The following is a 57,671-nucleotide window of genomic DNA, read 5'->3' as shown; positions in this document are numbered from 1 at the left end:
GATTTCTTTCGCCATAGGATTGAATTTTCCAATGATCCACTCTACCAGAAGGATGGGAATGGAAAGAATTAGGAATCCAACCACTACGATCACGCATAAAATAAAACGAATCATATGATTTTCCTTTCTGCTTCATAATCGTTGCTGCTCAGACCATGAACAGCAACACATAATCTATGTCTATTATATGAAATTTTAAAAATTCTTGCAATAAATCTTTTTTATCCCTCATACAATAAAATAAATGGAGATTGCTGTTTGCTGTGTTTAAAAACTGAGCATCAGATGAACAGCAACGCGACATCTGAGGTGGCAGAATGAAAAAAACAAAAGCAGTTCTTCTGGGAGTAATTTTGTGGTCACTGCTTTTGGTCAGTGGATGCAATTTTATCCGCATTGAGGAGGAGCCGCGGAAACCTTTGGAATATTCCATTGTGAAAAATGAAGATTTGCCGGCGGAACTGGCTGCTTTGATACAGGAGAAAAAGGCGAATGAATTTCAGCTGACCTACCAAAGTGAAAAGGAGCTGTTTCTTATAAAAGGATACGGGCAGCAGATGAGTGGTGGCTACAGCATTTCCGTGGAAGAACTGGGCGTCACCTCCCAGGCAGTATTTTTTCGGACGCAGCTGATCGGTCCATCCGATGAGAAGATGGTACTTAGTCCTCCGTCTTATCCTTATATTGTAGTGAAAACGGAGTATCGAAAGGAGTCAGTCATATTTGAGTGAAAACTAGATTGTGTTTGAAAAAGGCTTTCTGCAAGATGGGCGCAGCATTTTTCAAACATGCTCTAATACAATGTAAGTTTGCTTTCCGTGCATCGCAAAGCGGTTACCGTGAAGGTGCTGAACCGTTACATTTATTGAGATTTGACATAGTAGATTGCCAAAAAGGAGTGGAAAATCGTGGAATTAAGAAAAGAAAGTGTGCAGATGCTTCAGATAAAAAGCCGTGCAGCCAGCCAGGTAACTTTTGATACAGATTATAATGTACCAGATGCAAAGCCGGATGTGGGACGACTGATCCAGAGCAAGGGTGACATTTCCATGGATGAAGTGCGTCTCAGCGAGGGCAAGGCATTTATCAGCGGAAACTTGAATGTGGATATTCTCTATGTGGGGGAAGAAAACCAGAAGGTGAGCAGTCTGGGGGCAAAACTGTCTTTTGATGAGACATTGAACCTGGAAGGGATTGCAAGTGGGGATAAAATGTGCCTGAAGTGGGAGATTGAGGATCTCAGCGTGCACATGATTCATTCCCGAAAACTAAACATAAAAGCAATTGTCACCTTTTATGCAGTGGTAGATGAAATGGCAGGAATTCAGCTTCCGGTAGAAATCAGTGAGGAGGGAATTTCCGTAAAAAGGAAGAAAGTCCGTTTAATGAGTCTTATGGTACATAAAAAGGACACTATGCGGATTAAGGATGAAGTGACTTTGGTGTCCAATAAACCGAACATTGAACAGCTCTTGTGGTATACCATCGATGTCCGTGGAATGGATCTGCGTCCAGAGGATAATGTGGTGAGAGCAAGAGGAGAACTATCAGTTTTTGTCCTTTATTCGGGAGAAGATGAGGAAAATCCGCTTCAGTGGGCAGAGTATGTGCTGCCGTTTAATACGGAAGTGGAGTGTACTGGTTGTATGGGAGAGATGATTCCAAATATTGGTTTTTCCGTTATGCATCAGAGCATTGAAGTAAAACCGGATTCAGATGGGGAAGAACGGGTAATGAGTGTAGACACGGTGCTGGAACTGGACATGAAGCTTTACCGCGAAGAAGAGCATGACCTGATTCTGGATGTGTACTCACCTTTGAAAGAATGCATTCCTCAGGGAAAAGAGATGTGTCTGGAAAGCCTCCTGGTACGGAATGACTCCAAATGCCGCGTATCTGACCGTATTGAACTGAAGGAAAGCCAGGGGAAAATCCTGCAGATCTGTCACAGCCAGGGACGTGTAAAGGTTGAGAAAACGAAAATTGTAGAAAATGGAATCCAGGCCGATGGAATTGTATTTATGAAAATCCTGTATATTACAGGAAATGATGAAATGCCATTCTATTCCGTTGATGGGATGATCCCTTTTTCCCATATAATTGAGGCAAACGGGATCAATGAGGACAGTATCTTTTTTCTACAGGCAGATCTGGAACAGCTGTCAACGTCTATGATCGACAGCAATGAGATTGAGGTGAAGGCTGTGATCAGTCTCAATGTGCTGGTGCTTCAGTGTGAAAACCGGATGATCATAAGCAAAGTGGAGGAGCGTCCCCTTGATATGGAGAAAATCCAGGCAATGCCGGGAATCACGGTGTATGTGGTGAAAAATGGGGATTCTATGTGGGATATTGCGAAAAGATTTTATACTACAGTGGAGGAAATCTGTGAGCTGAATGAACTGGAAGAGGACAGAGTTGTGCCTGGAATGCCGCTGCTGTTGGTGAAGAAGGTGGAAGGGTAAGGCTGCTTTCTGTTTACTGCATATATTTGGAGAAAACCTTTTCAAACATGCTCCGGTCACGGTGTGGACAGTAACGATATATATAGAATGAGAAATTTCCTCGCATAAATGTATTGAAAAAAATACAAAAATATTTTACAATAAAAGCATTGATAAAATTGTATACAAAGTACAAAGAAACTGCTGCTCTTAGAGCCTGCCAGAGGTTTTATGTGAGCGGCAGCTACAAGCGGAGGAAATTATGCGTTTACGTGCACTTGCAAAGATAAATCTGGGACTTGACGTGGTTGGAAAACGTGATGACGGATATCACGAAGTCCGTATGATTATGCAGACCATACAGATGTATGACGTGCTTGAAATTGAGAAAAAAAAGGAGCCGGGAATTGTCCTTACCACGAACATTCCTTACGTTCCTACTGACGAGCGGAATCTTGTATATAAAGCGGCGAAAATGTTAATGGATGAGTTTGATATAAAAGAGGGGCTTACCATGAACCTGGAGAAGTTTATCCCGGTAGCAGCTGGCATGGCTGGTGGAAGCTCTGATGCGGCAGCCGCTTTTGTTGGCGTGAACCGCCTGTTTGGACTGGGACTTTCTGAGGAGGAGCTGATGAAGCGTGCTGTGAAGGTTGGAGCTGATGTTCCGTATTGTGTGATGCGCGGAACTGCTCTTGCAGAGGGAATCGGGGAGAAGCTGACCAGACTTCCCAGAGTACCTCACTGCTATGTTCTGGTGGGAAAACCAGGAGTAAATGTTTCAACCAAGACTGCTTATGAGAACCTGAAACTGGACGATCCTGCTGTGGTTCATCCGGATATCGATGGTATGGTGACAGCTGTCAGAAATGGTGATCTTGATGGAATGATTTCCAGAATGGGAAATGTATTTGAACCGGGAATTATCAGCAAATATCCTGTGATCCAGGAAATCAAAGATCTGATGGAGAGCAACGGAGCACGTAAGGCCATGATGAGCGGAAGTGGTCCTACTGTATTTGGCATTTTTGATGATAAGGAGAAAATGGAGCGGGCAGCAGCTGTTCTCAGGGAGAGCAGACTTGCGAAGACTGTTTTTGCCACAGATGTTTTTTAGCGGAGGGAAATACAAATGACAAGTGATTTTACGGTGCATATGGATGAGTATCTTCCACTTAGGGAGGTTGTTTTTAATACATTGCGTCAGGCAATACTGAAGGGAGAACTGAAGCCGGGTGAAAGACTTATGGAGATTGCCCTTGCGGAGAAGCTTGGGGTGAGCAGAACTCCTATCCGGGAAGCCATGCGTAAGCTGGAACTTGAAGGGCTGGTTGTGATGGTCCCGAGACGTGGAGCCCAGGTTGCCAATATTACAGAGAAAGATCTGAATGATGTTCTGGAGGTCAGGATCACTCTGGAAAATATGGCTATTGAGAAGGCCTGTGCCAATATGACAGATGCGGATATCCGGAAACTGGAGCAGGCGGCTGAGGTTTTCCAGACCAGTACTGCGGAAGGAGACCTGGTAAAGATGGCTGAGGCGGATGTGAATTTCCATGAGGTAATTTATGAAGCTGCTGATAATAAAAGACTGATGCAGGTTCTGAATAATCTTCGCGAGCAGATCTACAGATATCGTGTAGAATATCTGAAAGAGGATGAGTCCAGAAACCGTCTGGTGAAAGAGCATGAGAAAATTACCAGGGCGCTTAAGGAACGGGACGTGAAAGCAGCACAGGAGCTGTCTTTTGAACATCTGGAAAATCAGCGGATGGGAATTATTCAGGCGATTCGGGCAGAAGAGTAAACTGAGTGGTTTTCTGGGAGCGGAGCGGGCACATCCTGCCCGCGTTTCTCTTTTGGGGAAGTTGAGAGAAAATGAATATAATTGTTTTTATGGGAGATACTGGGAGAGATAACCAGTGTCTTTTTTTGTGTAATCGGAAATTTCGTTGGAATTCCCTATTACACAAAAAGTCCTACCGGGCAGGATCGCACTGCGGCGGAATGGAAGATGTCGCTCGCAGCGACCCGCCGCAGGCGGAGAATCCTGCAAGCAGGATTTTCTTTTGTTGCCTGAAAATGGAAAAGAGGAGCAGCGTTGGATAAAAATGATAATATTGTTATGATTTCAAAGGATATTCGAGCAAATGAACGGTATATAAGAGAACTTCTGGCAGATTGTGGAGATATTCAGATCCGGAAGATGCGGCTGGGGGATGAGCGGAAGGTTGACTGTCTGATGGTCTATATTGAGGTAGCGACTTCCAATATGATGCTGGAGGACTCTGCCATTGGAAAAATGGTGGGGCATTTCTGGGAGATTTCACCTGGGGAAATGCAGGAATTTGTGGAGTATAACAGTCTGGGAATTGCGGATGTAAAGAAGCTGACTGACATGGAGCAGGTGTTCGCAGGGCTGCTTGCCGGAAATGCGGTTTTCTTTATGGACGGATTTGACCAGGCCATGAAAATTTCCAGTGTCGGTTATCCAAGCATGGGGGTAACAGAAGTGGAGATGGAGAAGGTTCTGCGAGGTTCCAGGGAAGGCTTCTCTGATTCTGTGAAAATAAATTCTGCACTGATCCGGAAGCGGCTTCGGGATACCAGATTAAAGGTAGTGGAATTCTATATTGGGGAGAGATCACATACACTGGTCCAGATGGTATACATGGAAGATCTGGTGCAGGAGGAATTTCTGGAGAAGGTGAAAGAGCGGCTGGGAGAGTTTCGAATTGATGGAATCCTGGACAGCGGAATGCTGGAACAGCTGACGGAGGATTCCTGGTTATCCCCTTTTCCGCAGTATCAGACTACGGAAAGACCAGATCGTGCAGCGCAGGAAATTTTAAATGGAAAAGCAGTGCTTCTCTGTGACAATTCTCCGTCAGCGCTTATTTTGCCAGGGATTTTTCACAGCTTTATGGAAAGCAGCGAGGACTGGTATAACCGATTTGAAATGGCATCATTTCTTCGAATACTGCGCTATGTGGCACTGGCAGCTGCTACATTGCTGCCGGGACTTTATCTTGCAGTGATCCGGTTTCACACGCAGATTCTTCCCACGAACATGCTTCTGTCCTTTGCCCAGGCAAGAGAAGGCGTGCCATTTTCCAGCATTGCGGAGCTTGTTCTGCTGGAGTTATCCTTTGAACTGATTCGGGAGGCTGGTGTACGGATTCCGGGAGCGCTGGGAAATGCTATGGGAATTGTGGGAGGACTGATCGTGGGATCTGCTGCTGTGGAAGCGAATCTTGTAAGCCCGATCGTGGTCATGGTTGTGGCAATCACGGCACTTGGTTCTCTTGCAATCCCAAATGAAGAATTTGCCTCGGCATTTCGGATGCTTAAATATTTCTTTTTGTTTTTGGGAGGATATCTGGGGATTTTTGGAATTGTGACAGGAGTATATCTGACAGTATCACATCTGGCAGGACTTCTCAGCTTTGGAGTTCCATACCTGTCGCCCTTTGTCAAACAAAGTACGGATAATGGGACTGGAAGCAAAATTGTGAGAGTGCCATTTAAAAAGAGATGGAGGCGCCCTTCATATGCCAGACAAAATGAGCGAGTGAGACTGCAAAAAATCCGCGATAAAAACAGGAAGGATAGGTAGCAGGAATAAATGAAATTTGCAGAAAATAATCAAATCTCCCAACGGCAGCTCTACAGGCAGATCGTGATTGCGTTTATTGCACCATTAATATTATGCCTTTTCGAAAACAGAAAAACTTTGGGGCTTGGTGGGCTGGCAGGGACTGCAGCAGCCCTTGCAGCTGTGCTGTTTTATGTGATTTTCCTCATCCGTCTTCGTTATGCTTTTGCCAGGCCCTGCAAAACAGCCGGTGTGGTGTGGGGACGGCTTGCAGCATTGTTTTTTCTTATATACTGTATTTTTGGAGCCGCATTTCTTTTGAACCTTCTGGGAGAAATTGTTGCAGTTAGTCTGGGAACAGGTATAGGAAAAAAATGGCTATGTCTGATCACATTGCTGGTTTGCAGTCTGGGCACGCAAAAGGGGATTCAGAGACGAGGCAGAATGGGAGAAGTGTCAGGAGGCGTGGTACTTGCAGCGGTTATGCTTATGTTAGTCCTGGCTGTGGGACAGGGAAAATGGGAGTATTTTCAGGAAATGGTATGGAATTCCTCTTTCTCAGGAAGAAAAATTATGGAAAGTGGATATGATGTGATATGTGCATTTTCCGGATTGGGGCTGCTTCCCTTTGCATTGGACAGTGTAGGAAACAGTAAAGATACAGGGAAAACTGTAAGTTTTGCCGTTTTTACCCTGGGAATTTTGCTTATTCTGACGGAATTGCTGCTTCCTTCAGTATTTGGATGGGGGCGCCTGAAATATGAAAGCTGCCCGATTTTGCCGCTTCTGTCAGGTGCGGAGCTTCCAGGGAATGTATTGGCAAGATTTGATGTCCTCTGGATGGGATTTCTTTTATACAGCCTTTTATTTTCTATTGGAAGTTTTCTGCATTATGGTCATTTAATTGTGGAAAAAGCAGATATGGGAACTGGAAAGCTGTGGATATCCACTCTGGTTTTTGCCGGAGCTGTGTGGGATATTGAAAGATGGGGAATCCGGAATAGTTTTCCATTATATTTGAAATATATTTTTGTGCCCGGAATGCTGGTGCTTCAGATTATTTTTTTTATGACAGGCAAAAAGAAGTGGAAAAAGAAGCTTGCCGTAGCGTGTGTCAGTGCATTGTTTCTGTTAGCCGGCTGTGGTGGTGTGGAACCGGAGAAACGCATGTATCCGCTTGCACTTGGAGCCGATATTACAGAGGGGAAATATCTGCTGACTTACGGAATTCCGGATCTTCCAAAATCTACAGGACAGGAAAAAGACGGGGAAGACCAGGGGAATGCTGCTCCGTCGATTCAGGGAGAAACCTTCCGTGAGATTGAAAATATATACAGCCGGACACAGGAAAAATATCTGGATATGGGACATCTGGAAATTCTGGTTTTGGGCGAGAGTTTGTTAGATGGAGGGCGTTGGGAGCAGGTTCTTGAGTATCTGAAGCAGGAGCCGACTATAGGTGAAAATGTTTATGTGTTTCGCTGTGCTGCGGCATCTGAAGCAGTAGCCTGGGTAAGCCCTCAGGACGTTTCTCTGGGAGAGTATCTTCTTGGGCTGCTGGAAAATAATCCAAATGGAAGCCCGGGACAGGCAGTAACGCTTCGTGAGGTTTATCATGAGTTTTATGAACGTGGTGCTTTGTCTGAATTGCCAGAACTGGAAATTTATGGAAAGGAATTGGAAGTGAAATTTTAGCCGAATCTGCACGTTCCAGGGCAGCTGCGAAAAGCAATAAGCAGAGGGTATGAATGTGATTATTCCGGGCTGGGACAGGGAATACTTTTGATAGAAAGATATGGGAGGCACATTTATGTTCTGTTTAAGAAAAAATAAATATCATATAGCGGCAGCACTTCTGACAGCTGTATTACTTTGCCCAGGCAGTGAAAATTTTAATAAAAATTCCAACCTTCTTGCGTGGTGGGGAACCATTTATCCCCAGTTCTGTTTTATGGAAGCACCGAGGACGGAGAACGGTCAGAAAGCAGAGCCAAGATTTCATTTCTGGATTGTGGAGACGTTACTGTTCGCAAAAAACACTTCGCGGAATGTTACCAGTGAACCGTAACGTGGGGACACTTAACGCTTTGATGTAGTACAAGCACTTGCACCGCCGCTCCTTTGGTGTTAAAATGAAATACAGATTGCGAATATCGCTTGACTATGAATTTGGAGATAGATAAATGAAAATAGACAGAGATGCGCCTGTTGGTGTGTTTGATTCCGGTATTGGCGGACTTACTGTGGCAAGGGAGATCATGCGGAATCTTCCAGCAGAGAAAATCGTGTATTTCGGCGATACTGCCAGAGTTCCATATGGCAGCAAATCCAGAGAGACTATTATAGGATATTCCCGTCAGATAATCCGTTTTCTGAAAGAGCAGAAGGTGAAGGCGATTGTGGTGGCCTGTAATACAGCCAGTGCGTTTGCCCTGGAGGCAGTTCAGGAAGAATTTGACATTCCCATTCTTGGAGTGATTGAAGCCGGTGCCAAGGTAGCTGCGCAGGTTACCAGAAATAAACGGGTGGGAATCATCGGTACAGAAGGTACTGTTGGAAGTGGAATCCACGCGGAGGTTCTGAAAAAGATCGATCCGGAGATTACAGTGATCGGAAAGCCATGTCCCTTATTTGTACCGTTGGTAGAGGAAGGCTGGACTCATGATCCGGTGACAGTGGAAGTTGCAAGCAGATATCTGAGGGAACTACAGGAAAAAGATATTGATACACTGATCCTTGGCTGTACCCATTATCCACTGCTCCGTTCTACCATCGGACAGATCATGGGAGAGGGTGTTACTTTGGTGAACCCGGCGTACGAGACAGCACTGGAGCTTGGCAGACTTCTGAAAGAGCAGGATATGCAGAGCACCGGACAGGGACAGTCTGATTTCCCATATCGTTTCTATGTGAGCGATCTGGCAGAGAAATTCAAGGGCTTTGCCAATTCGATTCTGCCATTTGATGTGGAGAAAACGCAGAAGATTGATATTGAGAAATATTGAAAAAGAGAAAGAAATGGAAAAACAATGGAAAAAGAAGTTTTAATTCACGTAAAAGGTTTACATATGATTGACACACCAGAAGGTGATGAGCCAATCGAGATTGTGGTTCCGGGAGAGTATTATTTCCGCAACGGTAGTCATTATCTTCGCTATGAAGAAATGCTGGACGAGCAGGGAAATCCTACTGTAAATTATATCAAGATATCCTCCAGGGGAATGGAAGTCCGAAAAAAAGGACAGGTAAATACACATATGGTTTTCGAGCAGGGAAAGCGTAATATGGCATTTTATACTACCCCGTTCGGAACTCTTGAAATGGGAATTTCAGCGACGAATCTGGAATTGGAAGAAAGTGACGGTCAAATTGCCATGAAAGTGAATTATTCTCTGGACCTGAATCAGGAGCATGTGGCAGATTGCTGTCTGGATATTCAGGCGCAGGGGAAGAATACAGCTGGGTTTACCTTGTAAAGTTATAATTGTTTTCGCAGCTATTGCGGAAATCAACGAATCAGATGCAGTGAGAAATTATGTCGGGAGCGGGCAGATTTCTGACTGCATTTTTGTTTGCGAAAATCAGACCATGTGAAAGCTCTGTTTTCTGGTGTGCAAACGTGATCTGTAAGGTTTTGAACGTGAGATGCTGTGGATTCCCGAGGCGTTTCATTTTATACTATAAACAGTAAATGCCAGAGGCTGAAAAGGGGAAAATATCAGACTTTTGGTGATGCTTTGTGAAGATACATCCATATCGATCAGGAGGAAAATAACCATGGAACATACATTTTGGATCTGGTATCCGGGAGATTTTGAATTATATCATGCAATGAAGCAGAATTTCAGCCGTGTGGAGCGTGGATTTGGCTGGCCGGCATTTTGGAAAAGCGAGGGCTTCCGCAACCGCGTTGCTTTTCGCCGCACCTATGAGCTGGAGCAGGAGACAAGCTTTACCGTATTTTCAAATGCAATCGGTCATGTGCTGGTAACCTGGGAAAATGGGGAGAAGAAATATCCCTTTGGAAAAAAGATTACAGCAGGTCCGGGAAAAGTAAAGGTTTCCATTCATGCAGGATGTGTGGAGGCTTTTCCATGTGCTTATGTGCAGGGGAAGGTGATCCATTCTGACAAGACCTGGATGGCAGAGGATTATTCCCAACCGCTGGTACCGGTTGGCGTGTGCAAGTATTTTACAAAGCCAGAGCAGAAGCCAACTGTTTGGGAGTATACGGAAAAAGAGTGCAAGCCGGTGAAGATCAGTGAGGTAAATGGCGGTGTGCTGGCTGAGTTTGAGACGGAGCTGACAGCGGCTGTTTCTGTAAAGGATAAAAGAAAAACTGCACTGGAAAAAGAAAAAAGGAAAGTTGTCAAAAACATAGAAAACGGTTATGAAGGAAATGCAGAAGAAATTAGTGATGCCGGGAATTGTAGAAAAGAAAGCGATTCCGGGGACAGCTGCGATGTATTAGAGGTTTTCTGCGGTGAGTCCGAGGACGAAGCTCTTGATCTGGAGCATTGCTACTATAGCTGGCAGCCGGATCCTGTAACAAACAGATGTCCTTGCTGTGCAGTCCGTTTTGCATTTATTCCAAACTGCAAAGCCGAAGATGTGGAGATTACAGCCTTTTATCAGTATGTAGATTTCCCGAAACGCGCCTCTTTTAAATGCAGTGACCAGAAGCTGAATAAGATCTGGGAGGTGGCAGAGCATACCTTCCGTCTTTGCAGCGGTATCTTTTTCCTGGATGGTGTGAAACGTGACAAATGGATCTGGTCCGGGGATGCTTACCAGAGCTTTTTCGTAAACCAGTATCTGCTGGCAGATCCTGATATTGACCAGAGAACTCTTCTGGCACTTCGTGGAAATAATCCTATGACAAGACATATTAACACCATTATGGACTATTCCCTGTTCTGGATCCTGGGCGTGCTTTATCATTATGAGGCATACGGTGACCTGGAATTTGTCCGCCAGGTTTACCCGAAAATGTGCTCCCTTATGGAGTTCTGTGAGGGACAGCTGGATGAGAACGGATTTCTTGTAGGTCGTGAAAACGACTGGATCTACATTGATTGGGCTGACATGGATAAGACAGGGGCACTTTGCGCAGAGCAGATGCTGTTCGCTGCATGCTGGCAGACCATGGCGAAAGTCAGTGCGGCTCTTGGAGAAGAAAATCCGGAATATATGGAGAAATATGAGAAACTGATCGGGCAGATCCGTAAATTTTACTGGGATCAGGAAAAAGGCGCATTTATTGATTCCTTTGAATCCGGTAAGAGAAATGTGACCCGTCATGCCAATATTTTCGCAATCCTTTTTCACATTGCAACACAAGAAGAGCAGGAGAAAATACTGACAAATGTAATCAAAAATGATGAAATTCCGGCAATCACAACGCCATATTTTAACTTCTTCGAACTGGATATGCTTTGCCAGACAGGGGAACTGGAACTGGTATTTAATAAGATCCGTGATTACTGGGGGGGAATGTTGGACCGTGGCGCAGTAACCTTCTGGGAAGAGTTTGACCCAGAGGCACCAGTAGAAACCCAGTACGACATGTACGGCGACCGCTTCGGAAAGAGCCTCTGCCATGCCTGGGCTGCCAGCCCGATCTATTTCCTTGCAAAGTATTTCATGGGGCTGAAATTTACCGGAGTTGGCGGAAAAGAATTTGTGGTAGAGCCGCATACGGAGTTTTTTGACAGCTTTGATTGTACATTGCCTGTTGCTGACGGACAGGTTCATATTGTGTGGGATGGAAAAGAGCTGATGGTGGAGAAGACAATATAGTTAAGTGAGTTTGTAAAAAGTTGTCTGGATTTGTCGGAAAAAACTTATTGCATAACGGAGGGCAGTACGCTTATAATAAAAAAAGATACTGATTGAACATTTTGCTAAATTAACCTGTTTTTGTAGATATATTTCCGAAAGGAGGAAATTAATATGGCTGATACAGCAACGATAAAGCAGACGAATTATGCAACTGTTATGGAAGAAAATCAGAAAGAAGTTCGAAAAATGGTAATGAACAGTTATCATGACATGGAGCAGGGAAAAGGCAGAGATTATAAAGAATTTTTTGCAGAGTTAGAAAGCAGGTATCGGAATGCGAATGTATGAAGTAATGATTCTTCCACTAGCAGAAGAGGATATTATTAATAATACAGATTATATTGCATTTGAGAAAAAAGCTCCTGAAACAGCTCTAGAATTGGCAATGGGATTTCGCAATTCCATTGCCAAACTTGAATTTATGCCTAGGCAGCATGAATTAGATGAAGATGAAGAACTGGCATTGAGGGGGATTCGTAAGTGTTATTACAAGAACTATAAGATATATTTCTTTATAGATGAAAAGAATGGCATTGTATGTGTGCTTAGAGTGTTACATATGTTAGTAAATGCAAAGCCGTTATTGTTAAATATCGGATTCTAAAAAGAAGGCAGCTCACAGACTTGATTTATAAAGTTCTGTGGGCTGTTATTAGCGTTAAAAAAAGGACTGTTCACGCTAATTCTTCCACAGAGATAGGAAAAAGCAGTAAACTGTTAACAGATTGAGAATGCCGAAAAAGTAGTTGGTTTAAGGACAGAGATTTCAGAAAGGAGCAGTTTACTGTATGCAGAAAATTGATTTTAACAAGGATTGGATATGCAGGTGTCTTACCCGGGATGAGGAAGCTTATCCGGTGACTTTGCCACATGATGCAATGCTGAGTGAGCCGCGTACTCAGGAGAGTACCGGCGAGGGAAATGTTGGATGGTATATTGGTGGAGATTACGAATATACTAAGAATTTCTTTGTGCCAGAGGAGTATAAAGATAAGAAAGTCCTCATTGAATTCGAGGAGATTTACCACAATGGCGAAGTTTACATAAATGGGAAAAAGGCGGCTTACCGTCCTTATGGTTATACCAATTTTTATGTGGATACAGAGGGCTTTTTCCAGTATGGAAAAGAGAATGAGATCAAAGTCATTGCGCGCAATGCTGACCAGCCAAACAGCCGTTGGTATTCAGGAACCGGTATTTACCGTCCGGCTTATCTGCATGTTGCAGGGGAGAAATATATTCCGGTAAATGGTGTGAAAATCCGTACTCTGAGTTATGATCCGGCAAAAATTGAGGTTGTTGTAAAGACTTCTGCGCCGGGAGAGCTTTCCCTGAAGATTGAGTTTGAGGGCTCTAAAGTACTTAGAGTAATTGGTGAAAGTACAAAAATAGGGAATGTAAACAATGACAGAATAATATCATCAGATAATAAAAACATGCAGCCAAATGGATCAGTACAGACTGGAGAAAATGGTCAGAAGAGTGAATTGGTGCAGGTGGAAGCAGAAAAAAATAATCAGGCAGCAGAATACCAGGCCATCTTCCAGCTGGACGTTCCAAACGCAAAGCTCTGGGATACAGAGCACCCGAATCTTTATACCTGTAAAGCAGTTTTCGGTGAAGACGAAGTAATCGAAACTTTCGGAATCCGCGAGCTGATCTGGAACCCGCAGGTGGGAATGACCATTAACGGAGAGCGTGTGATTCTTCGCGGAGCCTGCTTCCATCATGACAATGGTGTGCTTGGTGCATGTACTTATCCGGAAGCAGAAGAACGTAAAATGCGTATTCTCAAAGAAAATGGATACAATGCAGTCCGCTCTGCACATTATCCTTGCTCTAAGGCACTTCTGGATGCCTGTGACCGTATGGGAATGCTGATGATGGATGAATATGTGGATGTGTGGTACATTCATAAAACTAAATATGACTATGCAGGACAGCTTGCGGACTGGTGGAAACAGGATTTAAAAGACATGGTTGATAAGGATTACAACCATCCAAGTGTGATCATGTACTCCACCGGAAATGAGGTTGCAGAGACCGCCCAGAAGAAGGGAATTGCCCTCACCGGTGATATGACAAACTTCCTTCACAGCCTGGATTCAACCCGTCCTGTTACCTGCGGAATCAACATTTTCTTCAACTTCTTAAGCTCCATAGGACTTGGTGTTTACAGCGATGATAAGGCAGAAAAGAGCGCTGGAAATGCAGAGAAAAATGCCGCTCAGGCAACTGGAAAGAATGAGAAAAAAGTAGTTAAAAGTGGTGAAAAGACAGTAAATAAAGCCACAGAAAATGGAAAAAAAGGATTAGGCAGTACCAAGCCGGAAAAGAAGAAAAAACCAGTAGGAAGCGAGTTCTATAATACTCTTGCCTGTCTGGTTGGAGACTACTTTATGAAGTGCGGTGCTACCCTTTATCCATGCGATTTAAGGACGAAGGATGCCTACGCAAACATGGATATCGCAGGTTATAACTACGGTATTTTCCGCTACAAGCATGACCTGAAAAAGTACCCGAACCGTCTGATTCTGGGAAGCGAAACCTTCTGTAAGGATGCGTATAGTTTCTGGGAAATTGCCAAGAAAAACAAACGGATTATCGGTGATTTTGTGTGGGCAGGATGGGATTATATCGGAGAAGTCGGGGATGGTGCAGCAGAGTATTCTGACTATAAATTTGAAGATCCCGCCACGAGAATGACAGGTGGAAACGGCCGAATTGACCTGAACGGAAAACCGCGTGCAGAGGCTGCATATACCAGAGTCGCTTTTGAAAGAGAAACAGGTCCGTTTATTGCAGTTGATCCTGTTTACCAGAAAGAAAAGCTTCGTCTTACTGGCTGGCAGCTGACAAAAGCTCTGGAAAGCTGGGCATGGGATGGCTGTAACGGAGAACCGGCGAAGGTAGAAGTTTATGCAAGGGCTGCACAGGTTGAGCTGTTTATCAATGGCAAAAGTGTTGGTAAAAAGAAAGTGAAAAAATGCCGTGCAAACTTTAATACCACCTATCAGGATGGGGAGATAACGGCGGTTTCTTACGATGAAAACGGAAAAGAAATCAACCGTTATTCCTTACAGACAGCAGGAAAAGATACGGTTCTTCAGGTGCGCCCAGAGGAGAAAACCGTGAAGCCGGAAGGCCTTGCATTTATTCAACTGCAATACACAGATAGCAAGGGAATCTGGAAACCAATGGAGAAACATAACATAAAAGTAACGGTAGAAAATGGTGTCCTGAAGGGGCTTGGAAGCCCGGCTCCGTATGTAAAAGGGAATTACACGGACCATACTGTGGCGACTTATTATGGTGAGGCGATGGCAGTTGTACAGGCAGATGGAAACGGACCGGTGAAGGTTACAGTGGCAGATGAAGAACGGTTTTATGTGGCAGAAATTCCATGTGAATGAAGTGAAAGGCTTATGATTTAAGGTAGAAAAGAGGTTGAAAAAATGAAGAAAAAAGGTTTTATCATAGGGGGAATTTGTCTTGCTGTTGTAGCTGGTATTCTCGGTTACAATCATGAAGCTGTCCGTGTGGTTTTTCATAATGTATACTCTCCATCAGTGAAATTAGATGATTCTTCCAAATGGAACGGAGGAAAAGCTTATGAGAAGCTGCCATATTCTGAGGCTTCCGAAAATGACTATCTGGATCTGTATGTGCCGGACAGTGAAAAACCTATGCCTTTGATCATACTGGTACATGGGGGCGGCTTTGTATACAATGACAGCCAGTCCCGTCAGGCGCAGCTGATGTACCGCTATTTCCGCGATCATGGATATGCATGTGCATCCGTTAACTATCGTCTTGCCCAGGAAGCAGCCTTTCCGGCAGGTGTGGAAGATGTGAAATCAGCAATCCGTTTTCTTCGTGCAAATGCAGAGAAATATGGATACGATCCGGAGCGTTTTGCAATCTGGGGAGAGTCAGCTGGAGGCTATTTATCTGTGATCTGTGGCGCTTCCAATGATGAGGAATTTAATAGTGTTCCATTTATCGGAGAAGATGAGAACCATCCTGTTTCCAGTGAAGTGCAGGTGATCCTGGACTATTACGGCTGTGTGGAATTCGGAACCATGGAAGATGATTACAGGGAGCTTAGGATCCCCAAAATTGTCCGCTGGGCGGCCAGCCTGTGGCTTCAGGGGGCAATTAAAGATACCGGCTACGAAGATGTGGAATCTTATTGGATGCGCAAGGATGTAAAAACTCTTACTGAGGATGAGAAAAACAATTACAGTCCATTATATTATATTGAGAAAAATCTTACGAAGGAAAACAGCCCGGATATATTGATCTGGCATGGTGATGCGGATTTAGATGTTCCGTATCTGCAGTCTGAGAGACTGAATGCGCTGCTTACAAGAACGGTTGAAGCAGATAAGGTGGAATTTAAGCTTTTTCATAATTATAAACATGCAGCAGATCAGCTGTACAGTGATGAAAATCTGGGAGCTTTGAAAGAATATCTGGACAAGAAATTTGCATAAAAGGAGCTACATACATTAATAGGGAATGGTTTCTGGGGAAAGAGAAACGCATAAGCTGACAGAAACGAAGAAAAATATCTGGCGCATGGGTAGAAAAGCACAATGCCAGATATTTTTTTGCTTTCAAACAAAAAGCCTTGCCAATATTCCCGAAAAGCCTTGTCAATATTCTCGAAAACCTTGAAAAAGCTAATGGGGTTTGTTATTCTATCTATAGTATATTTATAAATAAGAACGGCAGATGCGAGAACATTGTTGATAAGGCGCATCTGATTTTTATATTGGAATATGTTTTAGAACGTGTTTGAAAAAGATTTTCTGCAAGATGCGCGTTACAGGTTGTAGGAGATTGTTGGAATGATTTTTCAAACAGGCTCCAGGGTGCAGACATATTGGCTAAAGGAGAAACTATGAAAATAGAAAAAAAACTATGGATCACTCTGTTCGCATTTGGAATGTTTGCCATCTGTTTTTCGGGATGGATATTCAGTCAGAGTACGGTCAGGGAAAAATTGTTCTGGGATAATACGATCAAATGTGAAACAAAAGAACTGACGGATGGAGAAATCAAATCAAAGAATATTGCTCTGCCTAAAGACTTCAATGTTCCCAAATCAATCCTGTTTAAAACCACACACACCATCGCAGAAGTGTGGCTGGACGGAGAAAAAATATACGAATACGGAAACGAAGAAGATGCGCCCAGCTTTATGAAGTCACCGGGAAGCTGCTGGCACATTGTGGATATTCCGGAAGGCAGCGCGGGCAAAAATCTGGAGGTCAGAATTATTCCGGTATATGACGATTATTATGGAAATGAAGTCAGCATTGCATACGGAACACGAGGCGACTGCATTCTGAAAATCTTAACGGACAGCTTTAAAACCCTGTTGCTCAGCTGTGGAATCCTGTTTGCAAGCATCATCTGCCTGCTGCTCTATTTGGGAGCAGTGCGAAGAAAAAGAAGAGACAAGATAGAAGCGAAAATAGAGATCTTTTTAAACCTTGGATTTTTCTCATTGCTGATCGCAGTATGGACACTGGCACAATGTGGATTCCGGCAGTTTTTGATTCCGGATGGAAGAACTTTGTACTTTGTGGAATATTTTTCATTCTTTCTTTTCCCGGTACCCTTTAATTTCCTGTTATATGATATCTGTAAAAGCAGATATCACAAAGGTGCATTGATCTTTTCCACTCTTTATCTTGTGAATATGGCAGGTGATGTTCTGCTTCAGTGTACAGGAATTATTGATATATTCCGGATGCTTCCTGCAACCCATGTTATTATGGTTGCCAATGCGGTTTACATAGTTGTGCTCATTTTTTACGAAGCAAGAAAAGAAGGCAACGATGAAGCTAAGAAATTCCAGTATCCTATGTGCGCGCTCATAGTATTTGGAATGGCGGAAATGTTTCTTTATTATTTAAGAAAATTCCAACAGACATCCATTTTGCTTCCCATAGGAACTCTGCTGTTTATCATTATGCTGATCTGGATCCAGGTTTCCCAATATTACGATCAATACATCCAGAAGCAAAAGGTGATCTATCTGCAGAAAATAGCCAACATGGATATGCTCACAGAAGCCATGAACCGAAACGCTTACGAGGACATGGTGAAATATCTGGACGAAGGTGATATTAAACTTCGTACAACAGGTGTGGTTCTGTTTGATCTGGATAATCTGAAAGTGATCAATGACAATTTTGGTCATGAAAAGGGAGACGAGGCGCTGAAGCTTTGCTATCAGTGTATCAGTCAGGCATTTCAAAATGTAAAGAATTGTTTTCGGATTGGCGGTGATGAGTTTGCATATGTATACCATAGTGATGAGAAGGATATGATTCCGGAACGGCTGAAGGCGCTTGAGCTGATTTTGAAAAAAACAGCGGAAACGAACAAGCTGGATTATCCACTTAGCATGTCAGCCGGATACGCTTATTATCAGCCTGATATAGACTTTGACTTTAAGGATATTGTAAGACGAAGTGATACCATGCTGTACCGTCAGAAGCGCAGGAAAAAGATGGCACAGTCAACCGGTCTGGATAAAATGCTTTTCCGTATGGGAAAGCAGTCAACTGAAGAGATTACAGATGAGGTGATCCTGCAGGAGAAAAAGTTTCAGAGCATGTCTGTGGATGAGCTTTGCAGTGTGATCGATCTTCTTAGCCCGACTACAGATAATTACCCATATGTGGTTGACTTTCGGTCAGATTTTTATTATATAGCAAATCAGGCTCTTGAACGTTTCTGTATTCCGAAAAATGGTTTTCATAATGTAATTTCGAAGCATAAGGAATTTGTATATGCACCGGATTATGAAAAACTGAAAGCGGAAGTTGATGACCTTCTTGAAACAGACCGCTGTATCCATAGCATAGAGTGTCGATGGCTGGATCTGAAAAAAATACCGATCTGGATTCATAGCAAAGGGTATCTGGTCCGTGACGATAATATGAAACCTCTTTATATGATCGGTTGTGTGAATGAGATTGGCGAGAGACAGAAGGCAGATAATGTAAGCGGACTATTGGGAGAGTCGGGTTTCCGGGAGTATATGAACCAGCTGGATACTCCTTTGGAAACAGGATATCTGCTTCGTATAGGAATCGATCATTTTAAGGAAATCAATGAGAACTTCGGACAGGAGTACGGTGACTTTGTACTTAAGAAAACGGCGGAGTGTATTTCCGGTTGCATATCAGAAGGACAGAAGGTGTATAAGCTGGTAGCAGATGAATTTCTGATTCTGGATGTTTCTTCTGATGAGGTGAAGGATGCGGATAAGATTTATGATAAAGTGAGAGAGGCAATAGATAGATTTATTGAAACCAATGAATTTAAAGTCATGTATACGGTTTCAGGAGGAACTGTACCATTTATGGCATTAAAGGGAAATCAGTGTTCAGAAGCATTGAAGCTGACGGATTTTGCCCTGAATGAGGCGAAGAAGCTGGGAAGAAACCGTTGTTATATATTTAATGGGGAAACCTACAGAAAATTTCTTCGGAAAAGAGAGATCACCCAGGAACTGCGAGAGGCTGTAATCAATGGATTTCAGGGCTTTACAGCTTTTTACCAGCCTGTATTTGCTGAAGATAAAAAAGTGCCTTATGGAGCAGAAGCTTTAATGCGTTTTACCTCTGAAAAATTCGGAATGATTTCACCGGCGGAGTTTATTCCTATTCTGGAAGAAACAGGTCTGATTATTCCTGCTGGCCGCTGGATGATGAAAGAGGCTATGGGAAAATGCAGTGAGATCCGGAAGATACTTTCAAGATTCCGGATGAGTATTAATATTTCTCAGATACAGGCCTCTAAGTCTGATGTGATCCAGGATATCAGTGCAGAAATGAAAAGGGCGGGGCTGCCGCTGGAAGCGGTGATCGTGGAATTGACAGAGAGTGATCTTCTGGAACAAAATATAAATGAGAAACATTTTCTCACAGAACTGAAGCGAATGGGAATCAGTCTGGCGCTGGATGACTTTGGAACCGGATACTCGAACTTCCATTATCTCAGCGAGCTGAAACCAGAGATCATTAAGATCGACCGTTCTTTCACTGCGAAAGCAGTTGCAGATGAGCAGGAATATTATCTTCTGAATCAGTTTTGTACCATGATTCATAATCTGGATATGAAGATTTGTATCGAAGGTATAGAAAGTGCCCAGGAATGGCTCAAAATCCGAAAGCTGTGCCCGGAATTCACCCAGGGATATTTCTGGGGGAAGCCTTGTGGGTATGAAGAGTTTGTGAGAAAATTTGTACAAGAAAAATAAGAGAAATCCGGTACAAAGTGTATAAAAATGCTTTGTGCCGGATTCTTTTTATGTGTGTATAAAATAATCTGCTACAGCACATAAAATTAAAAAAATGTAAAATACAAAAGTTTTAAAAATACATTTTAAAAACTTGAAAAAATATCAGTGATAAGCAGTTAGGAAATGAGTGAGAAAATGGAAAAAATGATAGAGATAATTTGATACTGGATGTTGATGGCAATAAATTAGATAGATTTTGCAAATTGACGTTGCGTGGGATTTAACCTATAATGAAATTAGTTTTATGAGTGAAATGGGGGAAACTATGCGCGTTGATGAGGTCATGACAGAAATTATACAACGGTGCAGATTGTATGGGGCACAGAAGATAATTCTGTATGGATCCCGGGCAAAGGGAACTGCGACAGAGCGGAGCGATATTGACATTGCAGTGTCTGGAGTCGCTTCACACGAAATTCTTGATTTGCAGGAGAATTTAGAAGAGATTCCAACATTGTACACAATTGATCTGGTTGATCTTGATACTTGTCAGAATCAGCTGTTGTTGGAGGATATAAAACAATATGGACGAGAAATTTATAAGAAGATTTGAGTCGTTTAGAAATTCACTGGACTCTCTGGCGGAGGCGAAACAGCGTGATTTGTCAGATTCTTTTGTACTTAGTGGAACCAGTGCTAAATTCAGTATTACATTTGACTTGGCGTGGAAGGTTATGAAAGATATTCTAGTACAGTATTATGCAATAACTGGATTTGTCACTGGCTCACCAAGAGAAGTTCTCAGAGAATCATTTCAGGCGAATCTGATTACTGGTGATGAGTGGATGGATATGCTGAAAGTAAGAAATCAGCTTGCACACGACTATGATGGAGTGATTGTGAAAGAACATTGCGGGACAATTGTTCATGTGTATATTGATAAATTATATGATTTCAAAAAGGCTGTTGAAAAATTGCTGAAAGAATGATACATCGACCGGGGCATGCCCGGTCGGTTGTTTTTAGGGAGTTTGGGTTATGGCTAAGGTGTATTTTGTGAGGGAAGAGATTAGTATAGAGGTTCCGGTGGGAATCAGCGTGCTGGAGGCAGAGATTCGGGCGGGGCTTGCGCCGGATGCGCCTTGTGGGGGGCAGGGAACCTGCGGGAAATGTCTGGTGAAGGTGGATGGAAAGCCGGTGCTGGCGTGCCAGACGAAAGTGGAAAAGGACTGTCAGGTGGAGATTCCTGGGAAGAAAAAAAGAGGTAAAATTTTGAGCGAAGGATTTTTCAGAAAGGTGAATTTCCAGCCAGAATTGCAGGTGAAAACAGTGTGGCTGGAGAAGCCGGAGACTGGGGAAAAAAGTCAGAGTGGCAAGTAGCCTATACAGATGAAGAAATCCTTGATTTAAGACCAATTGTTGGCGTCCATGAAGATTCTGTCCATGGAGTGAATAGTAGTGTTGAAAAAGGTGATTGTATTTTTACTGCGGCAATCGACCTTGGAACGACTACAATTGTGGGGTATCTTCTGGATGGTAGAACTGGGGAAAACTTGGCAGTAGAAAGTAGAATGAATCCCCAGATGCAGTATGGCGGAGACGTAATTCAAAGAGCCAATTATGCGCTGGAACATGGCACGAAACGCTGAGCAAGTGCGTGCAGAAGACAATAAATAAAATACTGGAAAGTCTTATTGTAAAAACTCAAAAAGCCCCAAAATAGCAAGTGGAAGGAAAAAAGTGAATGATCAAACTGTCAATGGCAAGACGAAAAAAGCTGAATGGATGCCAGGAGTGGAAGATATCTATTAGGTAAGTCTTGTTGGAAACACCTATTGTACTTACCTGTATTCCGGTTGTGATCGTGTATATGATTGGACAGAAATATATTGTGGGCGGCATGACCTCCGGTGCGGTGAAAGAGTGATCTGGGGCGCGCAGCGAGGCTGCAAATTATAATTGAAATTCCTTCTAAACCGGGAATGGTTCTTTGATGTTAGGATTTGAAGAGCTGTTTCCGGTATTTTTTTGCCTAAAAGGTGACGACATTTGCCAGAATGCTGAAAAATAAAAAGAAATCTGTTATTTTTATCTGTGAAGAATTTTATTGTATGCAGTCTGCGGTTTCTGAGCTGCAAATTGCGGATTTTTTAGGAAATGCTCAATGAAATATGGTAAAGTATCTGGAGAAAATGTAGGAGTGGGAAAATGATGAAACAGAAAATTGAGAAGACAGCAGATGAAAAAATGTGGAACCGGATCAGCCAGATTCCCGCAGTTATTCTGGTGCTACTTTCCGGAATTGATATTGTCCGGTTTGCAATTCTGGGAGATAAGACAGCATTTATTACATTCAGTATGATTGCGGTGACTTTTATGCTGGTGGCGTATATGGCATGGAAAAGCAGAATGCCTTTTCTGTATCTGGTGATTGCAGCGGCAGCTTTTGTTTTGTATTTTAATACTAATTTTTCTACCAGCACTTATTACTTTAACTGGTTGTTTCTGGTAGAGAGTATTATTGCGGCGCTGGGAGGAATCCTGGGAACCGCAGTAATGATCAGGAAAAAAATCCCTGTGGGGCGTGTGGCAGTTTTGCCGCTTTTTGCAGCTGTTTTAATTCTGGCAGGTTTCCTGGGATTTTGGAAAGTAAGGTATGAGGCAGGGCATGAGGCGCAGGGGCAGGCCCGGGATGAGCTGTGGGCAGTTCCGGCGAAATATGATGCGGAAGAATCAGAACAGGCGGGAACTGTGGAAGAAGTAGTGTACGACACCAAGGCATATGCTACTGATGAGCGGGACGTGAAAAAGACAGCTTATGTATATCTGCCTTATGGCTACAGCGAGGAGAAAGAGTACAATATTCTTTACCTGATGCATGGAACTGGTGATGATGAAAAGTATTGGCTGAAAACCAATCCATATAACAAAAACATGCTGGATCATATGATCGCAGAGGGAGATATTGATCCACTGATCGTGGTAACTCCGACTTTTTATGTAGAAGATGACTGCGCGGATGACCTGGACCAGCTGACCTATTCTTTTGCAAAAGAACTTCGAAACGACCTGATGCCGGAGATTGAGTCTTCTTATTCCACTTATGCGAAGCTTGCGGATGATGAGGGATTTTCCCAGAGCCGGGATCACAGAGCCTTTGCCGGTTTGTCAAGAGGGGCGGTAACGATGTATCATTCTGCATTGTGCCAGAGCCTGGATTATTTTTCCTGGTTCGGGGCATTCAGCGGAAGCAGGACAGACAAGACTGCATTTGAAGATACCATTCAGACAGGCGATTTTGCAGAACTGCCAATTCATTATTTATATGTGGCGAGCGGCAACTTCGACTTCGCCCTGCCTGGACAGGTTCAGGATTACCAGGCTCTGCTGGATATAGAACCCAGATTGCGGTCTGGTGTAAATACCTGTTTTGATGTATTTCCAATGCGGTATCATTCTATGGGAAACTGGCATCTGGCGTTGTATAATTTTTTACAGAAGATTTTTTAGCGGGAAACACGTTGCTGTGAATTGGGAGAACAGCAATCCGCTTTTTTCACAGTTTACGTGTGTTTTCGGGCAGGTTGCGATTAAAATATGGCAGCCTGCTTTTTATTTGGTAAAATACGGGTAGAAAATAGCGACTGAGATATAGTTGGGAATTTTAAATTAAACGAAAATTATAGAAAATTTCAGGAGGAAATCATGAAGCAGTCATTTAACGAAAACTGGGTATGCTACAGAACCGGAGAGAAAGAAAAGGCATTTGCAGTGACTCTTCCGCATGATGCCATGCAGCTGGATGAGAGAAGCGAGACAAGTGCCGGCGGTGTGAATATAGGATGGTATGAGGCGCAGGATTACACTTACGAGAAAACATTTATCCTTCCAGAGAAAGCGAAGGACGAGAAAGTGATCCTGGAATTTGAGGGCGTTTACCGTAAGGCAACTGTATATCTCAACGGCGAAAAAGTGGCTTATCATTCTTATGGATATATCGGATTCTATGTAGATGCCACCAAGTATGTAAAATTCGGGAAAGAGAATGTAATCTGTGTGGAAGTGATCAACCACGATCAGCCAAACAGCCGCTGGTATTCCGGTACCGGAATTTACCGTCCGGTGTGGCTGTATATCGCACCGAAGAAACATTTAAGATTTGACAGCGTGAAGATCACTACACTGGATTATAAGGAGCCGAAAATCCGCGTGGAGGCATGGCCGAATGCTGCCGGTGAGGTGAAAGTGGAGATTCTGGAGAAACAGATTGTTACCAGAAAAGCTGTGGCTGGCGAAAGTGCAGACCAGACAGACGAGACCATAGAGCCGTGTATTGACGAAAATGCAGTACAACCAACCGTTCAAAATTCTGACAAAGCATCAGATAAGATCATCGCCTTGGAAATTCTCCAGGCAGATGGTAAATTTTCCAGAGAAATTGCTCTTCCGGGAGCAAACCTTTGGAGCCCGGAAGCACCGAATCTTTACACCTGCCGCGTAACCTTCGGCGAGGATATTCAGGAAGAAACCTTTGGAATCCGTGTAGTAAGCTGTACTCCGGAAGAGGGCTTCTGTATCAACGGAAAACGTGTCCTGTTAAAAGGTGGCTGTATCCATCACGATAACGGTCTTCTTGGTGCATGTGCGTATGAATTTGCAGAACGCCGTAAAATCAGTATTCTTCTGGACGCTGGCTATAATGCAATCCGTTCTGCACATAACCCATGTTCCAAGGCACTTCTTCGTGCCTGTGACGAAATGGGAATGCTTGTAATGGACGAATATATTGATGGCTGGTATATCCATAAAACAAAGTATGACTATGCAGATGAGATTCTGGATAACTACAGAAAAGACTTAAAAGATATGGTGGATAAGGACTATAATCATCCATCTGTGATCATGTATTCTACAGGAAATGAAGTGTCTGAGACTGCGCAGAAAAAGGGAATTGCCCTTACAAAATCCCTTACAGACAGACTTCATGAGCTGGATTCCACCCGTCCTGTAAGCTGCGGAATCAATATCTTTTTTAACTTCTTAAGCTCTATGGGATTTGGTGTTTACAGCGATAAAAAAGCAGACGAAGCTGCTGAGAATGCCAAGAAGAAAAAGGCTGTGGGAAGTGAATTTTATAACACGGTAGCCGGAATTTTTGGTGCCGGATTTATGAAAACAGGAGCAACTCTTTATCCATGTGATGTGAAAACAAGAGATGCATATGCCAATATGGATGTTGCAGGATATAACTATGGAATCAAGCGTTACCATCATGACTTAAAGAAGTATCCCAAGCGAATTATTCTTGGAAGTGAAACCTTCTGTGCAGATGCGTACAGATTTATGCAGGAAGCAAAACGTGATAAGCGTATCATTGGTGATTTCGTCTGGGCTGCTCAGGATTATCTGGGTGAGGTTGGAATCGGCGCATGGGAATATAAGGATTATGCACCTCGTTTTGATGGCGGCTGTGGCTGGGTAAGTGCCGGATCAGGCCGGATTGATCTCACAGGAAAGCCTCTTGGCGAGATGGCATATACCAGAGTCGCCTTTGAACTGGAGGATCTGGCAATTGCAGTTATGCCGGTTGATCACACAAAGGATGCCCATTCTCCTTCTGCATGGAAAATGACAAATGCAATAGAAAGCTGGTCCTGGGAGGGCTGTGACGGGAATGCTGCAAAAATAGAAGTTTACACCCGTGCAGATCATGTGAAGCTGTATATAAACGGTAAATGTATAGGCACTAAAAAGCCCAAAAATGACTGCAAGGTATTCTTTGATACAACCTATCAGAATGGAGAAATCAAGGCTGTTGCCTATGATGCAAATGACAATATAATTGCAGAAAGGACACTGACAACAGCTGGAAAAGAGACGATTCTTGTGGCAGAACCAGAGCTTACCCGCGTGAATGCAGACACCGATCTTTGCTACGTAAGAATGCGCTACACAGATGAAAACGGCGAGACTAAACCGCTGGCAAGAAATCGAATCAGGCTTACTGTAGAAGGTGGCGAGCTTCTGGCATTTGGAAGCGCCTGCCCATACTATCCGGAAAGCTACCAGAGCAATGAGACAGATACTTATTATGGAGAAGCACTGGCGATTATCCGTCCACAGGCTGGAGCTGGTAAAGTAGTTGTGAAAGCTGAATCTGAGCTTGGAAATGCAGAGACAGAGATTGAAATATTAGATTGATTTAAAGTTCATATGCTTACCAGTTTTGCCAGAAACGGTTCCAAATTTGCCGAATTTTTCACAAATCCCATTCCTTTTGCTATAGTAAATCCAGCGGTTCAAACAGAACTGAAAGGACAGAGTAACTATCTGAAAAGTATGTGTTTATCTGTCAAAGGAAATTTATTAGGAGGAAAGGAAATATGAAAAAGCATACCGGGAAAATCTGGCGTGGTTTGGCAACAACTACAGCCTCACTTCTCACAATCACACTGGGCGGAAGCTCAATTGCAAATGCAAGAGTGGATTTCATTAATGCGACACTTGGAACCTCAAGCTACAAAATCGAGCAGGGAGATTCTGACTCTGATGGCATTTATTATGAATCTGAATTTGATAATGTAGAGGATCTGGTAAAGGCTAAAGAACAGCTGGCTGCTGAAATTTCTTCAGAAGGTTCCGTTTTATTCAAAAATACAGATCAGACCCTTCCACTTGACAAATCCAAAGAAGCTGTTACCCTCTGGGGCTTAAACAGCCATCTTCCGGGAACCGGCGGATTAATTGGTTCCTCTGTTGTGGCTGATTCAGAGAATGGTCAGATCGCTTATGGTATTGAAGAAGCTATGGATGAAAGAGGCTTCACAGTAAATGAAACCATGAAAGGCTTTTATGCAAGTGAAACCTGCGCACCATATTACAGAAAAGCTTCTTTCTTTGGAAATGAAGTTCCGGGCCATAGCCTTGTACCTGCTTTTTCCGCTTCTTATAATGAAGCAGATACATATACAGTAGGTGAGGCACCTGCTGAACTTTACACAGATGATATTCTGGAATCTGCTAAGGATACAACAGCAATTGTTGTTCTTTCCCGAGACAGTTCAGAGGCGTCTGACTACAGCACAAATATGAAGGATCCTAATGGGGACAGCTTCGACACCCCGATGTCTATCTCAGCTTACGAAAAAGAGATGATCCAGCTTGCAAAGGAAAATAGCAATGGCAAGGTGATCGTTTTGATCAACTCTGACGTTCCTATGGAAATCCAGGAATTGAAGGATGATCCGGAGATTGGAGCAATTCTTTGGACTGGACTTCCGGGAATGAATGGATTCCTTGGAGTATGTGATGTACTTTCTGGCGATGTGAATCCATCCGGTCATATTTCTGATACTTATGCCACAAGTTCTGTTTCTGCTCCGGCAATGACCAACTTTGGTCTTTATACTTATACTAATGCTTCCAATGCAGAATCTGGTGCAGAACTTACAGAAGCAGACAAGGGTGACTGGTATGTAGTAGAAACAGAAGGTATCTATATTGGTTATAAATATTATGAAACCCGTTACGAGGATACTGTTCTGGATCAGGGAAATGCAGCCACCACAGAAGGCTCTTCTACTGGCAAAGCATGGAACTATGTAGATGAAGTAACTTATCCGTTTGGATATGGTTTATCTTATACAACCTTTACTCAGGAGCTGGAAAGTGTAGATGTAATATCTGGGGAAAAGGGACTTGCAAAAGTGAAGGTAACCAATATCGGTGACGTTGCCGGAAAAGATGTTGTCCAGCTTTATGTACAGACACCATATATAGAGGGCGGACTGGAGAAAGCTTCTATTCAGCTTCTTGATTTTGGAAAAACAGAGGTTCTTGAGCCTGGCGAATCACAGACTCTGGAAATTGAGTTCGCTCCGGAATATATGGCAAGCTATGATGAAAAAGCTGTAAAAGAAGATGGAACAGAGGGCGCATGGGTGCTGGATTCCGGTGATTATTATTTCACAATCGGAAACGGTGCGCATGAAGCATTAAACAATGTCTTGGCGGTAAAAACAGATTCCACAGACGATCTGATCACAATTACAGACGATGAAACAATTGAGCCGGAAAATGTAGTGACAGTTTCTCTTGGTGAAGATAAAGAGACTTATTCTGAAAACGTAGAGAATGCATTCCAGGATTGCGATATTAACAATCTGATCCCGGATACTGCTGAATACACTACACGTTCTGACTGGAGCAAGGGTTGGAAAGAAGTGGAAAGCATTACTCCAATAGAGGAAATGATGAAAGGTCTTACAAACTCCACTTATGAACTTACTGAGAATAGTGACGAAGAAGTTGTCTGGGGAGCTGACAACGGATTAAGCACCGTTGATTTCCTCCAGTTTAATGAGGATGGAACTTTCGCAGGTGCACTTCCTCTGTCTGATGAAAAATGGGATCAGCTTATGGATCAGCTGACTTTGGAAGAGGCTGCCAACTTTATTGAGAAAGCAGGAGATAAAAACTTTGAGAAGCTGGATTCTATTTTCCTGCCAGAAGCAATCTGGTATGACGGACCGATCGGTTACAGCTACGACCAGATTGCAGAATATGCAACCCGCTGGAATGAATCCAACTCTTCCGAGCCGACTTATGTTTCTTCAGACAACGAATATGCTTCCTACTCTATGAGCTCCATGCCTACAGAACCTGTAGTTGCAGCAACATTCAATAAAGAACTTGTAGAGAGAGAAGGAGAGCTCTTTGGTGAAGATGGATTGTGGTCCAATGCCAACTCCATTGCAGCACCTGGTCTTAACATTCACCGTGCACCTTACTGCTCCAGAAATCATGAATATTATTCAGAAGATGCCATGCTTACCAACCTGTTGGGACAGGCTGTCTGCAAAGGCGGAAAATCCAAAGGTCTTATGATGATGCCGAAACACTATATCATGAATCATCAGGAGTTAAACCGTTCCGGTGTTTCCACATTCTTCACAGAGCAGGCTGCAAGGGAAAATGAACTCCGTGCATTCCAGGGAGCTATGGAAAATAACTATGCGCAGGGAATCATGACAGGCTTCAACCGTCTTGGAACTGTATATTCAGGAGCTTCCGAAGCTTCACAGGTGCAGGTTGCACGTAACGAGTGGGGCTTTGAAGGCTGGATCGTAACAGATATGATCAACGGTGCTGATTACATGAACTGGAGAGATATTGTATTTGGCGGCGGTGGCGGATGTCTTACAACTTCCGCATATGAAAGCGCTAATATTGGTTCCATGACTTCAACCGAGAACCTGAAGCTGATTGCAAAGGACTCTGCTTTCCAGAAAAAGATGAAAGAAACAATTAAATATTTCGTATATAATACAGTTGCAAGTAATGATATGAATACAATTACAACCTCCACTAAATATATTCACGTTCTTACATGGTGGCAGATTGCCTTTATGGCAGCAGAGGTGGTATTTGGACTTCTGACACTTTTGTTTGCAGTTATGTACCTTCGAAATTCACTTCGCAAAAAGACAGTTTACGTGAAGGAGGACAAGTAATATGGGATATCTGAAAAATAAAACATTTGGTTTTTACTTAAGCTTTGTGGCTGCAATCCTTGCGCTGATCGGCCTTGTAATGTACCGCCAGTCAGGACATACAGAATCTTATATTGAGGTTCTGCTGCTTGTAACAGTGGTTCTGCAGATTCTTGCGATGATCGTTTTGAAGGTGGCACCTGATTTTAAGTGGACAAGCCTTCTGCTTACTGCAAATGCAATTCTGACTGCAGCAGCACTTGTTAACAGTTTTTATACACAAGTTGATTTTATTGGATATGTGGTATCAGGACTTTATGAGTTTGCAACCATAAAAAAATTCATAATTTCAGCCGTACTTATGGCACTTTCCATGATTGCATATATTGTTTCCTCTTATTCTGGATTTCAGAAATGCACTTGTAAGGATGAGACAAAAGCTTGATTTATCTGCTGTAAAATATGGCACAAATTAATATTTACATGGTATAATGAAAAAGCCGGAATGCCCAAAAGGACTCCGGCTTTTTCATTATACCATGGAGGATAACTATGATTACCATTGCTATTGTGGAAGATGATAAGAAAAGTGCAAAAATTCTTCAAGACTATATATTACGCTATTCAGAAGAAAAACAGGAACCGTTAGCTGTAGAATGCTTTGAAAACGGATTAAATTTTATCAGCGATTATAAAGCCAGCTGCGACATTGCTCTTATGGATATTGAAATGCCTCATATGAATGGTCTTGACACCGCCAGAAAACTGCGGGAATTTGATAGCCAGATTCCTCTTATTTTTATTACCAATATGGCGCAATATGCCATTAACGGATATGAAGTGCAGGCTCTTGATTTTATGGTAAAGCCTATTGAATATTTCAACTTTTCGCTGAAACTGGACAAAGCGATCCGAATCTGTAAAAAGCTTCATGGTTATCAGATATATGTTCCTTCTGAACAGGGAACTGTTAAAATTGATATTGCAGATCTGATTTATATTGAAAGTGCAAAGCATTATCTTTATCTTCATACTTCGAAAGAGACCTTTCGCCTGCGAAGCACAATGGGAGATTTTATAGCACAGCTTCCGACAGGTCGCTTCTCCTGTTGCAGCAAATCCTTTTGTGTAAATCTGGAATGGATTTCCCGCTATCAGGGAAACAGCGTGTTTGTAAATGGAAAGGAATTATCGATTTCCCGTTCTTATAAAAAAACTTTTATAGATCAAATGACAATGTACATTAACCGGGGAGGAAACTGACGTGGCAATTTATGAAATATTAGCTTCATCTACAAGTGAAATACAGGGAATTACCTGTTTTATCATCCAACTTTTTATAGCGGAAGCTATGTTCTTTTTCCATCTAAAAAAAAGGAAACGCTTCTGGTTACGCCTGCTTGTAGGGGGAACTGCCTGTCTGCTTTTGGGAGTTACCCTTCCAATTGTAATTGGTCAATATATAAGCGGAATTCGAACCTTTATTGTGCTTGTTTTTATGCAGCTTTACATGTGGTTTTGCTTCAGGCGTTCTTTTTTGGATATTTTATTTTGTACAATTGGAGCTTTTACTGTACAGAATCTTGGAAGCAATATTCAGGTGCTGATTTGTATCGTGACCAAAACTTCTTTCAAGATGCTTTCCACGGAAATGGTCATTGGATTTACCATTGTATATATTATTTGCTATCTCACTTGTGCAGCAAAAATAAAAAATTTTCCGAATATCAGCCAGAACAGAGTCCGTGTACTTTGGGTAGCCATTATTTCCTTATGTGTCTGCTGGCTCCTTCAAAGCTGGCTGATCAGTGAAAAGCTGGATATGGTTATGGCGTGCCGTGTTCCATTTGCATTCTGCTGTATTTTATCTCTTTTTATTCAGTTTGGGCTTCTGGAGCAGTCCCGGCTCAATGAAGAAAATCTGGCTCTTGAGCAGTTAATAAAGGAAAATGCAAAACAGTATGAGTTGTCAAAGAAAACAGTTGAAATCATTAACATGAAATGTCATGATCTTAAGCACCGGATTCTGGAATTGGAACAAGCCGGAAATGCAGATCATGGCCAGCTGGAAGAAATACGTAAAGCAGTAGATATTTATGACGGGCTTGCGAAAACAGGCTGCCAGCCATTGGATATTATTCTTTCAGAAAAGAATCTTCTTTGTGAAAAATATCAAATTAAGTTTTCATATATGATTGATGGAGAGAAGCTTACTGGTATTAAAGCGGGAGATATCGCTGCCATATTTGGAAATGCTTTAGATAACGCTATTGAATGTGCAGCGGAGCTGCCAGTTGAAAAGAGAATTATCAGCCTTATCGGATATGCGAGACAGGATGTGATGGGGATTCATATTGAGAATTATTGTGAGGATGAACTGGAATTTCGTAATGGGCTTCCGGTGAGTACCAAAGGAGATGATAATTATCATGGCTTTGGCATGAAAAGTATTCAATATGTGGTGGAAAAATATGGCGGAAATCTTGTGGCGAATTTGGAAGAAAAGATTTTTAGTGTAGATATTATTTTTCCAGTTCTAGATTAGAGCCTTTTTCAAACTGGGGAGGTGCCTTTTTTTGAACGCAGATATGCATTCCCCCGCTTCAAGTGCGCGGAGCACTAAGCGGCAGGTGAGGGGGGATGCTTCTGTCAGTGGGAGCCTTCAGCTCCTACTGACAGATCACGAAGCGACTGCGTTCATGAGCAAGTAGCGAAGCGGACCTGGAATGTCCGCTTTACTAATATACGACAGCAATAAGTTAACTGGTAGTATTCCGGCGAATCAGCACCGGAGTGATCTGTTTGTGAATTGGCTTTTCCAGTGGCTTAGGCGCTCGCTTTTTTTGCTCTTCCATCTGCTGCACCAGAAGCTCCATGGCAGTCTGTGCAATAACATCAATTTGCTGACCGACAGTTGTGATCGGAAGGATTGATTCACTGGCAATTGGAGAGTTATCAAAACCTATAATTTCGTAAGTAGGTGGTAATTTACCATATTTCTGGAAAATTAAATTGAGAAACATATTGGCATAGGTATCATTCGCAAGAAAGATACCTTTTTTTTGATTCGGATACTTTTCTTCAATTCTTGTAAAGATATGTCTTATCACATTTAAAATCTCTTGATAAGAATTGCCGCTTACGCTTAGATCAATGTCATAAGGAACCTGATATTCTTTACATGTTTCCTCAAATGCACGTATACGATCATAAGCTGGGACTGTTTTTTCAACATTGGCATTGATATGAATCAATATATCACATTTATCACGAATTAACAGGGAGGTAGCCTGAAGGGAACCCATATAATTGTCAGTGGTAATGCTGCTGATATATTCTGCCTCTCGCTCAATGGCAATGATAGGAATCTGATAGGAAGCCAGTTTTTTGGATGACAGTGTATGGCTTAAAACAATAAGCCCCTCAATCTGATAGGAAAGAAGCTCTTCAATATACTGTTGTTCCTCTTCGGCACCGTGTTCACTGGAAAAAACAAGAAATTTGTAATGGTAGTTACTATAGCTTGAAAGAAGCTGTGTCAGCATTTCAGAGTAGTAATGCAAGTAGAGATTTGGAATAATGATTCCGATAAATTCACTCTTACCATTTGCCAGAACTTTTGCAAGTTTATTTTTTTTATAGCCAAGGGTATCAAGGGCCTGTGAAATCTTTTCCTGATTTTCAAGCGTAAGAGAATCGGGATGATTGAAATACCGTGATATTGTAGTTTTTGAAAAATGAGTATATTCTGCAATATCTGCAAATGTCACCTGTTTTTTTGCCATAAAAATTTAATCTCCTTATAAATAAATGAGAATAATATTTGGGAATCTTTTAAACTGGGATTATATTATTTTTTTAGTATAGCAATTATTTAAAAAAAAGGCAATGCTAAAATAACCGATTACGTAACCGGTTATTTTAGCTTGAAAAAGTGTTGACATATGAACTTGGATGTAGTAACATCGAACCATAAAGTAACCGGTTACTTAACCGGTTCCGAGAACGAAAAGGGAAAGGAATGGAGGAGAAGTGCATGAAAAGAATGCAGAACCAAACAATGCCCGTGAAAAAGCAAACGTGGAGAGATAAGGCTACATATGTGAAGAAAAACTGGCAGTTATATCTTTTTTTCTTAATGCCAGGACTTTTACTGACAATCATTTTTAAGTATCTTCCTATGGGGGGACTTCTGATTGCATTTGAGGATTACAACGTAATCAAGGGAGTGCTTGGAAGTCCATGGGTTGGACTTGAATATTTCAGGCGGTTTTTATCTTCACCGGATTTTATGAACTACCTGCTGAATACACTAAAATTGAGTATTTATGGACTGCTGTGGGGCTTTCCGGTTCCGATCATTCTGGCATTGCTTTTAAATCGTATCCGCAGAACCGGAGTTAAGAAGAAAGTACAGCTTCTGGTCTATATGCCGAACTTTATATCTGTAATTGTACTTTGTGGTATGGTACGTATGCTGCTTTCTCCGGTTGGACCTCTGAATAAGCTTTTAGGAATTAGTACAAACTGGATGACAATGCCATCTGCTTTCCGCACCATTTACATAGCAAGTGGAATCTGGCAGACAGCAGGCTGGGCCTCTATTATGTACACGGCTGCTTTATCCAATGCAAGCAAAGAACTGGAAGAAGCAGCTATTATGGATGGCGCAAATCTTCTGCAGCAGATCTGGTATGTGGAGCTTCCTGCAATCAAGAATATTATTGTAATTCAGTTTATTCTGCAGGCTGGAAATATTATGAGTATTGGATTCGAGAAAGCCTATGCATTACAGACAGATATGAACCTGCCGGCATCAGAAATTTTATCAACATATGTATACCGTATTGGTCTTTTGAACGGCGATTATGGTTATTCGACGGCTGTTGGTCTGTTTAATTCAGTAGTAAATGTAATTCTGTTAGTTTTTGTAAACTGGGTGGTAAAGAAGCTGAACGACGGAGAAGGATTATAGGAGGAAGCGAAGATGGAGAAAATAAAGAAAAAATATTCGAAGACAGACTGTCTTATCCTTGGAATTGGATTCCTGATTCTTGGACTGTTTGTACTTTCTATTGCAATTCCAATCGTGTATGTAGTGCTTGCCTCTTTTATGGATCCTACAGTTTTGAATAATCAGGGACTGAGTTTTCATATTAAGGACTGGACTTTGGATGCATATCGCAGAGTACTGGAAAATGAGATGATCTGGCGTGGATTCCTGAATTCTTTTCTGTATTCACTTGCATTTACAGCTATTTCTGTTTTTATAACATTGCTGGCAGCGTATCCATTGTCCAAGAAGGAATTTGTGGGAAGAAAACTTTTTAATCTTATTTTCCTGATCACAATGTTCTTTGGCGGTGGAATGATCCCGACTTTTATTTTAATCAATCAGCTGCATATGGTAAATACAGTCTGGGCAGTTTTGATTCCTGGAGCATTTAATGTATGGAATATGATCCTTGCAAGAACATACTACCAGTCAATCCCGGCAGAATTAAGAGAAGCCTCTGCAATTGATGGAGCCAATGAGATCCAGCATTTCTTCAAAATCATGATGCCGGTATGTAAGCCGATCATTGCAGTACTTGCACTGTGGTCATTCGTAGGAATGTGGAACAGCTATTTTGATGCAATGATTTATCTGAATGATGCAAATCTTCAGCCTCTGCAGTTAGTACTTCGTTCCATTCTGGTACAGAATACTCCGCAGCCAGGTATGATTGCAGATATTCAGAGTACTGCTGAAATGGCAAAGGTAGCGGAACAGCTGAAATATGCAACCATTGTAGTATCAAGCTTACCGCTTTTAGTAATGTACCCATTCTTCCAGAAGTATTTTGATCAGGGAATTATGGTCGGATCAGTAAAAGGCTGATAAGAAAGGAACGATACAGATATGAAGAAAAACAGAGTAAAAGGTTTACTTGCACTTGGACTTTCTTTGACGATGATGATAAGTACGGCAGGGTGTGGAAAAGAGCAGCAGCTTAATGCGGAGATCAACCCGGACACACCAGTATCTGAGGTACAGTTTCCATTAAAGGAAACAGAGGAGCTTTCTTTTATTACAAGTGCACCGGCTACTTCCACACAGGATCCCAATGAAAGAGTGATTTTCCAGCGACTGGAAGAACAGACAAATGTTCATATTGACTGGACCTGTTTTGTATCAGATCAGTTTTCCGATAAAAAGAATCTGGCCCTGGCTCAGTTTGGAAATCTGCCGGATGGTCTGTTTAATGCAGGTATGAGTGATTATGACCTGCTGCGTTATGCCAAGCAGGGAATTATTATTCCATTGGAAAATCTGATTGACAAATATATGCCGAATCTTCAGGCTGTGTTTGAAAAATACCCAGAGTACAGGACTATGTGCACAGCACCGGATGGACATATCTATTCTTTCCCGTGGATTGAACAGCTTGGTGCAGGAAAAGAAGCAATTCAGGCGATTGGAGATATTCCATATATTAATAAAAAATGGCTTGACTACCTTGGACTTGAGATTCCTACAACAACAGACGAACTGGAACAGGTACTGATTCAGTTCCGCGATCATGCAGAAGAACTGGAGAAAGAATTTTCCATTGAAGGTGATGTAATTCCAATGTCCTTTATTATCAATAACGGAGATCAGGATCCTGCGATTTTAATAAATGGATTTGGAGAGGGTTACGGAGACACAGGAGATCATTTTGCGGTAACAGATGAAGGAAAAGTAATTTATACAACTGTTCAGGAAGGCTACAAGGAAGGAATTGAATGGCTTCATAAACTGGTGACAGAAGACCTTGTAGATCCGGAAGCCTTTACACAGGAGTGGTCTACTTATGTTGCAAAAGGAAAGAATCACCGTTACGGACTCTGCTTCACATGGGATATTGCGAATATAGATAACAATACAGATTATGTGATGCTTCCCGCACTGACCGGGCCGGATGGCATGAGAAATATTACCAGACAGAACAACAGTGAAACCAGTGGATTTGACCGTGGAAGATGTGTTCTTACATCCAGCTGTCGTAATACAGCACTTGCTGCTGCATGGATTGATCAGATGTATGCACCCCTCCAGTCTCCGCAGAATAACTGGGGTACTTATGGCGAAGAGGATTCCTTTAACATTTTTTAACTGTCTACAAACAAAGACGGCGGCGAAATGTTAAAACATATGGATCTGGGAGAGCAGTCTCCAGTGGAAGTGCGTGAGGCGCAATCTGTAAATGGCCCTCTGGCTGTGCTGAATGAATATTATGATGTATATGTGACACAGCCGGAAGATGCGAAATGGCGTCTGGATAATATGCATGAGACCTATGTACAGGATATGAATAGCAAATATGTTTATCCAAATGTATTTATGAGTATTGATGATACAAACAAAGTATCACAGTATGATACCGATATTAAAAAATATGCAGAACAGAAGAAAGCTGACTGGATCCTGAATGGAGGAATAGAGGAAGAATGGGATTCCTACCTGGAAAAAATGGAGAAGTACGGACTTTCTGATTATCTTTCAATCAAACAGAAATATTTTGATCAGTATCAGGAATCCTTAAGCGCGGAAAAGTAACAAAAGATGTAAGAACTGAACAACGACTTTGACAGGAGATTTTTCATGAGCGAAATGTTAGAAAAGGCAAGAAAATATGAATTTACACAGGGACAGCAGATTAAAGCGGAAGACAGACCGGCTTTTCATATAACTCCTTATGTTGGATGGATGAATGATCCCAATGGATTTTCCTGCTATAAGGGAGAATACCATTTGTTTTATCAGTACAATCCATATAACACACATTGGGACAGCATGCACTGGGGGCATGTGGTAAGTAAGGATCTGCTGCATTGGGACTATCTCCCGGCAGCATTGGCACCAGACCAGGATTACGATAAAGTGGGCTGCTTTTCCGGAAGTGCCATAGAGCTGGAGGACGGCAGACAGCTGCTTATGTATACAGCTGTGGACCGGGAAATACTGGAGGACGGAACCGCAAGGGACGTTCAGACACAGGCGGTGGCTGTGGGAGATGGAAAGGATTACGTGAAGTATGACAAAAATCCGGTCCTGACCTTTAAAGATCTGCCGGAAGGCGCAAGCAAAGCAGATTTCCGTGACCCAAAAATCTGGAAAGAAAAAGATGGAAACTTTTATTGTGTTATAGGAAGTCGTCCTGCTGATGGAAGCGGACAAATTCTTCTTTACAGAAGTAAAAATGGTTTTGAATGGGAATTTGTAAGTACTTTGGCAGAGAATAAAAATCGCTATGGAAAGATGTGGGAATGTCCGGATTTCTTTGAACTGGACGGTAAATATGTGCTTCTGACAAGCCCACAGGACATGATTCCGGAAGGAATGGAATATCATAATGGAAATGGAACATTATGTATCATAGGAGATCTGGATTCTGAGACACATACTTTGAAGGAACAGTCTTATCAGAGTGTGGATTATGGAATTGACTGTTATGCAATGCAGACATTGCTTGCTCCAGATGGAAGAAGAATTATGATTGCCTGGATGCAGAACTGGGATACTCTTGCTTATCGCAGAAATGAATCTAAATGGTTTGCACAAATGAGCCTTCCGAGAGAAGTGTCTGTGAAAAACGGAAGATTGTATCAGGTTCCGGTCAGAGAACTGGATTCCATGCGTGCAAATAAAGTCGAGTACAGGGATGTTGTGATTAAAGACACCAGAATCACACTTGACCAGATTGAAGGACGTACCGTAGATCTGGAGCTTGTAATACGACCGGTAGATAAAGATAAGCTTTATAAAAAATTCGAACTCTGTTTTGCAGAGAATGAAAAATATCATTCCACTTTACGATTCCGTCCAGATGAATCAGTTTTGAAAATCGACAGAAGCTTCTCCGGAAGCGAACGTGCAGTGGTTCATCAGAGAGAATGTCTGGTAAATGGTGACTGTAATGAATTGAAATTGCGAGTGATTCTGGATAGATTCAGCGCGGAAATATTTATCAATGACGGAGAACAGGTTATGTCTGCTGTTATTCTTACAGAGCAGGATGCAAAGGGAATTTCTTTTGCTGTGAATGGTGCTGCCAGAATTGATGTAGTGAAATATGATCTGGCATAAAAGTCGTATAAGGCGGTTATGAATAGGTATTGTTTACAGCAGTGAGTTCAGTTCATGGCGTTGCGTCTGACTGGGCTGAATGCCAAATATATGAATCAGGAGATGCATATGAAAAAATATGATGTAACGGCACTAGGCGAATTATTGATTGATTTTACTGAAAACGGAAAAAGCAGTCAGGGAAATCCACTTTTTGAAGCAAATCCCGGAGGAGCACCTTGTAATGTACTTGCAATGCTGGCGAAGCTGGGACATAAAACAGCGTTTATCGGGAAAGTGGGAAATGATTTCTTCGGAGAACAGTTGAGGGCTGCAATAAAAGAAGTTGGAATTGATGACACTGGATTATGTACAGACGAAAAGATACATACAACCCTTGCTATGGTACATACATATCCCGATGGAGACAGGGATTTCTCTTTTTACCGTAATCCGGGTGCAGACATGATGCTGAATAAAGCTGAAATTTGTGAAGATATTCTCAAAAATACGAAAATTTTTCATTTTGGTACATTGTCTATGACACATGAAGGGGTGCGGGAGGCAACGAAAGAAGCAATTCATATTGCAGAAGAAGCTGGCGCTATTATTTCATTTGATCCCAACTTACGTCCACCGCTCTGGGAGTCTATGGAAGAGGCGAGAAAGCAGGTATTATATGGTCTTGGTCATTGTCAGATACTGAAAATTTCAGATAATGAAATTCAGTGGCTGACAGGAGAAGAAGATTATAGTGATGGCGTAAACTGGATTAGAGAACGTTATCAGATTCCGCTGATTCTTGTGTCTATGGGAAGAGAAGGAAGTCGTGCTTATTATAATGAAATGATGGTGGAAGTAAAGCCGTTTTTACAGGATAATACCATCGAGACAACCGGAGCAGGAGATACATTCTGCGGCTGTGTATTGCACTATGTCTGTGAACATGGAATTAATGGACTAAAAGAGGAAAATCTGGCTGAAATGTTAACGTTTGCCAATGCAGCTGCCTCAATTATCACAACAAGAAAAGGCGCACTGAGAGTAATGCCGGAAGAAAAAGAAATAAAGCTATTAATATAAAATATTCAAAAGAATAGGAATACAACAAAGGGACTTCTTCGGAGGTCCCTTTTAAAATGGGAAAATGTTAATAAAACTTTTTCTTGCTAAATTGTAAAAGTTTGCTAGAATAGTTGTAACAAACACAGTCAGAAAGAACGTTCACAAACGAGGTGACCGCTATGATTACACTGAATGATTATTTATATTCCGGAGATACGGTTTTAAAAATTTTACAGAAATATACAGAGGATCTGCGTAAGGAAGCGAAGAAGAACCATAACGAAGTCGATTTGGTGCACAGCAACTTTCTGCTCCAGATCACGGAACTTCTGGAGCATAATGATTTCCTTACGGCCCAGTCCCAGAAGATCCGGGAATTTTACAAATATATGGCCCATGAATATCCATTTCTTGCCTTTACATTTAAAGGCAGGATTAAGTCATTGATCCGGGCAGAAGAGAAATTTAATGGATATGTAGTGGAATATATTTACGATTATTACCGGGAAAATGGTACCTATCCGTCGGTTGCAGAGCTGAAAAATAAGCTGAGCTGCTTTCGTGATTTTATTGCTTACCGGATTGTGGTCTGTATGCCAAGATGTCACTTGAAGCCAGGGGAAGAACAGGAGCAGGCGTCTATCCGCTATCTTTATGAGATCGCAAATGTGCTGCCAGGATTTCTGGAAGAGAGAGGCTTTACAGCAGAATCGGCTCAGGGAGTGAAATTGAGTACTTCTGATCAACTAAATGATGATGTAAAGCCTTATTACAGAGATTATATTTGTGGTACCAGTGAATATGGGTATCAGTCTTTACATATTACATTTTATGATAACAGCTCCAGATCCTACATGGAGGTACAGCTCCGTACCCAGAAAATGGATGACATTGCAGAAATCGGTCCGGCCAATCACCTGGGCTATGAGAAACGCCAGCAGGACGAGCGTGCCAGAAGAGATGTGATCCCGGAAGGGGAATGTGTTTACTTTGATGAGGCTTATGAACGGGGAATGAAGCTGCTTTCCCTGGAATTAGCAGATCTTGATGTGAATATGTTTTCTGCGGTAAATAACAGTCTGATCAACGATGGCTGTGGATTGTTCCGAGGCAGATTGATTCTGCCTTATGAGCATTTGTCCAGATTTCAGAATGATGTGATTGATTGAGAAAAAAGTAAGTGGAGCAATAAAGATGTTAAAGAAAAAGATGTTAATTGCTTTAGGGGTGGCAGCAGTATTGAGTGTGAGCTGTGTAAGTGTGACTGTCTGGGCTGAGGAAAACGCAGAAGAGCAGACAGAGGAAGCAGAGGACAGTTCTAATTCTGAAGGAGAGGAAGATGCTGATTTAGAAGAGTCTGACAATCCGGAGATTGAAGAGGGATACACTACAGAACTAGAAGGCTGCACAAAGGTGGTTTCCTGGTGCAAAAATGGAGACAATAATATTTACGGACAGTTCTATTATCCGGAAGATTTTGACGAAACAAAGACTTATCCAGTAATCATTATGAGCCACGGAATCGGTTCTACTTCCCAGATGGTAGAGCGTGCAAAATGGCCGGAAAAGGCGGCTCAGGATGGATATGTGGTTTATACATTTGACTTCTGCGGCGGTTCCCTTAACGGAAACAGTGACGTAGATTTCATGGATATGACAGTGATGACTGAGAAAGAAGATTTAAGTGCTGTTATGGACTTTGTGAAAACAAAGGATTATGTGGATCAGGATCATCTTTTCCTTCTGGGACAGAGCCAGGGAGGACTTGTAAGTGCTCTGACTGCTGCAGACAGAAAAGATGATGTGGCTGCTATGATCCTGATTTATCCGGCGTTTTGTATTGCGGATAATGCCCGGGAAATGTATGATTCCGCATATGATATTCCGGAAGACAGAGCTGAGATGCCGGTAGGAACTGTGGGTTCTGAGTATGTGAAAACAGTTTATGATCTGGATGTTTATGGCACTATCAGCGCATATGACGGAGACGTGATGATCATTCACGGAATCAATGACAGCCTGGTGCCATACAGCTATTCTGAAAAGGCAATTGAGGAAGCGTATACAGGGGAAGGTTCTGTTCTGATTCCCATTTATGGAAAAAAATCTACCCATGGTTTCGAGATGAACTTTGAAGAGGGAAGAGACTATGCGGAGACAGTTGGATTGGAATTTTTGGATGTGCATTTGAAAGAGGAAGAATAAAGGTTTAGGAAACCAAAAAGTGAAAAAAACATGTAGGGCGTATTTATAGATCGTTATGAATTAAAGGCATTGCAAGGATATTATACCGCGTACTAAAAGTTAGATTTTAATGTCTGACTTTTGGGCGGCATGTTCTACAATGCCTTTTTTTATTTAAGTATATATTTTATAAAAATAATATTGTATAAAATAAATACAAATGGTATAATATTAACGAGGAATGATTCTTAAAAAATATAAACTCCTTGCAGTACATTATATTTTATGTTACGCTGAATTCACATCTCAGGAACTCTATGTACTATTCGTAGGCGGTTCAGCTCATGAACAGCAGTCTATTCATTGCCATTCGGTGAAGTATTCCTGTGAAATAAGCGTAATAAAGAAGGTGGTGAAACTTGGGTGTAAAAGACCAGGGACTACAGGAGTATCTGAAAGATAACGAACGCTTTGCAGATTTTGTGAATGGTACCTTATTTGCAGGAAAGCAGATTGTGGATCCATGTTATCTTAAGGAAGTACAAAGGAAGAAGAGAGTATCATATAAACAGTCGATTATGGCAAAAAATATACAAAAGAAAAACAGTTCTGAAAAATACGGCGAAGAGGAAATTGCCAGGGAAAAAGGTGTTTTTGAAGAGGGAGAATTCGGGGATGACAGCGCGAAGCTCATGTATCTGGAAAGAGAGCGCGATTTCCTTCGTCTCCACGATAAGCCAGGCTGTAGATTTTTGTTGGCATGTGAAGTTGAATCTGGGGCAAATTATGAGATGCCTGTGAGATGTTTTACATATGACAGCATAGAATATACAGATCAGCTAAAAGAGTGGAAAAGAAAATCCCAGCAAATGTTTTGGGGAAGAGGAAAACGTGGGAAAAAACGGCGCCGAATCCGTCGTCCATTGCTTCCGGTATTTCATCAGGTATTATACCTGGGAGAGAAAAGGTGGAAGAGTAAGTTAAAATTACAGGAAATGATGGACATCCCGGAAAATGTGATGAGTTTTTCAGACAGGCTTCCTGATTATGATATTTGTATGATAGATATTCATGAACAGAATCCTGAGTTGTTTCACACGGAATGGAAAGATATTTTCCAGCTTATGAAGCACAGCCGTAAAAAAGACGAATTGAGAAAATACGTAGAAGAGAGTACCGAAGAAATACGAAAGCTAAGTCAAGAAACCAGATGGCTTCTGGCGATATTACTGGAGCAATATGAATTTGTTGATGAAGAGGTTGTGGAGGTGAAGGATATGTGTAAGGCATGGGATGGCGCAATGCAAATGTATGCAGATGAAGCGAGAGCAGCAACGCGGAAAGAAATGAAGAAAGAGATGAAAAAAGAAATGAGAAGACAGGCCAGAGAAAAAGATCGCAGGACCGTTTTTAACATGTTTTCTCGGGGGTATTCACAGAAAGAAATTGCGGCAATTTCCGAGCTGCCGCTTAAAAAAGTACAGAAAATGTGTGAAGGGTTTATCGAGAATACAACAATGGCAGTACATACTTCTTGATTTGGATTAGAAATTACAGAATAGTAGCTGAGAAAGTTTAACGAGAAAAGGCATTGCAAGGAATTATATGGCGTCTGTAAACGATTTGATTTTGGAGTCAAACGTTAGGGAGAGGCTATATCCTGCAATGCCTTTTAAAATCCTTCAAATTTATATGAAAACTGCTAGAGCGTGTTTGAAAAATCATTCCCGCAATCTGCACGCCCCACTTTGCGGGAGATTTCACCCGAATTCGGTTGCCGTAGCCCGCTACGGCGCCCTCATCCGGGCGAAATCTCCCACAAACTGTGACGCACATCTTGCAGAAAGCCTTTTCCAAACACGCTCTAACAGGTACGCTTATGCATCTTGTTTCTCCGGAAACATTTTCCCGAAGAGAAAACGGATCAGCGGTCCACAGTACATAAGCTGCCAGAAGAAGGCTACCGGGAAGTTCATGAAAGTGGTCTGGAGCCATACGGCAACGAACTGGGAACCCGCATTTTTAAACAAGATTGTGGCAATTAAGCTCATGATCGGGCACATAATGCAGATGATCATAACAGAAATTGCAACTGTGATGGCGAAAGGTCTGTCTTTAGGTGTGACAATACGAAAAGCAAGCTTATGGGCAAGGTTATCAACAATAAAGAACTCCAGTACAAATGCAACCGGCCACATAATCTTCATTTCGCCGAAAGCCATGAGAAATACCTGGTTGCTCATTCCACCGATGTTCAGGGAAATGTTGTAGCAGATCATGGCGTAGACCATAAGGAAAGCCATCATCAGAGTGAAAATAACATTTTGAAACTTAGTTTTTGGCATAAAATTGTTCTCCTTTTTCTAAAAATGGGTACAAAAAAGACACATGTGTTGTTCGTTATCAAGTGTACACTTGTGTCGTTTCCAATTTTATACCAGAGCTAATTTGTTATTGAATTGTTTACCGAATGATTATTATACCAGATAAATGGGAAAATGCAATAAAAAAATCGATATATAAGATGGACTAAGAAATGATAATGGGGATTTTTTATAAGTCAGAATGCAGTTTTACTTAAGTTCCTTGGTTATATTAAACTAGTGGTTTATTGCAGAATATATAGTTCTTCTGGTAATATAAAACATGTAAGAAATCATATCGGTCATTATCCCGTTAAGGAGGCGGAGCGGACTGTAAATCCGCTGTTATCATAACACGAGTGGGTTCGATTCCCTCATGACCGAGTATACTCCTGTAGCTCAGCTGGATAGAGCACGCGTCTACGAAGCGCGGTGTCGAGAGTTCGAATCTCCCTAGGAGTGCTTCCAATGGCAGATGTCTTGGAATAAAGTGAATCAGGTAAGGAAATGGTGCAAAGGAAGAAAGCTGTCTGTGACTAGACGGCTTTTTTTCATTGAGATTCAACTTCTGGATTTTGAAGATGTGCTATTTGCGATGGATTTCTTACACTTTACGTAAAAAACAGGTACAGAAATTGCAGGGTGTTATAATAAATCCATATTATGAATTATGTAAAATAATCGATGGAGGATGAAGGTATGAAAACAAAGCAGGCTGTAAATCCGTACCTGCCAAGCTGGGAATACGTGCCGGATGCGGAGCCGCATATTGTGGACGGACGTGTATACATATATGGTTCTCATGATCTTTTTAACGGCTTGAATTTCTGTCTGGGCGATTATGTATGCTGGTCAGCACCAGTAGACGATCTTGGCAACTGGCGTTATGAGGGTGTTATTTTCAAAAGAGAGCAGGATCCGGCAGCGCCGAAGATCCGTCTTACAAATGGTCTGGCAGCACCGGATATGATCCAGGGACCGGACGGAAGATTTTATCTTTATTATTTCATGGGCGGTACCAAGATGATCTCTGTGGCTGTCTGTGACAAGCCGGCAGGCAAATATGAATTCTATGGTTATGTAAAATATGCAGATGGTACTCCTATTGGAAAGAAAGAGGAGCCGCTGCAGTTTGACCCGGGCGTTTTTATGGATGATGATGGAAAGCTGTATCTTTACACAGGCTTTGCCCTTCAGGGAAATCCCCTTCTGCTTGATGGCTCCAAGCCGACTGAGCACGGTGCAATGTGCTTCGAGCTGGATCCGGCAGACATGCTTACTGTAAAAATGGGACCGAAATACATTGGAATTGCCAGTGAGAAAGAAGCACCAGGAAGTTCTTATGAGGGACATCCCTTCCTGGAGGCAAGCTCCATGCGTAAATTCAATGGAACCTATTACTTCATCTACAGCTCCCTGAACAGCCATGAGCTTTGCTATGCAACAAGCGATAACCCTACAGAGGGCTTTGAGTTTGGCGGTGTTCTGGTCAGCAACGGGGACATCGGCCTTCCTGGAATCACAGATGTAAAAAATGCAAGAAACTGTACCGGAAACACTCACGGAAGCCTGATCGAAATTAATGGAAGCTATTATGTTTTCTATCACAGACACAGTAACCGTAAGCAGTCTTCCCGTCAGGCCTGTGCAGAGCGCATCCGCTTCGAGAATGGCAAATTCTATCAGGCAGAGATGACCTCCTGTGGTCTGAATGACGGACCGCTTAAGGGAAAAGGAAACTATCCTTCCTACATTGCCTGCAACGTATATGGCAAAAAAGGAACCCGTTTCTTAAGTATGATCAAACATCCAAAGTCCGGACATCCATATCTGACTCAGGATGGAAAGGATCGTGAACAGGGGTCAGATCAGTATATTGCCAATATGTGTGACGGAGCAGTTGCAGGCTTCAAATATTTTGACCTGCGTGAGACCTCTAAGGTTCGTATTAATATTAAGGGAAAAGCAACTGGAGTTGTTTATGTATCCACAGAGGAAGGCGGCAAGCCAGTGGCAAAGATTCAGGTGAAACCTTGCAAGGAACAGCACGGTTTTGCAGCTGATGTAAACGGACTCGGTGAGAAAGAGGCACTGTACTTCAGTTACAAGGGAACTGGCGCATTTAATTTTATGTCTTTTGATCTGAAGTAAGATTCCATTAAATGTGCAGGAAATATTCTGCCTGCAAATGGAAGACAGAGCTTAAATAAAGGGAAAAAGAGTTTATCTTAAGAGTCAAATAAACCCAGGAGGCGAAATATTTGAACATTACTAATTTTGCAAAAAAACTTGCAGAAAAGCCGGTTTTTAAAACAAGAATCAAATCCGATCAGGTGAAGCTTCCGGAAATTGCCATTGGATATTTTCTGGCGCCCTTTTGCGCCATGTTTGCCAATGCCATTTTCGGTGCCTATCTGAACCGTTATTATGTGGATGTACTTGGCTGGACGAAATTCGGAGCATTTGCCACACTTCTGCCAATCGTATCTGTGATTTTCGTAGTTCTCGGAAATCTGATGATCGGGCAGTGGATCGACAACACCAGAAGTACACAGGGAAAAGCAAGACCTTACCTGATCATTGCAGCACCAATGCTGATCATAGCCATTATTCTTATGTTTATGACACCAGCTAAGGGCAATAATGCGGTGCAGATGATCTGGATCGCAGTGTCCTATAACCTGTACTATGCACTTGCATATCCATGTTTTTACTGTGCACATAGCTCCATGGTTTCTCTTTCTACCAGAAATTCTGAGAGCCGCGGGCTTCTTGCAACACTGTCAAATGCAGCAATGGTTGCTTCAGCAGGAGTTGGAGCCAGCATTGTAGTGCCGATTCTTCTTCAGAGCTTTCTGTTTGTGACAAAGGACGGCGGAATCGATGTGGACGCAAGCTATTCACACTGGAGGATTATTTCCATAGTTCTTTGTCTGGTAAGTGCATTTGGCTGTATGCTGGAATATTATTTTACCAGAGAGCGTATTACAGAGGAAACCATCAATCTGAATGTGAAGGAAGAGAAGCTTCCTCTGAAAAAACAGCTGGAAGGCTGTATCCACAACAAATACTGGTGGATCATCATTCTCTATTTCCTGATTTTCCAGTTTGGTCAGCTGATCAAAAACAGTTCCATGAGCTTCTATGTAAGATGGATGTTTGACAGTGTAATTAATTCTGCAAATCCGGAGCAGACTTCCGGTGCATTAATGTCAACACTTGGTTTGGTTGGTGGAATTCCTACTGCCGTTGGTATGGTAGTGGCATGGCCAATTGCCCGTAAACTTGGAAAGAAAAGAGCCGTTGTTACAGGACTTTGTTTCTCCGTTGTAGGCGGCCTTGTCTGTTTCCTGAATGTACACAGCTTCGGAATGGTTGCTGCAAGTATGGTATTGAAAGGAATCGGAAGTATTCCGGCAATGTATGTGACGATGGCGCTTCTTTCTGATGTGCTGGATCACCTGGAAGCGAAGAATGGTTTCCGAAGCGATGGATTTACAATGTCTGTTTATAGCTCCATTATGGTAGGTCTTAGCGGACTCTGTATCGGTGTGCTGAACAGTCTTCTTACCTTTGCAGGCTACAGCAATACCGGCATTGCCTGCAATCCGCAGACTCTGGAAATCATTGAAAATGTGGCAAACTATACAGGGCAGATCGTTTACCGTCAGATGGGCGGCGTGGAGCAGGTGCTTGCATTTGCATTTCTGGCGGCAGATGTGATCACCTATGCAGTTGTTATCATTCTCATGAGCCGTCTGGATGTAGAAAAACACATTGAAGAGGACCAGAAAAAGATCAAAGAAAATCAGAAGAAAGCAGCTAATATCTAATTGTTTCAGAACCTGTTTCCTGTTATACTATTCTTAGTTAACACAAGTGATTCCGGCTCCCTGGTGCAGTGTCACTGTGCCAGGGAGCCGTTTTAGCCGAATAAGCTGCGAAGAAGCTATTCGATTATGAGAAGGCAGCAAAGCGGATTGGAGTATCCGTTTGATTGAATAGGATAGGTGAGAAATAATTATGATAAGAATTGCAATTGTAGAGGATGACAGGCATGACCGGGAGGCGTTGAAGAAATGCCTGAATCGTTATGAAAAAGAGAACCAGATGAAATTTTCCGTAACAGAATTTCAGGACGGAGAGGATATTGTGACCGATTACACTGCCAGCTATGACCTTATTATTCTGGATATTGAGATGGCGTTTCTCAATGGAATGAAAGCAGCAGAAAAAATCCGCGAGCTTGATACAAATGTAATTATTATTTTTATTACAAACATGCCTCAGTATGCCATTCAGGGATATAAGGTAAATGCGCTGGATTATATTTTGAAGCCAATTTCCTATTTTTCATTTTCAGAGAGTATGGTAAGGGCTCTGGCAAAGGTGAAGACACCGGAGAAGGAGTACATTACCATTGTTCTGAAGGGAGGTAAAAAGAAGCTGGATGTGGCGCGGATTTGTTACGTGGAGGTTCAGGACCATGTGCTGATCTACCACACTCTGGATGGGGATTTTGAGACAAAGGGTACTATGAGGGATACAGACAATCAGTTTGATCCCAGGAAATATTTCCGGTGCAACCGCTGTTATCTGGTAAATCTGGAATTTGTAGAGACTTATCAGGGCAGTGATATCATGGTAAATGGCGATACGATCCAGGTGAGCAGAAGCAGGCGGAAGCCCTTTCTGGATGCACTGAATGAATACATGAATGAGGTGGGAAAATGAGAGGTACGGTAGTCAACACTCCCGGATATTATTATGCCATTTCCTACTGGCTTTCTGCACTGGTAATGATCCTTGTGCATGGACGAGGGAAAAGGGACCTGTGGAAATATCTGTATGGGGTGCTGAGCTTTATCATTATTTTTACAATTATTTTTTTTACAGATGGAATAAAGCAGATGTTCTTCATGCCTTTTATGATATGCGTGTTTTTATTGCTGTTGTTGTATATCAGGATGGCAGGAGAGCTTCCGTGGCGTGAAACCGGATTTTTCTGTGCGAAGGCATTTATCAACGCAGAATTTGCAGCCTCTTTGTGCTGGCAGATTCATTATTTTTATACAGGTGATTTCAGTGGTCAGGAGGTGGGAACACCAGAGCAGATGTTATGGCGTGTACTGCATATGATAGTTATTTATGCAGTACTGTATATCCTGATTTATTTGCTTGAACGTTATCTGAAGAAAGATATTGAGGAACTGCAGATCACCCGCAGAGAATTACTGGTTGTATATTTTGTAATGATTATGGTATATTGCATCAGCAACGTAAGCTATGTGGATGTAAAAAGCATTTTCAGTGCGGGAACAGCTATGGATGTGTTTATTATCCGCACATTGGCAGATCTCAGCGGCATGGCAGTTCTTTATGCTTATCACATTCAGGTAAAAGAAATCCAGATGCGTTTTGAGAAGGATACGCTTCGGAATATTATGGATATGCAGTACAAAAATTACAAGCTTTCCAAGGAGAGTATCGATATTGTAAATCAGAAATACCATGATCTGAAGCATCAGATCAATCTTTTAAAAAGCGGCGCAGATTCTGAAAAAGCAGGGGAATACCTGGAACAGATGGAGCGTGAGATCAAGATTTACGAGACACAGAATAAAACGGGAAATAAGGTCCTTGACACCATTCTTACCAGTAAAAGCATGCATTGTCAGAGACATGGTATTGAGCTGAAATTTATGGGTGAGGGACAGTTGCTGAATTTTATGGAGGATATGGATATCAGTGCTCTTTTCGGAAATATGCTGGATAATGCCATTGAAAGTGTGGTGAAGATCAAAGACCGTCAGAAACGTCTGATTTCCCTGCACGTGATTCAGGATAAACAGTTTATCCGTATTCGCACAGAGAATTACTGTGAGGAGAATGTTCAGTTCCAGGATGGAATCCCGATCACCACCAAGAAAGATAAACGGTTCCATGGATATGGAATGAAGAGTATGAAAAAAATTGTAGAGAAGTATGGCGGTTCAGTTATGGCGGGCAAGGCGAATAACTGGTTTGAGCTGAAGATACTGATTCCGATGAAACATTAGACGATTTTTAGGAGGAAAGATAATGCCATCATATAGTATAATTGAGAACTTCGAAGTACATAAAAATAACCGTTTTCTGGAAATTGCAGAATCCTTAAAGCCAGAGCTCCGGCATAAAGAAATCAAGGCTGCAAAGGAAATTATGGTGGGAAAAGACCGCCAGATGAGAACAGTTATTACAGAAGAGTACCCGATTGAAAATCTGTATGCAAAATCTTTAAAAAGAGATGATACAGTATTTGTGGATTTCGGGGATCATGCGGTAGGTTATGTGACTCTGGAGCTTAGTAAAACTGGAAGCCATCAGGATGCACCGGTTTATTTTTACCTGAAATTCGGTGAGCGTCTGGAGGAAATGACGGACAAAACTGCCGATTATGACGGCTGGCTCAGCCGTGGCTGGATTCAGGAGGAGTATATTCATGTGGATGTACTTCCGGCGAAGGTGAAGCTGCCAAGAAGATATTCTTTTCGTTATATGGAGCTTCGTGTAATTGATACTTCTGCCAAGTTCCAGATGAAAATCAATGGTATTTCCTGTGATACGGTTTCTGCTGTAGACATGGAGTCTGTAAAGCCGGTGGATTTCGGAGATCCGCTTCTGAATCAGATTGATCTGGTAAGCCGAAAAACCCTGAAAGAATGCATGCAGGATGTTTTTGAGGATGGACCGAAGCGTGACCGCAGAATGTGGCTGGGAGATCTGAGACTTCAGGCGAGAGCCAATTATTACACCTTTAAGAATTATGATCTTGCCAAACGCTGTATGTATATTTTTGCAGGACTGCTTTTTAATGAGGGAAAACTAAGCGCCTGTGTATTCACAGAACCGGAGATGGAGCCAGATGATACTTACCTTCTGGACTATGCATTGTTTTTCTCATCTGTGCTTCTGGATTATTATGAGGCAACCGATGATCTGGAAACCTTAAGGGATCTCTATGATGTGGCAATTGATCAGATCCGCATTGCCATGACACAGTTAAATGAGAAAAATGTTGTGGAGGATTTAGGTGATGCATTCTGGTGCTTCCTGGACTGGGGAGATGGTCTGAATAAGCAGGCCGGAGCTACAGCAGTTCTTATTTACTGTATCCGTTACGGAATCCGCCTTGCAAAGATTCTGGATAAACAGGAGGATATCAGCTGGCTGGAAGAGAAGCAGGCCATGCTGAAAGAGGCAGCGGTGAAAGAGTTCTGGGATGAAGAGCTTGGAATGTTCGTAAGCGGTCCGGACCGTCAGGCTTCCTGGGCAACCCAGATCTGGATGATTCTGGCCCGTGTCTTTGACAAAGAGACAAACTGTAAATTGATCCATCATGTAATGGAAGTGAATCCGAGAATCCGCATGGTAACTCCATATATGTATCATCACTATATTGATGCGCTTATCCGCTGTGATGAGAAAGAGCTTGCACTGGAAGAGATGAAACGCTATTGGGGCGAAATGATCCACGACGGTGCGGATACCTTCTGGGAACTTTATAATCCTTATAACAGGGAAGAATCTCCATATGGTTCCAGTATGGTTAACAGCTACTGTCATGCATGGAGCTGTACGCCGACGTATTTCCTTAGGAAATTTTATATGGATAATGAGAAATAAGATTGAGAATGAGGATCTTGCAGAAATGCAGGATCCTTTTTGAAATGAGAGAAAGATTCCTGATAAAATACAACACATAGGAAATAATGACTGGCATTACAATATGGGGAAAGGAGCATTTAAATAGCCCTGCCATCATAATGGCAGGGCTAAAATAATCATTTCTTTTTATTCTTTTTGGATTTCTTAGTCTCATTCTGGGCTGCCTGAGCTTCTTCCGCAGATTTCTTAAAGCGTGCGAAAAATCCTTTTTTCTTCTTAACCGGAGCGTCCAGGTTACCGCGGATACCTTTTACACCTACTATGTAAAGTCCACTTACTTCAGCTTTGATCTCTTTCTTCACAGGGATAAGGTCGAATACCTTCTCATCTGCGATAAGAATGGAAATCTTCGGTCCAACTTTAGCCTTAACGATCGGCATCTTGGAGCGGCGGAGAAGCTTCGGTGTCTGGTCGATGACCATCTGTGGGAGACCTGATTCCTTAAGTGGCATTCTCTTCTTATCAATAACGAGCATGGAAACGGTCTGTTTACTTGCCTCGATCTGTGCCTGCTGTTCTTCCTGCTTCTTCTGGGTCTTCTTACCAAAGAAATATAAACCAACCAGTAATCCGATGAGGATTACGAGAATCACCAGAAGGACGATTGTTACTGGATGCATACTTATCCTCCTACTATATTATAAAGTTTCTTAATAACTATTCAGCCTGCACGGTTCCGCAAAGCGTGTGACCGTGAAGGTTACTGTTCGTTCCGTTACCAGTGAACAGTAACCTGTGAAGAAACTGAACAGTTACATTCTTGTTTCACATAAACTACATTTTAACATCATTTTTTGGAAAAGGCAATTGTTTTGTTATCTCCTTTGAAAAGCTTATAAGCCGTGAAAGTATATATAACCGGTACCGCAAATGCTGCAAGATTCATAAGAACCAGTATAATACTTCCCTTAATATGAAAGAAGTGGGCAATCTGGGGAATAAAGGCCAGAATTCCAAAGATAACGGTGCTCATTCTTCCTTTTTCTGCATTCATCACGCCTATAATTCCAATTGTAATCTGAAGAAGTGTAAATGCATAAGTAAGTGCAAAAGCCTCTGTAGTATCACCATGGCTTACATGTCTGCCCACAATATTAGTGGTTCCGATCCAGAAGCGGGCTGCGATCAAAGAAGCAGAACCCAGGGCTATTTCAAATAGTGCGCTGATGCGCATAATATCTGATCTGTTCATATTTTTCTCTCCTCTGAGTGACGGATAATTTCCGTTATTTCTATTAAATTAGATTTTATCATGTATCTTTTATTTTAACAATAAATGGCAACGGAAAGCAAGGATAATTACAGTGAAAAGGTGGTAATTATTTAAAATATCATGTATAATAGAAATCTACTGGTTACAGAATGGATAGACCTGTCTGATATGGTTATACTATAAGTGCCTGCGGTAACTGGTACTATTTTTACGAGGCATTTGAAGGGGGAGCTAAATAAGGAGTTATACATTATGAAGAAATCGGATACAGAACAGGAACAGCCTGGTCTGGAAGAGAATAAAGTTCCCGACAGCCAGTCCAAGCGGGAGCTTGACAGAGAATTACAGGAACTGGCAGAGAAGGAACACCAGGAAGAGATATATTACGAAGAACGACGGCGCGAGAGACATGAGCGCAATCTGAAGAGAAAGAAGAGGCAGATACGGAATCGTAATCTGGCTCTTATTATTACTGCTCTGGCAGTGTTGGGCGGTGTGGGATACTTTTATAGAGAGCAGACGGGGTTAAAAGACGGCATGGAAACGCTGGTAGCCAAGGTAAGGGATTTGGTTCCTGATAAGAATTCCGGTAAAGAGAGCAAGGCAGCAGAAGAACTGGCAAAGGCTGACCAAAGCACCGAAAACCTCGAAAGTACCGAACCCCCCGAAAGCACCGAAAAACCAGATATTAATACAGAGGAAGCTGCTGACAGCTCAGACAGTACAGATATACAACCGGAATCTGGTGAAGGTACGGCAGATGACAGTGATGAGACAACTGGAAATACAGATGACAATTCAGAGGATATTGCACAGGATGAATCCGGGAATATGTCTGATGAAGAGAAAACAGAAGATAATTCTTCAGACTCTGTAAATCAGCCAGAGCAGGAAGCAGAGCAGGAAGCAGCCCAGGCGGCGGCCATAGATTTAAATGGGGTTATGCCACAAGCAGCAGCAGCCGGTGCAGGTATCATCAGGAGGCAGATCCGTCACGAGAAGAAAGTACTGACCACAGCCAAGGAGAAAGCAGCCCAGTATGATTATGACGGTGCAATCAGCCTTTTGCAGAAGGACAATGCATATGTGAGAAATGTCCATTTTCAGAATGCTGCAGAGAAATTCCAGAAGAAAAAGGATAAATGTGTAGCCTGGTCTCCGGAACAGGTAACTCACATTTTTTATCATTCCCTGATCGTGGATACTTCCAAGGCGTTTGATGGAGATTACAAGACAGATGGTTATAATCAGGTTATGACCACTATGGATGAGTTTAATAAGATAACCCAGATCATGTATGACGAGGGATATGTAATGGTAAACCTTTATGATCTGGCAGACGTTGATGAAAATGGGAAAATGCAGGCAAAGCAGGTTTATCTTCCTAAGGGAAAAACACCGTTTGTCCTTTCGCAGGACGATGTATGTTATTACCACTCCCAGGATGGAGATGGAATTGCCACCAAGCTTGTTATAGATGAAGAGGGGAAGATCCGCAACGAATATGTACAGGATGATGGAAGCACAGTTGTAGGTGACTATGATGTTGTACCGCTGATCGACCGGTTTGTGGAGGAACATCCTGATTTTGCATATCATGGACATAAGGGAATTGTAGCGCTTACAGGCTACAATGGAATCCTGGGTTACCGCACAGATATCAGCTATCAGACAAGACCAGATGATCTGAATGATGATAAAAAGGCGTGGCTTGACGCGCATCCTGATTTTGATCTGGATATAGAGCGGGCAGAAGCGAAAAAGGTTGCAGATGCTATGAAGGCGGAGGGCTGGACTTTTGCCAGCCATACATGGGGACATAAAAACATGTCCACAGTTTCCATGGAACGCCTTGAAACAGATACACAGAATTTCAAAGAGAACATTGACCCTCTTATTGGCGGAACAGATATTATTATCTTTGCTTTCGGAGCAGATATTAATAACGGCGGAGAGTATACTGGCAATGAGAAATTTGAATATCTGAAATCCCAGGGATATGATTATTATTGCAACGTGGATTCTAATCAATATTTTGTACAGATGACAGATGAATATTTCCGGATGGGAAGAAGAAACGTGGATGGATACCGAATGTATTACAATCCGGACATGCTGGCAGATCTGTTTGACGTAAGCCAGGTATTTGACCCATCCAGACCCACTCCTGTACCGCCTATGAATGGGGGCTGATAAGACCAGCTGCAAAGAGGGCATGGATTCGCATGATTTTGCGCTGAGATTCTCGGGTTTTATGTGAACTTTGTTCACATAAAACACCTCGCGGAACGTTACCAGTGAACAGTAACGCGGCGGAGATAAAATAAAAATGATTGCCTCAGTGGGCTTCCTTTTTAATAGAAAATGTGATAATTTTATAAAAGAGTAACTGAAGGGAGTATGAAATGAAAAGAAAACTATATTTGACAGCGTTAGTAATGTGTATGGCACTTGCTGTAAATGGCTGCGGAAGTGATAAAGAAACTACCAGTACAGAGAGTGAGAGCACTGCAACAGAGCAGCAGGCAGAGGATTCGGCAGAGGAAGAAGAGGTACAGGAACCTTATACAGATTCTACCGGTGCGACACGCCTGGTTTCAGTGGATAATGTGGAGAAATATGTTACAATTGCAGACTATAAGGGGATAACTCTTGATAATTCTGTACCAGAAGTGACAGATGAGGATATTGAGAATCGTATCGCAGAGAATTTGAAAGACAATTCAGTGGAAGTGACAGATGAGAACGCTGTCATCCAGAATGGTGATACCGCTACTATTAATTTCGTAGGTACAAAAGACGGGGAAGCTTTTGAAGGTGGAACTGGTAATAATTATGACCTTGTGATCGGAAGCGGCACAATGATTCCCGGATTTGAAGAAGGAATCGTGGGAATGAAGAAGGGTGAGACTAAAGACGTATCGGTAACCTTCCCGGAGAGCTACCGCAACAGTGAACTGGCTGGACAGGATGCAGTATTCCAGATTACCGTGCAGAGCTTTAAGAGACCACCGGAACTGACCGATGATTGGGTTGCAGCGAATACCGATTACAAGACAATTGATGAATATAAGGCTTCTGTTCGCGCACAGCTGGAGCAGGAAGCACAGGATCAGGCCGACAGCAGTCTGCGCAGCACTGCATGGAATACTGTTTACACCAATTCTGAGGTTGTGGAATATCCAGAGAAAGACGTAGAAGAGGCAGTGAAGATATTTAAGAAACAGGCAGAAGCATACGCGAAGCAGGGAAATATGGAGCTTGAAGACTTCGTAGAGTCTCAGGGCGTTTCCATGGATGATTTCGAAGCCCAGTGCCAGCAGTATGCCCAGGCCAAGGTAAAACAGAATCTGCTTATTCAGGGAATCATGGACGCAGAGGGAATGACTTTGGAGGATGAGGAAAGTCTTGCAATCCAGAATCAGCTGGTAGAGCAGTATGCTTCTGGCGATCTTGCAGTTCTTATCGATACTTACGGTCAGGTTGCAGTGGATGAGAGTATCGGACTTATGAGAGTTCAGGATTTCATTATTGCAAATGCTAATTATGATCAGACAGCAGCGGATACATCTGCTGAAGGTGAGGATGCACAGGCTGCTGAGGGAACAGAAGCAGCAGATCATGCAGATGGCAGTACGACTGACGGACAGAGCACTGATGGCGGGGATACAGCAGAAGAGCAGGAAGCTGGTGCAACCGCAGATACAGGCACAGCAGCGGATGCTTCAACAGATACACAGGATGACAGTACGGAGAATTGACGGTTGCCGCTTATAACAGAAACAGCAGCCAATGAATCTCAGGAGGGAATGGAGTTATGATTATTAAAAATGGAGAAGTTTTTCAGGAGGATGGAAGCTTCAGATTACAGGATCTGTATGTGGAGAATCATAGAATCGTGGCTTCAGAGGATGAGGTTACGGACAAGACGATTGTAGACGCGGCTGGGCTCAGGGTGCTTCCGGGGCTGGTGGATATTCACAGTCACGGTGCATTTGGACATGATTTTTCTGATGCTGATCCGGAAGGACTTAAGATTATTCTGAAATACGAAAAGAGTCACGGAATTACTTCCTATTGTCCTACTTCCATGACATTGCCGGCAGAAGAACTGAAGGAAATTTTTGCTACTATTAAGACTGTGGGAGAAATGAAAGACGGAGCTGCTGTCCGGGGAATCAATATGGAAGGCCCATTTCTGGATGCGAAGAAAAAAGGCGCCCATGTGGAGGGCTATATCCGCAAACCAGATGCCGGATTTTTCCGTGAACTGAATGAATATTCCGGAAATATGGTGAAGCTGGTAACTCTGGCACCGAATGTGGATGGTGCTATGGAATTCATTGATGAGGTACATAATGAGGTGTGCATTTCCCTTGGTCATACAGCAGCTGATTACGATACAGCAGCG

46 protein-coding genes, 2 tRNA genes and 3 pseudogenes (2 of these 51 cut by a window edge) are annotated in these 57,671 nt (G+C 42.4%); 44 read left to right on the top strand and 7 right to left on the bottom strand.

Annotated features, from left to right (window positions below; genetic code table 11):
• On the bottom strand, positions 1–114 hold the 5' end (the start) of the coding sequence (locus AB5618_RS04795; RefSeq protein WP_148461530.1) for a 1-acyl-sn-glycerol-3-phosphate acyltransferase. The gene continues 627 nt to the left of window position 1, outside the view; 114 of the gene's 741 nt are visible here — the first part of the coding sequence; its start codon is at positions 112–114; its stop codon lies beyond the left edge, outside the window.
• 203 nt (positions 115–317) lie between these two features.
• On the opposite strand from AB5618_RS04795, the gene AB5618_RS04790 reads away from it, so the two are divergent.
• The 14 genes from AB5618_RS04790 (at position 318) to AB5618_RS04725 (ending at position 16,376) form a co-directional block, all read left to right on the top strand.
• Positions 318–731, top strand: coding sequence for a protease complex subunit PrcB family protein (locus tag AB5618_RS04790; RefSeq protein ID WP_148461531.1), 414 nt, complete (start codon positions 318–320; stop codon positions 729–731).
• 177 nt (positions 732–908) lie between these two features.
• Positions 909–2,465: an SPOCS domain-containing protein gene (locus AB5618_RS04785; protein ID WP_148461532.1), complete on the top strand. Its 1,557-nt coding sequence runs from the start codon at positions 909–911 to the stop codon at positions 2,463–2,465.
• 241 nt (positions 2,466–2,706) lie between these two features.
• A complete protein-coding gene (gene ispE, locus AB5618_RS04780) occupies positions 2,707–3,561 on the top strand; it encodes a 4-(cytidine 5'-diphospho)-2-C-methyl-D-erythritol kinase (RefSeq protein WP_148461533.1) in 855 nt (284 codons plus the stop codon).
• A 15-nt stretch (positions 3,562–3,576) separates the two neighbouring features.
• Positions 3,577–4,251, top strand: a complete 675-nt coding sequence (locus AB5618_RS04775; protein ID WP_148461534.1) for a GntR family transcriptional regulator — start codon at positions 3,577–3,579, stop codon at positions 4,249–4,251.
• Between the two features lie 294 nt (positions 4,252–4,545).
• Positions 4,546–6,060 carry a spore germination protein gene (locus AB5618_RS04770; RefSeq protein ID WP_368366537.1) on the top strand — a complete coding sequence of 505 codons (1,515 nt, stop codon included), beginning with the start codon at positions 4,546–4,548 and terminating at the stop codon, positions 6,058–6,060.
• A 9-nt stretch (positions 6,061–6,069) separates the two neighbouring features.
• Positions 6,070–7,734: a GerAB/ArcD/ProY family transporter gene (locus AB5618_RS04765; RefSeq protein WP_148461536.1), complete on the top strand. Its 1,665-nt coding sequence runs from the start codon at positions 6,070–6,072 to the stop codon at positions 7,732–7,734.
• Positions 7,735–7,849: 115 nt separating this feature from the next.
• Positions 7,850–8,107 carry a hypothetical protein gene (locus tag AB5618_RS04760; protein ID WP_148461537.1) on the top strand — a complete coding sequence of 86 codons (258 nt, stop codon included), beginning with the start codon at positions 7,850–7,852 and terminating at the stop codon, positions 8,105–8,107.
• 121 nt (positions 8,108–8,228) lie between these two features.
• A complete protein-coding gene (murI, locus tag AB5618_RS04755) occupies positions 8,229–9,044 on the top strand; it encodes a glutamate racemase (protein WP_368361355.1) in 816 nt (271 codons plus the stop codon).
• A 24-nt stretch (positions 9,045–9,068) separates the two neighbouring features.
• The gene (locus tag AB5618_RS04750; protein ID WP_148461538.1) at positions 9,069–9,515 is read left to right on the top strand and encodes a DUF1934 domain-containing protein; all 447 of its coding nucleotides are present in this window, start codon (positions 9,069–9,071) and stop codon (positions 9,513–9,515) included.
• 301 nt (positions 9,516–9,816) lie between these two features.
• On the top strand, positions 9,817–11,838 hold the full coding sequence (locus AB5618_RS04745; protein ID WP_368366536.1) for an amylo-alpha-1,6-glucosidase: 2,022 nt from the start codon (positions 9,817–9,819) through the stop codon (positions 11,836–11,838).
• A gap of 153 nt (positions 11,839–11,991) precedes the next feature.
• The gene (locus AB5618_RS04740) at positions 11,992–12,168 is read left to right on the top strand and encodes a hypothetical protein (RefSeq protein WP_178090572.1); all 177 of its coding nucleotides are present in this window, start codon (positions 11,992–11,994) and stop codon (positions 12,166–12,168) included.
• Positions 12,161–12,484 carry a type II toxin-antitoxin system RelE/ParE family toxin gene (locus tag AB5618_RS04735; RefSeq protein WP_368366535.1) on the top strand — a complete coding sequence of 108 codons (324 nt, stop codon included), beginning with the start codon at positions 12,161–12,163 and terminating at the stop codon, positions 12,482–12,484. The genes AB5618_RS04740 and AB5618_RS04735 overlap by 8 nt, the downstream gene beginning before the upstream one ends.
• Positions 12,485–12,668: 184 nt before the next feature.
• Positions 12,669–15,293 carry a glycoside hydrolase family 2 TIM barrel-domain containing protein gene (locus AB5618_RS04730; RefSeq protein ID WP_368366534.1) on the top strand — a complete coding sequence of 875 codons (2,625 nt, stop codon included), beginning with the start codon at positions 12,669–12,671 and terminating at the stop codon, positions 15,291–15,293.
• 42 nt (positions 15,294–15,335) lie between these two features.
• Complete coding sequence (locus AB5618_RS04725; protein WP_148461540.1) at positions 15,336–16,376, top strand: alpha/beta hydrolase; 1,041 nt, start codon at positions 15,336–15,338, stop codon at positions 16,374–16,376.
• A gap of 211 nt (positions 16,377–16,587) precedes the next feature.
• On the opposite strand, the gene AB5618_RS04720 is transcribed toward AB5618_RS04725, so the two are convergent.
• Positions 16,588–16,767, bottom strand: coding sequence for a DUF6783 domain-containing protein (locus AB5618_RS04720; RefSeq protein ID WP_368366558.1), 180 nt, complete (start codon positions 16,765–16,767; stop codon positions 16,588–16,590).
• A 19-nt stretch (positions 16,768–16,786) separates the two neighbouring features.
• On the opposite strand from AB5618_RS04720, the gene AB5618_RS04715 reads away from it, so the two are divergent.
• From AB5618_RS04715 to AB5618_RS04665, 11 genes are all read left to right on the top strand, one after another.
• A complete protein-coding gene (locus AB5618_RS04715; protein WP_368366533.1) occupies positions 16,787–20,164 on the top strand; it encodes an EAL domain-containing protein in 3,378 nt (1,125 codons plus the stop codon).
• A 286-nt stretch (positions 20,165–20,450) separates the two neighbouring features.
• Positions 20,451–20,759 (top strand): nucleotidyltransferase family protein, encoded by a 309-nt coding sequence (locus AB5618_RS04710; RefSeq protein WP_226814871.1) that lies wholly within the window; start codon positions 20,451–20,453, stop codon positions 20,757–20,759.
• Positions 20,731–21,135 (top strand): HI0074 family nucleotidyltransferase substrate-binding subunit, encoded by a 405-nt coding sequence (locus AB5618_RS04705; RefSeq protein WP_118577587.1) that lies wholly within the window; start codon positions 20,731–20,733, stop codon positions 21,133–21,135. Before AB5618_RS04710 ends, AB5618_RS04705 begins: the two co-directional genes overlap by 29 nt.
• 49 nt (positions 21,136–21,184) lie before the next feature.
• Complete coding sequence (locus tag AB5618_RS04700) at positions 21,185–21,526, top strand: 2Fe-2S iron-sulfur cluster-binding protein (protein WP_368366532.1); 342 nt, start codon at positions 21,185–21,187, stop codon at positions 21,524–21,526.
• Entirely contained in the window at positions 21,478–21,795 is a 318-nt protein-coding gene (locus tag AB5618_RS04695; protein WP_227198701.1) for a hypothetical protein, read from the top strand. Before AB5618_RS04700 ends, AB5618_RS04695 begins: the two co-directional genes overlap by 49 nt.
• 559 nt (positions 21,796–22,354) lie before the next feature.
• Positions 22,355–23,656 (top strand): alpha/beta hydrolase-fold protein, encoded by a 1,302-nt coding sequence (locus tag AB5618_RS04690; protein WP_227198702.1) that lies wholly within the window; start codon positions 22,355–22,357, stop codon positions 23,654–23,656.
• Positions 23,657–23,851: 195 nt separating this feature from the next.
• Positions 23,852–26,347 carry a glycoside hydrolase family 2 TIM barrel-domain containing protein gene (locus AB5618_RS04685; protein WP_368366531.1) on the top strand — a complete coding sequence of 832 codons (2,496 nt, stop codon included), beginning with the start codon at positions 23,852–23,854 and terminating at the stop codon, positions 26,345–26,347.
• A 182-nt stretch (positions 26,348–26,529) separates the two neighbouring features.
• Positions 26,530–29,658 (top strand): glycoside hydrolase family 3 C-terminal domain-containing protein, encoded by a 3,129-nt coding sequence (locus tag AB5618_RS04680; protein ID WP_173770269.1) that lies wholly within the window; start codon positions 26,530–26,532, stop codon positions 29,656–29,658.
• A 1-nt stretch (position 29,659) separates the two neighbouring features.
• Positions 29,660–30,082, top strand: coding sequence for a hypothetical protein (locus AB5618_RS04675; protein ID WP_173770270.1), 423 nt, complete (start codon positions 29,660–29,662; stop codon positions 30,080–30,082).
• Between the two features lie 107 nt (positions 30,083–30,189).
• Positions 30,190–30,900: a LytTR family DNA-binding domain-containing protein gene (locus tag AB5618_RS04670; protein ID WP_118577566.1), complete on the top strand. Its 711-nt coding sequence runs from the start codon at positions 30,190–30,192 to the stop codon at positions 30,898–30,900.
• Between the two features lies 1 nt (position 30,901).
• A complete protein-coding gene (locus AB5618_RS04665) occupies positions 30,902–32,182 on the top strand; it encodes an ATP-binding protein (protein WP_148461555.1) in 1,281 nt (426 codons plus the stop codon).
• A 214-nt stretch (positions 32,183–32,396) separates the two neighbouring features.
• Here the strand turns inward: AB5618_RS04665 and AB5618_RS04660 are convergent, their stop codons facing one another.
• Positions 32,397–33,422 (bottom strand): LacI family DNA-binding transcriptional regulator, encoded by a 1,026-nt coding sequence (locus AB5618_RS04660; RefSeq protein WP_148461556.1) that lies wholly within the window; start codon positions 33,420–33,422, stop codon positions 32,397–32,399.
• Between the two features lie 251 nt (positions 33,423–33,673).
• On the opposite strand from AB5618_RS04660, the gene AB5618_RS04655 reads away from it, so the two are divergent.
• From AB5618_RS04655 to AB5618_RS04615, 9 genes and pseudogenes are all read left to right on the top strand, one after another.
• Positions 33,674–34,612: a sugar ABC transporter permease gene (locus AB5618_RS04655; RefSeq protein WP_118577563.1), complete on the top strand. Its 939-nt coding sequence runs from the start codon at positions 33,674–33,676 to the stop codon at positions 34,610–34,612.
• 12 nt (positions 34,613–34,624) lie between these two features.
• Positions 34,625–35,518, top strand: coding sequence for a carbohydrate ABC transporter permease (locus AB5618_RS04650; RefSeq protein ID WP_148461557.1), 894 nt, complete (start codon positions 34,625–34,627; stop codon positions 35,516–35,518).
• Between the two features lie 21 nt (positions 35,519–35,539).
• Positions 35,540–37,219 (top strand): annotated as a pseudogene (locus AB5618_RS04645) (ABC transporter substrate-binding protein).
• Positions 37,220–37,264: 45 nt separating this feature from the next.
• Entirely contained in the window at positions 37,265–38,749 is a 1,485-nt protein-coding gene (locus tag AB5618_RS04640) for a glycoside hydrolase family 32 protein (protein ID WP_173715764.1), read from the top strand.
• Positions 38,750–38,857: 108 nt separating this feature from the next.
• On the top strand, positions 38,858–39,811 hold the full coding sequence (locus AB5618_RS04635; RefSeq protein ID WP_173715765.1) for a carbohydrate kinase: 954 nt from the start codon (positions 38,858–38,860) through the stop codon (positions 39,809–39,811).
• Positions 39,812–39,972: 161 nt separating this feature from the next.
• A complete protein-coding gene (locus AB5618_RS04630; RefSeq protein ID WP_148461560.1) occupies positions 39,973–40,962 on the top strand; it encodes a guanosine polyphosphate pyrophosphohydrolase in 990 nt (329 codons plus the stop codon).
• A 25-nt stretch (positions 40,963–40,987) separates the two neighbouring features.
• Complete coding sequence (locus AB5618_RS04625; protein WP_118577557.1) at positions 40,988–41,998, top strand: S9 family peptidase; 1,011 nt, start codon at positions 40,988–40,990, stop codon at positions 41,996–41,998.
• Between the two features lie 398 nt (positions 41,999–42,396).
• The gene (locus AB5618_RS04620; protein WP_118577556.1) at positions 42,397–43,515 is read left to right on the top strand and encodes a hypothetical protein; all 1,119 of its coding nucleotides are present in this window, start codon (positions 42,397–42,399) and stop codon (positions 43,513–43,515) included.
• 67 nt (positions 43,516–43,582) lie between these two features.
• Positions 43,583–43,795, top strand: a pseudogene (locus AB5618_RS04615) (DUF6783 domain-containing protein); the annotation flags it as partial.
• Here AB5618_RS04615 and AB5618_RS04610 read toward each other — a convergent pair.
• Both AB5618_RS04610 and AB5618_RS04605 read right to left on the bottom strand, forming a co-directional pair.
• Positions 43,727–43,972: pseudogene (locus AB5618_RS04610) on the bottom strand (DUF6783 domain-containing protein); the annotation flags it as partial. The pseudogenes AB5618_RS04615 and AB5618_RS04610 overlap by 69 nt on opposite strands.
• A complete protein-coding gene (locus AB5618_RS04605) occupies positions 43,855–44,322 on the bottom strand; it encodes a DUF2798 domain-containing protein (protein ID WP_118577555.1) in 468 nt (155 codons plus the stop codon). The pseudogene AB5618_RS04610 and the gene AB5618_RS04605, both read right to left, overlap by 118 nt.
• A gap of 317 nt (positions 44,323–44,639) precedes the next feature.
• Here AB5618_RS04605 and AB5618_RS04600 point away from each other — a divergent pair.
• From AB5618_RS04600 to AB5618_RS04570, 7 genes are all read left to right on the top strand, one after another.
• Positions 44,640–44,724 (top strand) — tRNA-Tyr (locus AB5618_RS04600).
• Positions 44,725–44,728: 4 nt separating this feature from the next.
• Positions 44,729–44,802, top strand: a tRNA-Arg gene (locus AB5618_RS04595).
• Between the two features lie 237 nt (positions 44,803–45,039).
• Positions 45,040–46,491 carry a family 43 glycosylhydrolase gene (locus AB5618_RS04590; RefSeq protein ID WP_368366530.1) on the top strand — a complete coding sequence of 484 codons (1,452 nt, stop codon included), beginning with the start codon at positions 45,040–45,042 and terminating at the stop codon, positions 46,489–46,491.
• A 110-nt stretch (positions 46,492–46,601) separates the two neighbouring features.
• Positions 46,602–48,173: an MFS transporter gene (locus tag AB5618_RS04585; protein ID WP_207741812.1), complete on the top strand. Its 1,572-nt coding sequence runs from the start codon at positions 46,602–46,604 to the stop codon at positions 48,171–48,173.
• Positions 48,174–48,363: 190 nt separating this feature from the next.
• Entirely contained in the window at positions 48,364–49,074 is a 711-nt protein-coding gene (locus AB5618_RS04580; RefSeq protein ID WP_368366529.1) for a LytR/AlgR family response regulator transcription factor, read from the top strand.
• Positions 49,071–50,399 (top strand): ATP-binding protein, encoded by a 1,329-nt coding sequence (locus AB5618_RS04575; protein ID WP_173715768.1) that lies wholly within the window; start codon positions 49,071–49,073, stop codon positions 50,397–50,399. Before AB5618_RS04580 ends, AB5618_RS04575 begins: the two co-directional genes overlap by 4 nt.
• 22 nt (positions 50,400–50,421) lie before the next feature.
• Positions 50,422–52,005: a sugar hydrolase gene (locus tag AB5618_RS04570; protein WP_368366528.1), complete on the top strand. Its 1,584-nt coding sequence runs from the start codon at positions 50,422–50,424 to the stop codon at positions 52,003–52,005.
• 158 nt (positions 52,006–52,163) lie between these two features.
• Here AB5618_RS04570 and AB5618_RS04565 read toward each other — a convergent pair whose 3' ends face one another.
• Together AB5618_RS04565 and AB5618_RS04560 are read right to left on the bottom strand one after the other, a co-directional pair.
• Positions 52,164–52,667: a hypothetical protein gene (locus tag AB5618_RS04565; RefSeq protein ID WP_118577551.1), complete on the bottom strand. Its 504-nt coding sequence runs from the start codon at positions 52,665–52,667 to the stop codon at positions 52,164–52,166.
• A gap of 167 nt (positions 52,668–52,834) precedes the next feature.
• On the bottom strand, positions 52,835–53,239 hold the full coding sequence (locus AB5618_RS04560; protein WP_368366527.1) for a hypothetical protein: 405 nt from the start codon (positions 53,237–53,239) through the stop codon (positions 52,835–52,837).
• A gap of 273 nt (positions 53,240–53,512) precedes the next feature.
• Here AB5618_RS04560 and AB5618_RS04555 point away from each other — a divergent pair, with 273 nt between their 5' ends.
• The 3 genes from AB5618_RS04555 to nagA all read left to right on the top strand — a co-directional run.
• Entirely contained in the window at positions 53,513–55,453 is a 1,941-nt protein-coding gene (locus AB5618_RS04555; protein ID WP_368366526.1) for a polysaccharide deacetylase family protein, read from the top strand.
• 212 nt (positions 55,454–55,665) lie between these two features.
• Positions 55,666–57,021, top strand: a complete 1,356-nt coding sequence (gene tig / locus AB5618_RS04550) for a trigger factor (RefSeq protein WP_368366525.1) — start codon at positions 55,666–55,668, stop codon at positions 57,019–57,021.
• A 56-nt stretch (positions 57,022–57,077) separates the two neighbouring features.
• On the top strand, positions 57,078–57,671 hold the 5' portion of the coding sequence (nagA, locus tag AB5618_RS04545; protein WP_118577548.1) for an N-acetylglucosamine-6-phosphate deacetylase. The gene runs 510 nt beyond the window's last position; the window shows 594 of its 1,104 coding nt (coding positions 1–594); the start codon lies at positions 57,078–57,080; its stop codon lies off the right edge, out of view.

The sequence above is a fragment of the Ruminococcus sp. J1101004sp1_RTP21198st1_B9_RTP21198_201120 genome, assembly GCF_040924245.1.
GTDB classification, from domain to species: Bacteria; Bacillota; Clostridia; order Lachnospirales; family Lachnospiraceae; genus Blautia_A; species Blautia_A faecis.
This window is presented reverse-complemented; position numbering and strand designations above follow the sequence as displayed.

Coding starts and splice junctions, on each gene's coding strand:
- AB5618_RS04790 (WP_148461531.1), top strand. CDS start 318: ATGAAAAAAACAAAAGCAGTTCTTCTGGGAGTAATTTTGTGGTCACTG.
- ispE (WP_148461533.1), top strand. CDS start 2,707: ATGCGTTTACGTGCACTTGCAAAGATAAATCTGGGACTTGACGTGGTT.
- AB5618_RS04775 (WP_148461534.1), top strand. CDS start 3,577: ATGACAAGTGATTTTACGGTGCATATGGATGAGTATCTTCCACTTAGG.
- AB5618_RS04765 (WP_148461536.1), top strand. CDS start 6,070: ATGAAATTTGCAGAAAATAATCAAATCTCCCAACGGCAGCTCTACAGG.
- AB5618_RS04760 (WP_148461537.1), top strand. CDS start 7,850: ATGTTCTGTTTAAGAAAAAATAAATATCATATAGCGGCAGCACTTCTG.
- AB5618_RS04750 (WP_148461538.1), top strand. CDS start 9,069: ATGGAAAAAGAAGTTTTAATTCACGTAAAAGGTTTACATATGATTGAC.
- AB5618_RS04745 (WP_368366536.1), top strand. CDS start 9,817: ATGGAACATACATTTTGGATCTGGTATCCGGGAGATTTTGAATTATAT.
- AB5618_RS04740 (WP_178090572.1), top strand. CDS start 11,992: ATGGCTGATACAGCAACGATAAAGCAGACGAATTATGCAACTGTTATG.
- AB5618_RS04735 (WP_368366535.1), top strand. CDS start 12,161: ATGTATGAAGTAATGATTCTTCCACTAGCAGAAGAGGATATTATTAAT.
- AB5618_RS04730 (WP_368366534.1), top strand. CDS start 12,669: ATGCAGAAAATTGATTTTAACAAGGATTGGATATGCAGGTGTCTTACC.
- AB5618_RS04725 (WP_148461540.1), top strand. CDS start 15,336: ATGAAGAAAAAAGGTTTTATCATAGGGGGAATTTGTCTTGCTGTTGTA.
- AB5618_RS04720 (WP_368366558.1), bottom strand. CDS start 16,767: ATGTCTGCACCCTGGAGCCTGTTTGAAAAATCATTCCAACAATCTCCT.
- AB5618_RS04715 (WP_368366533.1), top strand. CDS start 16,787: ATGAAAATAGAAAAAAAACTATGGATCACTCTGTTCGCATTTGGAATG.
- AB5618_RS04710 (WP_226814871.1), top strand. CDS start 20,451: ATGAGTGAAATGGGGGAAACTATGCGCGTTGATGAGGTCATGACAGAA.
- AB5618_RS04705 (WP_118577587.1), top strand. CDS start 20,731: ATGGACGAGAAATTTATAAGAAGATTTGAGTCGTTTAGAAATTCACTG.
- AB5618_RS04700 (WP_368366532.1), top strand. CDS start 21,185: ATGGCTAAGGTGTATTTTGTGAGGGAAGAGATTAGTATAGAGGTTCCG.
- AB5618_RS04690 (WP_227198702.1), top strand. CDS start 22,355: ATGATGAAACAGAAAATTGAGAAGACAGCAGATGAAAAAATGTGGAAC.
- AB5618_RS04685 (WP_368366531.1), top strand. CDS start 23,852: ATGAAGCAGTCATTTAACGAAAACTGGGTATGCTACAGAACCGGAGAG.
- AB5618_RS04680 (WP_173770269.1), top strand. CDS start 26,530: ATGAAAAAGCATACCGGGAAAATCTGGCGTGGTTTGGCAACAACTACA.
- AB5618_RS04675 (WP_173770270.1), top strand. CDS start 29,660: ATGGGATATCTGAAAAATAAAACATTTGGTTTTTACTTAAGCTTTGTG.
- AB5618_RS04670 (WP_118577566.1), top strand. CDS start 30,190: ATGATTACCATTGCTATTGTGGAAGATGATAAGAAAAGTGCAAAAATT.
- AB5618_RS04660 (WP_148461556.1), bottom strand. CDS start 33,422: ATGGCAAAAAAACAGGTGACATTTGCAGATATTGCAGAATATACTCAT.
- AB5618_RS04655 (WP_118577563.1), top strand. CDS start 33,674: ATGAAAAGAATGCAGAACCAAACAATGCCCGTGAAAAAGCAAACGTGG.
- AB5618_RS04650 (WP_148461557.1), top strand. CDS start 34,625: ATGGAGAAAATAAAGAAAAAATATTCGAAGACAGACTGTCTTATCCTT.
- AB5618_RS04640 (WP_173715764.1), top strand. CDS start 37,265: ATGAGCGAAATGTTAGAAAAGGCAAGAAAATATGAATTTACACAGGGA.
- AB5618_RS04635 (WP_173715765.1), top strand. CDS start 38,858: ATGAAAAAATATGATGTAACGGCACTAGGCGAATTATTGATTGATTTT.
- AB5618_RS04630 (WP_148461560.1), top strand. CDS start 39,973: ATGATTACACTGAATGATTATTTATATTCCGGAGATACGGTTTTAAAA.
- AB5618_RS04625 (WP_118577557.1), top strand. CDS start 40,988: ATGTTAAAGAAAAAGATGTTAATTGCTTTAGGGGTGGCAGCAGTATTG.
- AB5618_RS04605 (WP_118577555.1), bottom strand. CDS start 44,322: ATGCCAAAAACTAAGTTTCAAAATGTTATTTTCACTCTGATGATGGCT.
- AB5618_RS04590 (WP_368366530.1), top strand. CDS start 45,040: ATGAAAACAAAGCAGGCTGTAAATCCGTACCTGCCAAGCTGGGAATAC.
- AB5618_RS04580 (WP_368366529.1), top strand. CDS start 48,364: ATGATAAGAATTGCAATTGTAGAGGATGACAGGCATGACCGGGAGGCG.
- AB5618_RS04575 (WP_173715768.1), top strand. CDS start 49,071: ATGAGAGGTACGGTAGTCAACACTCCCGGATATTATTATGCCATTTCC.
- AB5618_RS04570 (WP_368366528.1), top strand. CDS start 50,422: ATGCCATCATATAGTATAATTGAGAACTTCGAAGTACATAAAAATAAC.
- AB5618_RS04565 (WP_118577551.1), bottom strand. CDS start 52,667: ATGCATCCAGTAACAATCGTCCTTCTGGTGATTCTCGTAATCCTCATC.
- AB5618_RS04560 (WP_368366527.1), bottom strand. CDS start 53,239: ATGAACAGATCAGATATTATGCGCATCAGCGCACTATTTGAAATAGCC.
- AB5618_RS04555 (WP_368366526.1), top strand. CDS start 53,513: ATGAAGAAATCGGATACAGAACAGGAACAGCCTGGTCTGGAAGAGAAT.
- tig (WP_368366525.1), top strand. CDS start 55,666: ATGAAAAGAAAACTATATTTGACAGCGTTAGTAATGTGTATGGCACTT.